The 54,904-nt window shown below is 30.9% G+C and carries 54 protein-coding genes, 1 tRNA gene and 1 pseudogene; 19 read left to right on the forward strand and 37 right to left on the reverse strand.

The window, feature by feature from the left end; genetic code table 11:
* Nucleotides 1–165 precede the first annotated feature (165 nt).
* Complete coding sequence (locus tag KPL50_RS21135; RefSeq protein ID WP_216300518.1) at nucleotides 166–786, reverse strand: LysE/ArgO family amino acid transporter; 621 nt, start codon at nucleotides 784–786, stop codon at nucleotides 166–168.
* Between the two features lie 46 nt (nucleotides 787–832).
* Nucleotides 833–2,287 (reverse strand): PLP-dependent aminotransferase family protein, encoded by a 1,455-nt coding sequence (locus KPL50_RS21140; RefSeq protein WP_216300519.1) that lies wholly within the window; start codon nucleotides 2,285–2,287, stop codon nucleotides 833–835.
* A gap of 486 nt (nucleotides 2,288–2,773) precedes the next feature.
* Here KPL50_RS21140 and KPL50_RS21145 point away from each other — a divergent pair.
* From KPL50_RS21145 to KPL50_RS21165, 5 genes are all read left to right on the forward strand, one after another.
* Nucleotides 2,774–2,849, forward strand: a tRNA-Pro gene (locus KPL50_RS21145).
* 170 nt (nucleotides 2,850–3,019) lie between these two features.
* Nucleotides 3,020–4,366, forward strand: a complete 1,347-nt coding sequence (locus tag KPL50_RS21150; protein WP_216300520.1) for a [Fe-Fe] hydrogenase large subunit C-terminal domain-containing protein — start codon at nucleotides 3,020–3,022, stop codon at nucleotides 4,364–4,366.
* 89 nt (nucleotides 4,367–4,455) lie between these two features.
* Nucleotides 4,456–4,980, forward strand: a complete 525-nt coding sequence (locus KPL50_RS21155; protein ID WP_216300521.1) for a phosphatase PAP2 family protein — start codon at nucleotides 4,456–4,458, stop codon at nucleotides 4,978–4,980.
* Nucleotides 4,981–5,117: 137 nt separating this feature from the next.
* The gene (locus tag KPL50_RS21160) at nucleotides 5,118–5,771 is read left to right on the forward strand and encodes an HAD family phosphatase (protein WP_216300523.1); all 654 of its coding nucleotides are present in this window, start codon (nucleotides 5,118–5,120) and stop codon (nucleotides 5,769–5,771) included.
* Between the two features lie 217 nt (nucleotides 5,772–5,988).
* Complete coding sequence (locus KPL50_RS21165; RefSeq protein ID WP_216300525.1) at nucleotides 5,989–6,369, forward strand: hypothetical protein; 381 nt, start codon at nucleotides 5,989–5,991, stop codon at nucleotides 6,367–6,369.
* 319 nt (nucleotides 6,370–6,688) lie between these two features.
* Here the strand turns inward: KPL50_RS21165 and KPL50_RS21170 are convergent, their stop codons facing one another.
* The 3 genes from KPL50_RS21170 to KPL50_RS21180 form a co-directional block, all read right to left on the reverse strand.
* On the reverse strand, nucleotides 6,689–7,078 hold the full coding sequence (locus tag KPL50_RS21170; RefSeq protein WP_216300526.1) for a hypothetical protein: 390 nt from the start codon (nucleotides 7,076–7,078) through the stop codon (nucleotides 6,689–6,691).
* A 267-nt stretch (nucleotides 7,079–7,345) separates the two neighbouring features.
* Complete coding sequence (locus KPL50_RS21175; RefSeq protein WP_216300528.1) at nucleotides 7,346–8,665, reverse strand: DUF2812 domain-containing protein; 1,320 nt, start codon at nucleotides 8,663–8,665, stop codon at nucleotides 7,346–7,348.
* Between the two features lie 16 nt (nucleotides 8,666–8,681).
* A complete protein-coding gene (locus KPL50_RS21180) occupies nucleotides 8,682–9,014 on the reverse strand; it encodes a PadR family transcriptional regulator (protein ID WP_216300530.1) in 333 nt (110 codons plus the stop codon).
* A gap of 223 nt (nucleotides 9,015–9,237) precedes the next feature.
* On the opposite strand from KPL50_RS21180, the gene KPL50_RS21185 reads away from it, so the two are divergent.
* Nucleotides 9,238–10,092, forward strand: coding sequence for a hypothetical protein (locus KPL50_RS21185; protein WP_216300532.1), 855 nt, complete (start codon nucleotides 9,238–9,240; stop codon nucleotides 10,090–10,092).
* Nucleotides 10,093–10,139: 47 nt separating this feature from the next.
* On the opposite strand, the gene KPL50_RS21190 is transcribed toward KPL50_RS21185, so the two are convergent.
* On the reverse strand, nucleotides 10,140–11,696 hold the full coding sequence (locus KPL50_RS21190; RefSeq protein ID WP_216300534.1) for an ABC-F family ATP-binding cassette domain-containing protein: 1,557 nt from the start codon (nucleotides 11,694–11,696) through the stop codon (nucleotides 10,140–10,142).
* A 346-nt stretch (nucleotides 11,697–12,042) separates the two neighbouring features.
* On the opposite strand from KPL50_RS21190, the gene KPL50_RS21195 reads away from it, so the two are divergent.
* Nucleotides 12,043–13,218: a class I SAM-dependent rRNA methyltransferase gene (locus KPL50_RS21195; RefSeq protein ID WP_216300535.1), complete on the forward strand. Its 1,176-nt coding sequence runs from the start codon at nucleotides 12,043–12,045 to the stop codon at nucleotides 13,216–13,218.
* Nucleotides 13,219–13,317: 99 nt separating this feature from the next.
* On the opposite strand, the gene KPL50_RS21200 is transcribed toward KPL50_RS21195, so the two are convergent.
* Nucleotides 13,318–14,022: a 2-phosphosulfolactate phosphatase family protein gene (locus KPL50_RS21200; RefSeq protein WP_216300536.1), complete on the reverse strand. Its 705-nt coding sequence runs from the start codon at nucleotides 14,020–14,022 to the stop codon at nucleotides 13,318–13,320.
* A 221-nt stretch (nucleotides 14,023–14,243) separates the two neighbouring features.
* On the opposite strand from KPL50_RS21200, the gene KPL50_RS21205 reads away from it, so the two are divergent.
* A complete protein-coding gene (locus KPL50_RS21205) occupies nucleotides 14,244–15,161 on the forward strand; it encodes a transposase (RefSeq protein ID WP_253200746.1) in 918 nt (305 codons plus the stop codon).
* Between the two features lie 269 nt (nucleotides 15,162–15,430).
* On the opposite strand, the gene KPL50_RS21210 is transcribed toward KPL50_RS21205, so the two are convergent.
* The 4 genes from KPL50_RS21210 to KPL50_RS21225 all read right to left on the reverse strand — a co-directional run bounded on the left by KPL50_RS21210 (nucleotide 15,431) and on the right by KPL50_RS21225 (nucleotide 19,763).
* On the reverse strand, nucleotides 15,431–16,378 hold the full coding sequence (locus tag KPL50_RS21210) for a CdaR family transcriptional regulator (RefSeq protein WP_216300538.1): 948 nt from the start codon (nucleotides 16,376–16,378) through the stop codon (nucleotides 15,431–15,433).
* 13 nt (nucleotides 16,379–16,391) lie between these two features.
* Complete coding sequence (locus KPL50_RS21215; protein ID WP_216300539.1) at nucleotides 16,392–17,501, reverse strand: ABC transporter ATP-binding protein; 1,110 nt, start codon at nucleotides 17,499–17,501, stop codon at nucleotides 16,392–16,394.
* A gap of 142 nt (nucleotides 17,502–17,643) precedes the next feature.
* A complete protein-coding gene (locus tag KPL50_RS21220) occupies nucleotides 17,644–18,573 on the reverse strand; it encodes a TIGR01212 family radical SAM protein (RefSeq protein WP_216300540.1) in 930 nt (309 codons plus the stop codon).
* A 113-nt stretch (nucleotides 18,574–18,686) separates the two neighbouring features.
* Complete coding sequence (locus KPL50_RS21225; protein ID WP_216300541.1) at nucleotides 18,687–19,763, reverse strand: lipoprotein; 1,077 nt, start codon at nucleotides 19,761–19,763, stop codon at nucleotides 18,687–18,689.
* Between the two features lie 239 nt (nucleotides 19,764–20,002).
* On the opposite strand from KPL50_RS21225, the gene KPL50_RS21230 reads away from it, so the two are divergent.
* A complete protein-coding gene (locus KPL50_RS21230; RefSeq protein WP_375372953.1) occupies nucleotides 20,003–21,079 on the forward strand; it encodes a transporter in 1,077 nt (358 codons plus the stop codon).
* Between the two features lie 127 nt (nucleotides 21,080–21,206).
* On the forward strand, nucleotides 21,207–22,097 hold the full coding sequence (locus tag KPL50_RS21235; RefSeq protein WP_216300574.1) for a radical SAM protein: 891 nt from the start codon (nucleotides 21,207–21,209) through the stop codon (nucleotides 22,095–22,097).
* A 79-nt stretch (nucleotides 22,098–22,176) separates the two neighbouring features.
* Here the strand turns inward: KPL50_RS21235 and KPL50_RS21240 are convergent, their stop codons facing one another.
* The 7 genes from KPL50_RS21240 to murI form a co-directional block, all read right to left on the reverse strand.
* Nucleotides 22,177–22,842, reverse strand: a complete 666-nt coding sequence (locus KPL50_RS21240; RefSeq protein WP_216300543.1) for a phosphatase PAP2 family protein — start codon at nucleotides 22,840–22,842, stop codon at nucleotides 22,177–22,179.
* Nucleotides 22,843–22,872: 30 nt separating this feature from the next.
* The gene (locus KPL50_RS21245; RefSeq protein WP_216300544.1) at nucleotides 22,873–24,672 is read right to left on the reverse strand and encodes a heme NO-binding domain-containing protein; all 1,800 of its coding nucleotides are present in this window, start codon (nucleotides 24,670–24,672) and stop codon (nucleotides 22,873–22,875) included.
* A 162-nt stretch (nucleotides 24,673–24,834) separates the two neighbouring features.
* Complete coding sequence (locus KPL50_RS21250) at nucleotides 24,835–25,500, reverse strand: S24 family peptidase (RefSeq protein WP_216300545.1); 666 nt, start codon at nucleotides 25,498–25,500, stop codon at nucleotides 24,835–24,837.
* Between the two features lie 166 nt (nucleotides 25,501–25,666).
* Nucleotides 25,667–26,041: a DUF3783 domain-containing protein gene (locus tag KPL50_RS21255; protein WP_216300546.1), complete on the reverse strand. Its 375-nt coding sequence runs from the start codon at nucleotides 26,039–26,041 to the stop codon at nucleotides 25,667–25,669.
* Nucleotides 26,042–26,094: 53 nt separating this feature from the next.
* Nucleotides 26,095–26,610 (reverse strand): peptidylprolyl isomerase, encoded by a 516-nt coding sequence (locus tag KPL50_RS21260; protein ID WP_216300547.1) that lies wholly within the window; start codon nucleotides 26,608–26,610, stop codon nucleotides 26,095–26,097.
* 144 nt (nucleotides 26,611–26,754) lie between these two features.
* Entirely contained in the window at nucleotides 26,755–27,195 is a 441-nt protein-coding gene (locus KPL50_RS21265; RefSeq protein WP_216300548.1) for a hypothetical protein, read from the reverse strand.
* 156 nt (nucleotides 27,196–27,351) lie between these two features.
* On the reverse strand, nucleotides 27,352–28,179 hold the full coding sequence (gene murI, locus KPL50_RS21270) for a glutamate racemase (RefSeq protein WP_216300549.1): 828 nt from the start codon (nucleotides 28,177–28,179) through the stop codon (nucleotides 27,352–27,354).
* A 163-nt stretch (nucleotides 28,180–28,342) separates the two neighbouring features.
* Here murI and KPL50_RS21275 point away from each other — a divergent pair, with 163 nt between their 5' ends.
* Nucleotides 28,343–28,639, forward strand: coding sequence for a zinc ribbon domain-containing protein (locus KPL50_RS21275; protein WP_216300550.1), 297 nt, complete (start codon nucleotides 28,343–28,345; stop codon nucleotides 28,637–28,639).
* Between the two features lie 75 nt (nucleotides 28,640–28,714).
* Here the strand turns inward: KPL50_RS21275 and KPL50_RS21280 are convergent, their stop codons facing one another.
* The 9 genes from KPL50_RS21280 to KPL50_RS21320 all read right to left on the reverse strand — a co-directional run bounded on the left by KPL50_RS21280 (nucleotide 28,715) and on the right by KPL50_RS21320 (nucleotide 38,743).
* Nucleotides 28,715–30,079 (reverse strand): MATE family efflux transporter, encoded by a 1,365-nt coding sequence (locus KPL50_RS21280; protein WP_216300551.1) that lies wholly within the window; start codon nucleotides 30,077–30,079, stop codon nucleotides 28,715–28,717.
* 128 nt (nucleotides 30,080–30,207) lie between these two features.
* Nucleotides 30,208–30,744: a hypothetical protein gene (locus KPL50_RS21285; protein WP_216300552.1), complete on the reverse strand. Its 537-nt coding sequence runs from the start codon at nucleotides 30,742–30,744 to the stop codon at nucleotides 30,208–30,210.
* 114 nt (nucleotides 30,745–30,858) lie between these two features.
* Nucleotides 30,859–31,140 carry a DUF503 domain-containing protein gene (locus KPL50_RS21290; protein WP_164957152.1) on the reverse strand — a complete coding sequence of 94 codons (282 nt, stop codon included), beginning with the start codon at nucleotides 31,138–31,140 and terminating at the stop codon, nucleotides 30,859–30,861.
* Nucleotides 31,141–31,547: 407 nt separating this feature from the next.
* A complete protein-coding gene (locus KPL50_RS21295) occupies nucleotides 31,548–33,104 on the reverse strand; it encodes an FGGY-family carbohydrate kinase (RefSeq protein WP_216300553.1) in 1,557 nt (518 codons plus the stop codon).
* Between the two features lie 10 nt (nucleotides 33,105–33,114).
* Nucleotides 33,115–34,560, reverse strand: a complete 1,446-nt coding sequence (locus KPL50_RS21300) for a HAMP domain-containing sensor histidine kinase (protein WP_216300554.1) — start codon at nucleotides 34,558–34,560, stop codon at nucleotides 33,115–33,117.
* Nucleotides 34,553–35,242, reverse strand: coding sequence for a response regulator transcription factor (locus KPL50_RS21305; RefSeq protein ID WP_216300575.1), 690 nt, complete (start codon nucleotides 35,240–35,242; stop codon nucleotides 34,553–34,555). The genes KPL50_RS21300 and KPL50_RS21305 overlap by 8 nt, the downstream gene beginning before the upstream one ends.
* Nucleotides 35,243–35,640: 398 nt before the next feature.
* Entirely contained in the window at nucleotides 35,641–36,966 is a 1,326-nt protein-coding gene (locus KPL50_RS21310; protein WP_216300555.1) for a pyrimidine-nucleoside phosphorylase, read from the reverse strand.
* Nucleotides 36,967–37,011: 45 nt separating this feature from the next.
* A complete protein-coding gene (gene deoC, locus KPL50_RS21315) occupies nucleotides 37,012–37,680 on the reverse strand; it encodes a deoxyribose-phosphate aldolase (RefSeq protein WP_216300556.1) in 669 nt (222 codons plus the stop codon).
* Nucleotides 37,681–37,699: 19 nt separating this feature from the next.
* Nucleotides 37,700–38,743, reverse strand: a complete 1,044-nt coding sequence (locus tag KPL50_RS21320; RefSeq protein ID WP_216300557.1) for a LacI family DNA-binding transcriptional regulator — start codon at nucleotides 38,741–38,743, stop codon at nucleotides 37,700–37,702.
* Nucleotides 38,744–39,086: 343 nt separating this feature from the next.
* On the opposite strand from KPL50_RS21320, the gene KPL50_RS21325 reads away from it, so the two are divergent.
* From KPL50_RS21325 to KPL50_RS21340, 4 genes are all read left to right on the forward strand, one after another.
* Nucleotides 39,087–39,623 carry a TetR/AcrR family transcriptional regulator gene (locus KPL50_RS21325; RefSeq protein WP_216300558.1) on the forward strand — a complete coding sequence of 179 codons (537 nt, stop codon included), beginning with the start codon at nucleotides 39,087–39,089 and terminating at the stop codon, nucleotides 39,621–39,623.
* A 135-nt stretch (nucleotides 39,624–39,758) separates the two neighbouring features.
* Nucleotides 39,759–40,133, forward strand: a complete 375-nt coding sequence (locus KPL50_RS21330; protein ID WP_216300559.1) for an HsmA family protein — start codon at nucleotides 39,759–39,761, stop codon at nucleotides 40,131–40,133.
* A 225-nt stretch (nucleotides 40,134–40,358) separates the two neighbouring features.
* Nucleotides 40,359–40,745, forward strand: a complete 387-nt coding sequence (locus tag KPL50_RS21335) for a thioesterase family protein (protein WP_216300560.1) — start codon at nucleotides 40,359–40,361, stop codon at nucleotides 40,743–40,745.
* A 199-nt stretch (nucleotides 40,746–40,944) separates the two neighbouring features.
* Entirely contained in the window at nucleotides 40,945–42,210 is a 1,266-nt protein-coding gene (locus tag KPL50_RS21340; protein ID WP_216300561.1) for a hypothetical protein, read from the forward strand.
* Between the two features lie 169 nt (nucleotides 42,211–42,379).
* Here the strand turns inward: KPL50_RS21340 and KPL50_RS21345 are convergent, their stop codons facing one another.
* Both KPL50_RS21345 and KPL50_RS21350 read right to left on the reverse strand, forming a co-directional pair.
* A complete protein-coding gene (locus tag KPL50_RS21345) occupies nucleotides 42,380–43,297 on the reverse strand; it encodes an aldo/keto reductase family oxidoreductase (RefSeq protein WP_216300562.1) in 918 nt (305 codons plus the stop codon).
* A 302-nt stretch (nucleotides 43,298–43,599) separates the two neighbouring features.
* Nucleotides 43,600–44,646, reverse strand: a complete 1,047-nt coding sequence (locus tag KPL50_RS21350) for a methyltransferase domain-containing protein (RefSeq protein ID WP_216300563.1) — start codon at nucleotides 44,644–44,646, stop codon at nucleotides 43,600–43,602.
* 224 nt (nucleotides 44,647–44,870) lie between these two features.
* Between KPL50_RS21350 and KPL50_RS21355 the strand changes: the two genes are divergently transcribed.
* Nucleotides 44,871–45,770 (forward strand): AraC family transcriptional regulator, encoded by a 900-nt coding sequence (locus KPL50_RS21355; RefSeq protein WP_216300564.1) that lies wholly within the window; start codon nucleotides 44,871–44,873, stop codon nucleotides 45,768–45,770.
* 216 nt (nucleotides 45,771–45,986) lie between these two features.
* On the opposite strand, the gene KPL50_RS21360 is transcribed toward KPL50_RS21355, so the two are convergent.
* The 8 genes and pseudogenes from KPL50_RS21360 to KPL50_RS21395 form a co-directional block, all read right to left on the reverse strand.
* A complete protein-coding gene (locus tag KPL50_RS21360) occupies nucleotides 45,987–46,553 on the reverse strand; it encodes a DJ-1/PfpI family protein (RefSeq protein ID WP_216300565.1) in 567 nt (188 codons plus the stop codon).
* Nucleotides 46,554–46,654: 101 nt separating this feature from the next.
* Entirely contained in the window at nucleotides 46,655–47,578 is a 924-nt protein-coding gene (locus KPL50_RS21365; RefSeq protein WP_216300566.1) for a YafY family protein, read from the reverse strand.
* A gap of 47 nt (nucleotides 47,579–47,625) precedes the next feature.
* Nucleotides 47,626–47,952, reverse strand: a pseudogene (locus tag KPL50_RS21370) (sensor histidine kinase); the annotation flags it as partial.
* A gap of 199 nt (nucleotides 47,953–48,151) precedes the next feature.
* Nucleotides 48,152–48,964, reverse strand: coding sequence for a flavodoxin family protein (locus tag KPL50_RS21375; RefSeq protein ID WP_216300568.1), 813 nt, complete (start codon nucleotides 48,962–48,964; stop codon nucleotides 48,152–48,154).
* A gap of 82 nt (nucleotides 48,965–49,046) precedes the next feature.
* A complete protein-coding gene (locus KPL50_RS21380; protein WP_309245203.1) occupies nucleotides 49,047–49,754 on the reverse strand; it encodes a PadR family transcriptional regulator in 708 nt (235 codons plus the stop codon).
* Nucleotides 49,755–49,959: 205 nt separating this feature from the next.
* On the reverse strand, nucleotides 49,960–50,157 hold the full coding sequence (locus tag KPL50_RS21385) for a hypothetical protein (RefSeq protein WP_216300569.1): 198 nt from the start codon (nucleotides 50,155–50,157) through the stop codon (nucleotides 49,960–49,962).
* Nucleotides 50,158–50,230: 73 nt separating this feature from the next.
* Nucleotides 50,231–50,794, reverse strand: coding sequence for a hypothetical protein (locus KPL50_RS21390; protein ID WP_216300570.1), 564 nt, complete (start codon nucleotides 50,792–50,794; stop codon nucleotides 50,231–50,233).
* A 314-nt stretch (nucleotides 50,795–51,108) separates the two neighbouring features.
* Nucleotides 51,109–51,315 carry an SRPBCC domain-containing protein gene (locus tag KPL50_RS21395; RefSeq protein WP_309245204.1) on the reverse strand — a complete coding sequence of 69 codons (207 nt, stop codon included), beginning with the start codon at nucleotides 51,313–51,315 and terminating at the stop codon, nucleotides 51,109–51,111.
* Between the two features lie 142 nt (nucleotides 51,316–51,457).
* Here KPL50_RS21395 and KPL50_RS21400 point away from each other — a divergent pair, with 142 nt between their 5' ends.
* From KPL50_RS21400 to KPL50_RS21410, 3 genes are read left to right on the forward strand one after another with little or no spacing between them, the layout of a single operon-like run.
* Nucleotides 51,458–51,841: a BlaI/MecI/CopY family transcriptional regulator gene (locus KPL50_RS21400; RefSeq protein ID WP_216300571.1), complete on the forward strand. Its 384-nt coding sequence runs from the start codon at nucleotides 51,458–51,460 to the stop codon at nucleotides 51,839–51,841.
* Between the two features lie 5 nt (nucleotides 51,842–51,846).
* A complete protein-coding gene (locus KPL50_RS21405; protein ID WP_216300572.1) occupies nucleotides 51,847–53,610 on the forward strand; it encodes a M56 family metallopeptidase in 1,764 nt (587 codons plus the stop codon).
* Nucleotides 53,611–53,653: 43 nt separating this feature from the next.
* Nucleotides 53,654–54,817 carry a stage II sporulation protein P gene (locus tag KPL50_RS21410; protein WP_216300573.1) on the forward strand — a complete coding sequence of 388 codons (1,164 nt, stop codon included), beginning with the start codon at nucleotides 53,654–53,656 and terminating at the stop codon, nucleotides 54,815–54,817.
* Nucleotides 54,818–54,904: the final 87 nt, after the last annotated feature.

Here is a 54,904-nt window from a genome sequence, read left to right on the forward strand (position 1 = left end):
TTAATTATAAAAATATAAAGCATGAGATATCCAAAAATATGGATATCTCATGCTTTTTTTGTTCAAATTAGGAACCCAGTTGAAAAAACAACCATTTTTTCAGTGGCCTCCGAAAAACTGCTCTCTTTTTTTAATATAATAAACTTTATTTCACTCCTGTATTCGTTAAATAATCAATTTAACAAAAGAATATGCTAATTTAAATCCATATACAATTATAATTACTCCACATATTAAATTTATTATCCTAATGACCTTAACATTAAACTTGGCTTTAAATAATGAAACAATTGTAGCTAATGAAGTAAACCAAATTAATGAAGCTAAGCATACTCCTATAATAAAGTAGATTCCCATGTCTACTGGTAGCGACGCTCTACTTCCCCCTAGTAATAATGATCCATCAATTATTGCTTGAGGGTTTAACCAAGTCACTGCAAAACATGTCCCTATGATTTTTGTAATGGATTTATTCACATCCACTGTCACTTCAGATTTAACTTCTGGTGTTTGCCTCACAAGCCCTACTCCAATATAAATTACCGCTATACTTCCTAGTAAAAGAATAAGCATCTTTAAAAGGTTGAACCTTTCCATGAGTGCCCCTACCCCTAAAAAACATGAAAGCGCAAGAGATATGTCAAAGCATATAGTAATAAATGCAACTTGATATGCCTTTAGCCTACTTTTGCGTATGGCTGTGTTTATTACGAATATGTTCTGAGTACCTATAGGTGCTACGTAAGCAAATCCTACAAGCAAGCCTTCTATTAAATATTTATACATTCTTTTCCCCCTACCTATTATGTCATTAAATACTTTCCAGACTATTTTAATTGTACCTATATAATTCCTTTATTACACTAGAAATTATTTCAATCCCTCTTTTGATATCAGTCAAAGAGGCATAAGAATATGAAAGTCTCAGGAAAGTCTGGGAGTCAGTGCCATAAATGCAACCTAGATTTACCAACACACCTTTTTCCAGTATTTTATTAAAAAGCTTTGCATATGGAACCTTTTTATTCAGTTTAATCCAAATATAAAAACCTCCTGAAGGTGGAACCCAATTTGCTATATCTGAAAAATGCTCATTGAGTGAGCCAAGCATTACAGCCCTGCGCACTCTTAGTTGCTCTCTCACAGAATTAAGGTGTTCATCCATTAAGCCACTCTCAAGCCATTCTGCGACTGCCCACTGTGAAAGAGAACTTGACCCATTATCTGCCTGCACCTTAATGTCTGCCATTCTTTCTATTATAGGTTCAGGTCCAACTACCCAATCAATCCTTAAGCCAGGATCCAGATGTTTCGACGTCGTCCCTAGGTAAACTACTATCCCATTTTTGTCCAAAGCTTTTAATGGAGGTGGCGGTGGTGTATCTAACCATAAATCCTGGTATGCATCATCTTCAATAATAGGTAATTGCTGCTCACTACAAACTTCTAAGAGTTCAATCCTTCTCTTAAGTGACATAACATTGCCTGTGGGATTATGAAAGGAAGGTATAGTAAATAAAACCGACCCATGATTAATCCTCTTATAATTTCCTAACTCTTTAGTTTCCACTCCCTCTCCATCCATCGGAATTCCAGTTAGTCTGAATCCCATTGATTGAAATAATTGAACCGAGTATAGGTATGAAGGTTTTTCTACTAAAACATTGGACCCACGCGGCAAAATACCTAACGAAATAAGCTGAAGTGCTTGCTGCGCGCCTGACACTATCAAAATGGATTCTGGAGAAGCATCAATGCCCTTATTCTTAAGATTTTTACTTACTTGTTTTCGTAAATCAAGTAAGCCCATAGGATTTATATAACCTGAAGACTTAATCCTTTCAGGAAGTTTATGGAGCACTTTGTTCATTCTTTCCGATGAGAAAAGTTCTGGTGAGGGTGCTCCCGTACCTAGCTGAATGATATTGGTTTCAGATTCAAATTTGTTCATCAATTGAATAATTGGTTGATTGGGCAAGTGCAACGAGTCTTGGACATATGAGTTCCAATCAGGCAGTTTTTTATCATATAAAAGTGACCATGAATTATTAACAACTATGGTTCCACCCCCACTTTTCCCCTGAACAAAACCATCAGCTCTAAGCTCATCTAGCGCCGCAGTTACAGTGCTTCGATTTACATCAAAAAGCTCTGATAACTTTCTTTGACTCGGTATTCTATTACCCACAGACCACTCACCAGTATGAATTTTCTTTTTTATATATTCTTTTATCTGCAAGTGTAGTGGACATGACTCCTCCTTATTTGGCTTCCATTCCAAACTCATCCATTGATCACCTCATTATTATTTCTTAAAACCATTGTGTAAAACAATCTCACATATAATAAGCCCTACAAATTCTTCAATAAGTTTCTATTTTTCCTCCCCCTGCTTACATAAGAAGCTCCTAAGAAATAAGTCTATCATAAGGCGTCCAACTTATATCCAGCTATTCTATACTTTTCTGTACCAGCCAAGTTGAGCCAAGCTAATTGTGTTAATATGCTTAACTGTAGCACCATATATATAACATTTAGGTTTCTTAGGATTAGATATATGACCACACAGATGCTAACTTGCAGCTACCTTCTTGCTATTTATACATTCATAATATCATATACTATACTCTTATATATCTTAACATCTGTTAGCAATACATTTCCATAAAAAACGGTATACTAAGACATTATCATAAACGAATCATATTTTTAAAAAAACATTTTTGTATACTGTTGACATTTATACCTTCCTATTATATAATAAAGAAGTCATCGGGGTGTAGCGCAGCTGGGAGCGCGCGTGGTTTGGGACCATGAGGTCGCAGGTTCAATCCCTGTCACCCCGACCAAAAAAGAGTTGTCTAACGGCAACTCTTTTTTTATTATAAATTTTTAATGCTTTAGGTATAAAACTACTCCTTTTTCACAAGATAAACAATATTCTACTATTTTATTGTTTTTTCTAAATTTCATGCTAATATTATTACAAATAGCGAATAACAACTTAGGAGTGATTATTTTGAATAAAATCTATAATGAAATTTTTAAAACCCTAATTAAATCCTATCATGAAGATGATTTTGAAAATAAGCTGCAGGAGTTACTTTCAAAAGATAATATTAATAAAACTGAGTTAAGCTCTATAATTTCTTCACTTTGTGGAGTTGATGTAAGCTTTTCAGATAATTACATAGAAGATTTAAAAAAAGCTATCCACTCTTATGAATCAAATTACAAAATTGTAAATAAAGTTAAACAGTGCAACATGGATTGTGCAGATAAGTCTGGAAAAACCCTTTGCCAAGCTTCCTGCCCATTTGATGCCATATTAATAGATAATAAATGTAATACTACCTATATTGATAATGATAAATGCATAGACTGCGGCTTTTGCGTGGATGCGTGTCCTACTGGTGCACTAATGGATAAAGTAGAGTTTATTCCACTTTTAAATTTACTTAAAGGAAATACTCCAATAATAGCAGCTGTAGCTCCTGCCATTACTGGCCAATTTGGTGAAAAGGTTAATATAGATAACCTTAGAACAGCATTTAAAAAAATTGGCTTTACAGATATGGTTGAAGTTGCTTTTTTCGCAGATATGCTTACATTAAAAGAAGCCATAGAATTTGATGAACATGTCAAAGTAAAAGAAGATTTAATGATTACCTCTTGCTGTTGTCCTATGTGGGTAGGGATGCTTAAAAAGGTATATAATAATTTAGTGACGCATGTATCTCCCTCTATTTCTCCTATGATTGCTGCGGGAAGAGTTTTAAAGCAATTAAACCCCAACTGCAAGGTAGTTTTTATAGGACCCTGTATTGCAAAAAAAGGCGAGGCTAAGGATCGTGACCTTTTAGGTGACATAGATTATGTGCTTACCTTCTCAGAGCTTAAGGATATTTTTGATACATTAAATATCCAACCTGAAAAACTGCAAGAGGACGTATCTAGTGAATATGCCTCTAGGGGGGGTAGACTTTATGCTAGGACGGGAGGAGTATCTATAGCCATTGGAGAAGTTATAGAAAGATTATTCCCTGAAAAATACGGTTTATTTAATCCTATTCAAGGAAATGGTGTGAAAGAATGTAAGGAATTACTTACTAAAGCTCAAAATGCGCAAGTTAATGCAAATTTTATAGAAGGTATGGGTTGCGTCGGAGGTTGTGTTGGAGGTCCTAAAGCATTAATAACCGCAAGTTCTGGAAAACTTAAAGTAGATGAATTTGCAGAAAACTCAAAAATTAAAGTAGCTATAGATAGCGATTGTATGAATGAAATCCTAAGCAGAATTGGAATTAATCATGCTGTGGATTTTAAAGATAAAAATAAAACGAAAATATTTCACAGAGAGTTTTAGACAATATTTTACAATGTAAATTCTAACTAGAATATGATACAATATTAAGTAATCGAAAAAATAATTTACTGTGCAGATGGGAGGGTTTTATGAAAGCATTATTTGAATATATAAGCCATAGAGACATTAACATACTTAGAATTATCAATAATTCTTGGAAATGTAGGTTTTTAGATATTATAATGCCAGCTATGACTTACTTAGGCTCTTTTCCTTTTATGTTTGTATTTTGCACTGTTGCTTTTTTATTCAGCACTACCTTGCTTCACGTCATGGCTACTCGCGCTATGATTTCCATAACAATTAGTACTGGACTTGGTAAGCTTCTTAAAATAAGCGTTACTAGATTAAGACCCTTTATAGATATTCCAAATTTAAATATAAAAAAAATAGGTATAGATAAATACTCCTTCCCATCCGGTCATACTACTGGCGCATTTTCATTAGCTGTAATAATAGCTTTATATTTCCCTATTTTCGGATTTATAACTATACCCCTAGCTTGCCTTGTAGGAATTTCCAGAATGTACATAGGCGTTCATTACCCCACAGATGTCATTATGGGTGCCATTATAGGAAGTACATGTTCTATTCTTACTCACAGATTCCTTTAAATCGCATGGGAATATATAGAAACAGATACGCAGGAAAGCTTCCATCGTAGCTGTTGTTATCTAAGGTAACACAATAAATTTCAAATCCAGTGTATTGCTATATTTATCCATGCCATAATTTTATAAGAGGTGATTAAATGCTAACGAATATTAAAGCTGCAATTTTCGATTTAGATGGAACCCTTGTGGACTCTATGTGGGTTTGGGGTAAAATAGATGAAGATTATTTTAAAAATAGAAATATGGATCTGCCCATAAATCTAAAAAGCCAAATAGAGCATCTTAGCTTTGATGACACTGCGCAATATTTCAGAACCAATTTTGGTATATTAGATACTATAGAAGAAATTAAAAAGGAATGGACAGATTTTGCCTATGTGGAGTATCTTACTAATGTAAAACTAAAAGCTGGCGTAATTGAGTTTTTGTCCTTACTTAAAACTCTGAATATAAAAATTGGCCTGGCTACAAGTAATAACAAAGCTCTTTTAGAAGCTGTGCTACAGGCTAATGGTATATACCATTATTTTGATTCTATAACCCTCACCGATGAAGTTTCTAGAGGTAAAAACTTTCCTGACGTATATTTACTTGCTGCTAAAAAATTAGGTGTACAACCAGGGGAATGTATTGTATTTGAAGATATACTCCCTGCGGTTAAAGGCGCAAAAGCTGCTGGAATGAAGGTAGTAGGCGTATATGATGATTTTTCTAAAGAACAAAGGGAAGATATTATTAACCATGCGGATATGTTTATAATTGAATATCATGAATTAACTGCAGCTATTTAAAACCCATGCAATGACATGGGTTTTTTTCATGAATTTTTTTGGTTTCTATAGAATAGTATATATTAAGATTAAATATAAGATATGCACAAACTTCTGAGCTAACCGCTATTATATTAGTACATCATTTTTGTTAATAAGTACTTTAAAAGGAGAGATATTATTGATCATTTTTCTATTCTCAATTCTTTTGATATGCTTTGGTGTATATTACTCTTTAATGAACCAGAAATTATCAACTCAGAAAACTCAACTAAAGATTATTTCTAGGCAAAATAGAGAATTTAAATCAAAGATAGCAAGCGCGCGAAGTGCTGATGGACCTATTATAGTAAAATACAAAGCACCGCTTTTTAAAGAAGGAATTACAAAAGAAAGTGGTAGTCTATATCTAAGCCCCTTGGAAAATTCACCAGTCCTATCTGCTGTTGCTAAAAGTACTCCTGTAGAAATTCAAGATTGTGCTGAGATCTTTGATATTACGTGGTATGAAATATCTTTAAAATCACAGACTAACATTAATAATAAAGGATGGATAAAAAAAGATATGATAATTACCCAAGATGACACTGTTAATAACCAAGAGGATACAGTTACTTAAAAGCAGTAAAAAGCATATATTTGTAAAATATATGCTTTTTAATATTAATCCTTTTTATGTGTTTTTTTATTATGTTTTTTTCCTAAATTATTTACTTTTTTCTCTTTTTCTTGTTGACTTGCACAAGAAGGATCTTTTTTTTCGCCCATATCATTTATACCTCCCTCGATAGTCCGATTTTATCCTGTATCACTCTACTATTTTGTTCAATATATCAATTATAATGCCATGCAATTAATAACAAAAAATAAAAATAAGCCTAGAAACTTACCAAGCTTACTTTTTTCCATACTTATTTTATGTGATTTATATCTTATTATCATCTAATACTTTCAGTGTAAATTTTTTTAATAACAGCACTTGTCATATCATCTGCCTTTTTGAGCCGTATATCAAACCAATAAGTTTTACCTTCCACCAATTTATTATACTCCTCAGTTTCTAGTGCAAATATATTCTCAGTGGAGATACTACTACCAAGACCATAATATTTTAAACTACCACTATCTTTAATTGCATATGGGTTACTATTTCTACTGCAAATTTTTATTTGCTCAGAATCACTTGCTGCAACAATTAAGGTTGCACCTGTGTATATTCCACCTACTTTATTTCTTCCAAGCATAATGTACGCCATTGCAGATACTGTCAGTATAAAAACAAGTAATATAGATGCTACTACTAGTCTGTCTTTTGAAGATGATTTCATAAATTCTCTCCCCCTTTAAATAGTTTTACCCTTAGTAGAAATAGAATATGATATCAGCTAGCGCCGTGATTACTCTACAAACCTGAATATTATCACTTATATAATTGTGATGGTAGTTACTTGTGCATAATTTTATGATAATACTAAATTTATGATAATACAACTATAATTTTACAAACTTGTTTCATTATTCTTTTTTTGAATGTTGTCAAAACAATTATATTTCATCTTCCCCAAAATATAATTGTGCATGTATCATATTATAATTTATTGTGAAAGAAGCTTTTTATATGCCATATTTAAAAATTCATCTTCATATACACTTAAATTTTTTGCGATAAAAATTACTTTATCTTCTGATACTAATATAAGAAAATTTGAGTTAACCCCAAAATAAACTCTAATATTACTAGGTAAATTTGTTTTCCCCTGTTTAAACTTCAGAAATTTTTTATATCTACTTACTACTCTATTTTCATCCAGTTTAATTAACCAAGGATATTTACTTTCAAACATAGTATATTCCAAGGAGTTACCTCCGCTTTTATAGGAATATTTTGTCCTTTGAGCTAATATGCTTTTATCAAATTCAATGTACGAATTTTTATAATCATAAGAATTTTTATCTTCATTTAATTCATAGCCAAAGTCCATGAGTGTTAAACCTGCTTTTTCAGCTGAAACTACACCTTGTTTGGTATTGTCCATGTTTCCAAAAGCATTGCTAAGCACAAATACAACTAATAATGTAACTAGAGTACAACCAATATATATTCCCATATTACTATCTTTTGTATAATCTTTTTTATCAGTAAATTTTTTAACATTACTTAGTATTATTATAGCAACGAGCATTATAAGTGCCATAGGCATATTAAATTTGATACTTCCAGGGATGTCAAAAACTAATGCTATTATTAATATAATGACTAATATTAAATAGTAAGTTTTTATTAATGTATTTTTTCTATTTAGTTGTTTATAGCTATTATAAATCATTAATTTTTTCTTCCTTAACTGACTTTTCGCTTTTACTACCCAAATATTAAAGTTAATAATTTCTATAAGGTTCATCAATATACAGGAAAATACTAAGGCTAGTGAAAATGCACCTATATTAGTTGCTAATAAAATTTCCGAACTGTCTGTTAATTGCAGGTACATGCTCATAATAAATAAGCTAATTAAAATCATTTGACCGTATACAATTTTAATTGAAGATTTAAAAACAATTTTAAACCTTTCCTCTTCATCAGTATGAATAGATCTGATTTCCTTATCTCCCTCAGTGTAGAAAATTTGAATTTTGCCATCCTCACATACATATGTCCATCCTGCCGCCTCACAATATTCCCTATATTCTAAAGCTACATCACTATCATTATGATCAAAAACAGAAACCCTATCAAGTATATCCACCGAGTATTTTATTTTTCTTATTTCTACTTTCTTGAATTTAAAAAAGCCTCTCTTTACCGATTGCAATAACCAGCCCTTTTCTGCCATTCCATCAAGATATTCTTCTACAGCAGAACATTCATAGGGTAAATACATAAAATATGTTCTCTTTGTATCCTTACTTCTCATTCTTTTCCCCTCCTCTCTATACTTTAAAATTTTCTTGATATTTTTCTATATATGACACTCCATCACTGACCATAGTAATTAATCTTCTATACTCCTCTAATAGTATTTCTTTTCCCTTTTCAGTAATTATGTAGCTTCTTTTTCTGCCCTGTATTTCTGTTTCTATTATAATAGCTTCTTTTTCAAATTTAGAAAGAAGTGCATATAAAGTTCCAGGACCAACCTTTACACGACCTTTAGAAATCTCATCTACAGCTTCCATAATGTCTACACCACACATTTCCCTTAATAAAGACATTAGTATATAATACATGGGTTCTGTTAAATTTTGAAATTGCTCTCTTGCCACCTTTATCACCTCTTTAATATCGAGTATCGATATATTTAATCTCAGTTTACTATCGATACTCGATATTGTCAATAAAGTTTTACATTTAATTAAATATTTTGTTTTATTGTAAAATTTTATATTACATTCTATCATTAATTAGATTTTTCATTTTTTCCAATGCTAATTATGTTATAATTTATGAATCAAACTAACAATCTTGTTAGAACTAAAGGAGTTTAATATGAGAATAATATCTGAAAATAACCTATGTATAAATAGACCATATATAAATTTAAAAAAACTACCACTAAAAACTTCATTAAGAGTTGGTGAAATTACGGAAGCTGGCTTTAAAAGTACTTACCTAATAGATCAACATACACAAAACTTATCTACTAACGACAATTACATTGTACAATTTAGTGAAGGAATTGAGAAAATAATCCTTAATACAATACTACTCCATGAACTCTTATTGGTTGAAGTTAATTATTCCTCTAGAAATAATAATAAATATACTTTCAAGATTTACCTTGTTCTAGATAATATAAAATATTCCTTGCCCTTTAACTTCTTTCAAGATGTTTATGATAACTGTATGAATATCTTAGCTAAAGAGCTTGATGGAAAAGAAGAGCTACCTTACATAAAAGAGTGTTTTGATAATTTAGAAAATGATGAAATCCCAGTAGATATTAATTTAAATTTAAAAAGATTACAAGAATTTAAAGATAAGGTAAACTACAAAAAAAATGTTCATTATTTTGTTATAAATAACATTGCTGCCACTACTTCAAAGTATGATATAAACACTAAACCTAAAAAAATACTAACAAGTAATACTATAAAAGTTCTAAGATATGACTATCCTACAAGACTTTATAGAATAGTGGATCCCATTGATAACATGACTAAAATAAAATTATACGAAACCGACATTATTTGTAACCTCAGTGAACTTGATTTCCCCACTGTTAGTATATACACTGATTATGGACTTGGAAAATTATTAGATGTTAAAAATAATGTTATTCCAAATACTAACACATTAGTATTATTTGCTAATATACTAGACCTAGGACTGGAAGTTTTATAAAAATGATAATATAAAAGGAGCTAGAAATTATTCTAGCTCCTTTTATATTATACGATTTTAGTTGTCCATTCTTCACAGTCCCATACATCTGTTACTATGTCTTGATAAAACTCTGGCTCATGACAAACTATAAGTATACTTCCCGTATATTCTTTTAGGGACCTCTTTAACTCCGCTTTAGCATCTACATCTAAGTGATTGGTGGGCTCATCTAGGATCAATATATTAGTTTCCCTGTTTAGAAGCTTCGCAAGTCTTACCTTTGCTTGCTCTCCACCACTAAGCACAGTAACTTTACTTTCAATATGCTTTGTAGTAAGTCCGCACTTAGCAAGCGCGGATCTTACCTCCCCCTGAGTGAAGCTAGGGAATTCTTGCCAAAATTCTTCAATACAATTATTGCGGTTGACTCCCTTTATTTCTTGTTCATAGTATCCTATATATTGATAATCTCCTAAGTTTGTATGACCCGAAACAGATTTGATATCACCCATAAGACTCTTTAATAATGTTGTTTTTCCAACACCATTAGCACCAGTTAAAGCAATTTTTTGTCCTCTTTCCATATATAAATCTAACGGCTTAGATAATGGGCTATCATATCCAGTGACTAAATCCACAGTTTTAAATATTATTTTCCCTGAAGCTCTTGCAGTTTTAAAATTAAATTGTGGTTTTGGTTTATCTTTTGTAACTTCTATTCTATCAATTTTATCCAATTTCTTTTGTCTTGATTTTGCCATTCCACTGGTAGACGCTCTTGCTTTATTTTTAGCAACAAAAACCTCTAGTCTAGTAATTTCTTTTTGCTGTCTTTCATAATCAGCTTCCAGTTGCAGCCTTTTAGCATCATGAATTCTCAAAAATTCTTCATAAGAGCCTATATATCTAGTTAACTTTTTATTTTCTACATGGTATATTATATTAACTGCATCTTTTAGGAATTCAATATCATGTGATATTAGGATAAATGCATTTTCATAATTTTGAAGATATCTCTTAAGCCACTCCACATGCTGCTCATCCAAGAAGTTAGTAGGCTCATCAAGTAGTAGGACATCAGGAGTTTCTAATAAAAGTTTTACAAGAAGAACCTTCGTCCTTTGTCCTCCACTTAAATCTGCAACATCATTTTCAAGACCAACATCTTTAAGCCCAATTCCTGCAGCTACCTCATCTATCTTAGAATCAATAGCATAAAATCCATTATGATCCAACAAGTCCTGGATTGTCCCCATTCTATCTAATAACTTTTCTAGCTCCTCAGGTGTTGCATCTCCCATTTTATCTGTTACACCAATCATTTCCTCTTCTAAATCAAAAAGATATTTAAAAGCATCCCTTAAAACTTCTCTAATAGTTTTACCTTTTTCTAAAACAGTATGCTGATCCATGTATCCAACCCTGACGCTACTTGACCATTCAACGTCCCCTTCATCTGGCATAAGCTTTCCTGTAATAATATTCATAAAGGTTGATTTTCCTTCTCCATTAGCTCCTATAAGAGCTATATGTTCCCCTCTAAGTAATCTAAAAGATACATCTTCAAATATTGATCTGTCACCAAATCCATGGCTCATATTTTTTACTACTAATCTACTCATTTGTTTTTTTCTCCTTAATATATTGTAATTTTATATTTTTTTATATTTATTTATATTTTAAAAGTATTTCTACTCATACACTTATTTATTTTTAATAATCGATATTATATATATAGATTCCCATTCAAAGAAAATCCATCCAGCTTTTATCTAAATACCCTTAATTTGAGTATGCATTTAAAAATGGCACATATACTAGTGTAATTTATAATCTCACTTTTGTCAAAAGAATTTTATGGATTTCATATTGCAAATTAATTCAATGTGGTATAATACTGTAGATAAATAGTTTGATATTTTTTATTAAAATTGTTTTGTAACCCTAAAAACACAGGAGGAATTTAAAATGGCTTGTAAATTTTACTTATATAGAGGTAAAGGCAGAAATGCAGAAAATGGACACCTTTGGATATATGCCAATGAAATAGAAAATGTTGATGGTGAATATGAAAATGGAGATATAATTGAAGCATATAATTTTAGAGGAGAGTTTATTGGAAAAGGCTTTATTAATGATGTTTCTAAAATTGCCATAAGGATAATGACCAGAGATATTAATGAAGAAATAGATGAAGAGTTTTTCAGAAGAAAACTTCGTGCTGCTTGGGCATATAGAAAAACAGTTATAGATACCTCTAGCTGTAGATTCCTGTTTGGAGAAGCAGATTTTGTACCTGGAATGATTATAGATAAATATGAAGACTATTATGTTATTCAATCTTTAGCACTAGGTATAGATAAATATAAAGATATAATTGTTAAGCTACTAAAAGATGAATATAATGCAAAGGGCGTATATGAAAGAAGTGACGCTAGGGTACGTGAGCTCGAAGGGATGGAACAAACAAAAGGCTTTTTATCAGAGCCCTTTGATACTAATATAGAAATTATTGAAAACGGCGTTAAATATAATGTTGATATTGAAAATGGTCAAAAGACTGGATTTTTCTTAGACCAAAAGGAAAACAGAGCGGCTATCCAAAGATTATGCAAGGATGCTGATGTTTTGGATTGTTTTACTCACACAGGTTCTTTTGCGCTTAATGCAGGTATAGCTGGAGCTAAAAGTGTACTTGGAGTAGATATTTCTGATTATGCAGTAGAATGCTGTAGAAAAAATGCAGAGCTTAACGGACTTTCAGATACAGTTAAATTCGAATCCCATAATGCCTTTGATATACTAAGAGAATGGTCAAGAGAAGGAAGACAATATGATGTAGTAATACTAGATCCACCTGCATTTACAAAGTCACGTTCTACTATAGACGGTGCTACAAGAGGCTATAAAGAGATTAACTTACGTGGTATTAAATTGGTTAAGCCGGGCGGATATTTTGTAACTTGCTCTTGCTCTCATTTTATGTATCCTGATTTATTTAGAGATACAATAGCTGAAGCCGCATTAGATGCTAAACGAACTCTTAGACAGGTAGAATTCAGAACTCAAGCAGCAGATCATCCTATACTATGGAATTCTGACGAATCTTACTACTTAAAATTTTACATATTCCAAGTGGTTTAAAAGAAAAAAAGTATATATTACTACAAATGCTTTCACTTCACTAAGTAGTTCTAATGCATTTACGTAATATATACTTTTTTATTGCGTTTAAGCTTCTTCTTAAATTATAATTCCATCCTTATATTCTGGTACACTGTCTATAATATCCTTTCTACAGCAGTATTCCAAATCTGCTTCAAGTCCTAGCTCTGTAATCCTTTTGTAGTGTCCTGCATATTTTATAAAGCTGTGAATATCTTCATTGTTTTTATAAATATAATGAGAAGTTACAGCAATATCTGAAAGCTCTGCTTCTACCAGTTTTAATACACAATCTATTGTGTACCCACTGCATAAGAAATCATCTATAGAAAATTCACCATAAGTTCCAGCATTGACTATTACTACATCTTTATTTAATTCCACTATTCTCTTTGCTATAGACTTGGCGTTTAACATAGCACCTATTAGAATGCTACTAGCCCCCACACAGCCCTTTATAGCTTTAGTGCCATTAGTTGTAGTCATAACAAGAGTTTTGTCTTCTATGGTGTCTCTAGTGTATTCTAATGGAGAATTCGAATAGTGAAATCCCTCAATTTTTAATGCATCTCGCTCTCCGCCAAGCATAAACTCCTCTTTGCTATTTTTAACAATCTCAGCTGCTTCATCAACCGTTAAAACAGGAATAACACCTTTGCAGCCATTATTAATTGCAGTAATTATTACGCTGGTTGCCCTAAGCATATCTATTACTACCACTGTTTTATTTTCTATTTTTTCCTTTTTTATATCATCAGCAGAAACTATTATATCTATTTTCATATATTTTCCTCCTTCAATAATCCCTTTTGTATTAAGCCGCTCATTTAATTATAGAATAAGTGGGGACGGTTAACAACTTTTTAAAGTGATTTTTAAAATTGAACAGGGTAATAATTGGGGATGGTTAATAGTTTTTTAGACTATTAGCTCTAAAATATGAATATCATCTCAATCTACAGTCAATAATTCAAAGAAAAACTTATGAGTAGGAGTGATTGTTTATGGCAAGAATGGCAAGATTAAAAGCAGCCGACGCTATATTTCATATTATGTGCAAAAGTATCAGCGAGGTTGATTTATTCAGGGATTCTGAAGATAAGGAAAAGTATTTGTCCCTTGTAAAAAAATATAAAAAACTCTATAATGTTAAAATTTATGGGTACTGCCTTATGGATAACCATGCCCATTTATTGGTTGATGCAAATGGCGCCGATATATCAAAAGTCATGCACGGAATAAATTTTTCTTATGCAATGTACTTTAATAAAAAGCATGAAAGAGACGGTCATCTTTTTAAAGATAGATTCAAGAGTAAAATCGTTGATAATGACCGATATTTAAAGGCTGTATCATTATATATTCATAATAATCCTACTGATATAGCAGAATTTAGAGATTGCCCTGAAAAATATGCCTTTTCTAGTTTAGGAATCTATATTGGTAAAAGACGTGACCCGCTCAACATAGTTGACTATGGCTTTGTCTTGGGCTTTTGGGGAAATAACCTTAATACTGCAAGAAAAAGCTATTATAGCCTTGTTTTTGGGTGTAACGACAAAAAATTAGAAGAAGAATTTGAATTTAAAGATGAAAAAACAGAATATAGAAGCGGAAGAAATATACTTATACGAGATTTTACACCTAAGGATGTAATGAAATTTATAGCATTAAAGATGAATATATCCGAGTTTCATTTTATCACGAAATATAGCAGAAAACTTGTAGGAGTAAAAGCCTTAACTGTTGTTTTAATGAGGAGTCTCTGTAATTTTAAATTTAGCGACATATCTAGCGCACTTGGAAATATCACACAAGCGAGAGTTTCTCAATTAACCAGCATTGGTATTGAATTAATTGGAACCGAGAAAAAATATGAAAGTATTATAGAAGATTTCATTAAGTTTTATGCTTTATATTAATTAAAAATTTATGATTTTATAAATAGTTGTTTTATTTTTTATAAAGTTGGACAAGCATTCAAAAATATAATATTTTATTAATTTAAACCATTAAAATAATGAAAATGTCTTATAAATAAATGAATTTAGGGTTAAACGGTACAACTTTTAATGAAGAATTTGAAATAACCTTTATGTTAAATGATTGTTAACCGTCCCCATTTTTTTCCCGTTAAAAAAACTCTGCTTTTACTAAAAGTAAAAACAGAGTTCTTAAATTAATTATATGGTTATTCCTTATTTTCCTTCCATATTAGGAATGCTATAAGGAATACTGAGGCATCTTTAAAGTCTCTGATATCAAAATTTGTTTCTTTCTTAATTTTATCCAACCTGTAGATAAGAGTATTCCTATGAACATATAGTTTTCTAGCAGCATCACTGATATTAAGACCACAATTTACAAATTGCTCAATAGTTACTATCATTTCACTATCTAAAGCATCAAATTTGTCTTTTAACATGCTTAATAGTTCCTGCTTAATTTTATTATCTACATTATATACAATTTTCTCAAATAACATTTTATTGTAGCTAAATGTATGGTCTTTTATATCGAATTTTTTCCCTAGTTCCATACATTGAACAGCATCATTGTAAGCTTTTTTTAGCCCTTTTATATCATAAGTTCTATCTGCATAACTTACATAACACTTACAATACAAATCTGATGAGATAGATTCCTTTATACTTTCTGTGTGGTCCTCTACTTCATCAAAGTCACCAATTACAATTATATTATCATTATATATTAAACTCACAACTGGCTCATTATCATATATTTGCTTTATTATGTTAAGAGATTCATACTTACTTCCATCTACACTTATTAATAGGACATAACAGCCGTTTTTAAGAAAAGGTAGATTAAGACTAATATTATCAATAGAAATTTCTCTATTTTCTAAAATATCAATAACTGCTTGTTCTTTAGTTAAAAAATGCTGAGTATACTTGTTTTCTATAATATACTCAAGTAAAGATGTACAATTTTCATACTTCTTTTCTAAACTTATTATGCCTTTAACACGCCCAAGCATAATAGTAAAGTTAGTTATATTTGAATTTTCAATATCTAAGTCACTAATATATAGTGCCATACCATCCTCTGTAACTACATTAAATGGTATATTTGAAGAATGACTTAAATCCTTCAGGAATTCAGTGAAATTGTACATACTCCGTTTCCCCCTATATTACTGTGTTTTCAGTTTCTTTATCAAAAACATGAATTTTATTTGTATCTAGTGCTATTTTAATCGTATCTCCAACTTTAGCTTTAGATGATCCGTTAACTCTAGCTACAATGTTTGTATTTCCCTTTTTCATATATATATTAGTCTCTGCGCCCATAAGCTCTGCAACCTCAACTTGAGCTGCTATAACCGAACCCTTATTCTTCTCAATAAATTCCATACCGTCATCAATATCTTCTGGTCTAATACCCATTACAACAGTTTTTCCTACATAAGATTTTTCTTTTACTATATCAGCTTTATCTTTTGGTAATATTATAATTTCATCATCAAAAGAAAGTACAACTTCGCCATTTTGCTCTAAAACCTTTGCTTCCATAAAGTTCATTTGAGGACTTCCTATAAATCCAGCAACGAACATATTAACTGGGTGCTCATATATGTTATGAGGAGTATCTACTTGTTGAGCAAGTCCATCCTTCATTACAACTATTCTTGTTCCCATAGTCATAGCTTCTGTTTGATCATGAGTTACATATATAAAAGTTGTTTGAAGTTTATGATGGAGTTTTGCTATTTCTGTTCTCATTTGAACTCTAAGCTTAGCATCTAAATTTGATAGAGGCTCGTCCATTAAGAATACCTTTGGATTTCTTACTATAGCTCTTCCAAGTGCTACTCTTTGTCTTTGCCCACCCGATAATGCTTTTGGTTTTCTATCAAGTAAATGTTCTATATCAAGTACTTTAGCTACATCAGTAACCTTTTGTTTTATTTCATCTTTTGGCATTTTTCTTAGTTTTAACCCGAAAGCCATGTTGTCGTATACAGACATATGAGGATATAATGCATAGTTTTGGAATACCATAGCTATATCTCTATCCTTAGGTGCCATATCATTTACGAGTTTATCGCCAATATATATTTCACCTTGTGAGATTTCTTCAAGACCTGCTATCATTCTTAAAGTTGTTGATTTACCGCAACCTGATGGTCCTACAAAAACTATAAATTCTTTGTCTTCTATTTCAAGATTAAAATCTTTAACTGCCGTTACGTTTCCCGTATAAACCTTGTATATGTGTCTTAATGATAAATTTGACATAATATATTCCTCCTACATGTACATTCTAAATGTTTTTCTATATATACATTGTAAACCTTTAAAACACAATTATCTATTTGCAAAACCCCCAAAAGTGTTAAAGTTAATTTGTAGAAAGACACAAACGTCCTGGTGATAAAAGTTAAATTTTATAATTTTTACCTTGATATAGATCTATTTCTTTTAATTTATTATCTATGGCATTTAAGACTTCCCACTTTTTCAAACTCCACATAGGACCTATTAGCAGCTCTCTTGGCGCATCTCCTGTTAATCTATGAATAACCATATTAGGTGGAAGCATAGCTATTGATCTTGTAATAATATCTATGTACTCATCTTTTTCCATAAACTTAAGCTTTCCAAGGTTGTACAGCTCAACCATTGGAGTATTTTCAATAAGATATAGCAAATGCATTTTTATACCTTTTATATTTTTATGTGCCACATAATCTATTGTTTTTAACATGTCCGACCCGCTTTCCCCAGGCAGACCAAAAATAGTGTGAACTACTACATCAATATTTCTTTTGTTAAGGCCTTTGAGGGTCTCTTCAAATTTCAATAGTTTATATCCTCTATTAATGATTTTTGCACTTTCATCGTTACAGGTTTGAAGACCTAGTTCTACCCAAGTGTATACTCTATTAGAATATTCCTCTATAAGGTCTAACACCGCATCATCTAAGCAATCAGGTCTAGTAGCTATAGCCATTGCCACTACTCCCTCCTGTGATATTGCCTCCTCATATTTTTGTCTTAATACTTCTATGGGAGCATAGGTGTTTGTATAAGCCTGAAAATAGGCAATGTACTTTCCTGTTTTCCATTTTTTACTCATCATATTAACTATATCTTCAAATTGACTTGTGATAGAAAATCTCCTATCCCCGCCAAAATCTCCTGAACCTCGCTCGCTACAAAACAAACATCCTCCACCGCTAATAGTTCCATCTCTATTAGGACAAGAAAATCCAGCATCCAAAGCAATCTTAAAAACCTTATCACCAAACTTCTCCCTTAAAAAATAATTTAAACTGTGATATCTTTTGTCTCCCCATGTTTTCTGCATTAATCTCACCCTTTCTGTGTTTAAGGACCATTCAAATAAATAACTAGTCATTAGACTAGTTATTTAAGAATACTATGTTAATTATACCTTATAGTATATAACGAATGTATTAATTATAATTTATCTACAATAAAGCTTTTTAAATCCAATTTCCACTTACCAATAATATCTGTTTCTGCACTAGTAACATTTGATTTAGGTATTACTTCATACGTCATACTATCCTCACCAAAAGAAGAAAATACTATCTGAACTTTGTCTATAGGATAATCTTTTTCAAAATTAACAGGAACCATATCTCCATTGTCTACTTTATAAATTCTTATATATTTGCCCAGGTTTCCCTTAATATATTGTACAAGCAGAAACTTTTCATCTAAGGAGAAGGTCATAAACTCCACTTTGCAATTAAGCAGCAAATCTAAAGTAATTAGTTCCTTTCCAATTGGTTTTTCCTTAGCTATTACTTCAGATCCTCCACCTTGATCACCCTGACTTCCTGTTTTCCCAGCATCACCTTGTACCGCTAATGACTCATCAATACTGACAATACCAATAAAGGAATTTTTGTCATAGGTACTAACTGCAAGTTTTTCCCCTTCATAACTAAAATTTATGCAGCTGAAGTCTTTTAATGGCACCATTATTTTATACAACTGCGCTGCATCTTCCCGTGAATATACATATTTAGGGAATCCGGCTTCATCAATAATTAAATTTGTTTTCACATTTTTTTTATCTCGAAATCTAATACCTATTCCTTCAACAAAAGCTTCCTTTTGTGGCACACTATTAACTTCACTTATTCTATATTCTGCACCATCTTTAACAATTTTAATAGAATATTCATCCAAAGAGCTCTGTGAACTAAGCATGGAGGTTCTTGTGACCCTAACCTTAAAAACTCCACTTCTTCCAACTTCATTACTTTCTATAACTTTATAACCCTTTACCTTCATTTCACTAAGGGGCATTTGATCAATTTTTTTGGATAACTCCTTAGTATATAATTTTTTACCATTTTCGTAATCTTCCTTCATTATAAAATTCATATAATTATCAACTACATTGGCTGCAGTTTTAATCTCAAAAGCATTAACTTTTGGCTTTTCTTCACTCTCCTTTTTCCCACATCCTGTGAAAGAAAAAACATAAAACACTATTAGTAAGCAACTTAAAATTTTTTTCAATATTTTCACTCCTTTTAATTCAATTTTCATTTAATGATAGAACCTATAATTTCTTTTATACTTAAGCTCTTTTATTTAAACTTTACAACGTTAAATTCATTATGCTAATTATAGTTTCCCACTAAATATAATTTTAATTTATAAAATCATTATTTATTATTGCTTCATATACATATATTTATAAAGACAAGCATCTTATTTGTATATAATTAACAATTCAATAATTTTATGGAGGAGATATTTTGAAAAAAAACATCGGTTCAATATTTCAAACCGCAGCTGTGTTTATAGGTACCATAGTTGGTGCGGGACTTGCTTCCGGCCAGGAGATAACTCAATTTTTTAGTACTTATGGATATAGGAGCTTCTGGGGAATTCTCATATGCGGTTTAATCTATATTGTAATAAGTTCTATTATAATTTCTATTAGTCTAAAACATAAATTGAGCTCCTATACTGAACTTATAACTCTTGTAAGCCCCGGTTTTTTTGGTGTAATTACGGATATTTTTACAAGCTTTTTCTTAATTAGTGGTGCTGCCATAATTTTAGCTGGGAGTGGTGCACTTCTTCATCAATATTTTGGCATTTCAAAATGGATAGGAATTTTACTCATGTCTATAATTTCACTATATACACTACTTAAGGATACCAAAGGGCTAATAACTATAAACTCTTTTATAGTGCCTATTCTTACTACAATTATTGTAACTATATTCGTTTTATACTTAATATTCTACAAAGATATGGTAAGTGCTTCTTATATAAAACAAATCCCTTCTTACAAAGTCAATATAATTCCAGCTCAATGGTTTTTTTCAACATTACTATATGCTGGTTTTAATATGCTCTGCTGCAGTGGCGTCCTAGTTCCAATAAGTCAAGAAATGAAACATAAACGTATTCTTATCATTGGAGTTATAATAGGTTCAATAGGTCTAACCATATTATGCTATATGATAAATATAATGCTTTTATTGAATATACCTCAAATTTTTAAATATGAGATTCCACTGCTATATATAACAAATCGTTTTGGTATGTTAATGCAAATTCTTCTACTTTGCGTAATTTGGTTTGAAATGTTTTCAACTGAAGTTTCTGATATATATAGTGTAGGCAAAACTCTGGAGAAAAAATTTAATATTCCTTATAAAAAGGCAGTATTCTTAATATTAATTATGGCTTTGCCTATTTCTCAAATTGGCTTTAAAACTTTAATTAAAGTTCTTTATCCTGGTTTTGGAGCAATAAGTCTTATTTTTATGATTCAATGTATTATATTTTATAGGAAAACCGCTAAAAAACAGAATTGACATTATATATATCCAATTGTACAATTCTTATATATCCTAAGGTATATGAAAATTGAAATTATAAATCAAGGAGATTAGAATGATTAATAGAGGTACAGAAGAATTAAATGGTTTATGTTTTTTAGACATGCTAGAAAAATGCAATTTATGTCCTAGGAAATGCTTCGTTAATAGATTAGATGGAGAATTAGGCTTATGTGGCGCTTCTTCGGATGTGAAAATAGCTAAAGTCAGCTTACATCAATGGGAGGAACCATGTATTTCAGGCACATCAGGCTCAGGTACTGTATTTTTTTCCAACTGCAATTTAAAATGTGTGTTTTGTCAGAATCACACTATAAGTGAGGAAGGCACAGGTAAAACAGCATCTATAGAACGCCTAAGCGAAATTTTTTTAGAGCAGCAAATGCGGGGCGCCCACAATATAAATTTAGTTACGCCAACTCATTATGTGCCACAAATAATAGAAGCTTTAAAAATTGCTAAAAGTAAGGGCCTAAGCATTCCTATTCTCTATAATTCAAACGCATATGAAAGTATAGATACAATTAAGTCCTTAAGTGGTTTTATTGATGTTTATTTACCGGACTTAAAATATTATAACGATAAATATGCAATTAAATATTCAAATGCACCTAATTATTTTAATACAGCATGCAAGGCTATTACTGAAATGGTTTCCCAAGTAGGAGACGCTAAATTTGATAATGCAGGGCTAATTCAAAAGGGAGTAATAATTAGACACCTAATGCTACCAGGTTTATTATTTGATTCAAAAAAAGTAATAGATTTTATATATTCCACCTTTAATGATTCAGTGTATATTAGCTTAATGAATCAATATACTCCTATGCATAAGGCAGCTAAATATCCTGAAATAAACAAGCCATTAAACCCTAATCATTATGATGCTCTAATTGACTACTGCTTAAACCTAGGCATCACCAAATGCTTTATTCAAGAAAGCGGAACTGCATCTATTGATTTTGTACCAGACTTTGATTTAAATCAAGCATAAGACATCTTCTAAAAAAATAGTTTTATGACAATACAAGGTCTCCATAATTTTTAATTATGGAGACCTTGTATTGTCATAATCATTCTATATACTGAATGCTTTGATTTTTATTAAAGTCAAACTTCATATTCTTAAAAGAAAAATGCAATATACACGCGAATATTATGCTTGCAGCCACATCAGCAAAATAATGTTGCTTTACAAACATAGTTGATAAAATTATGGACCCAGCTATAAACGCACAAATTATTTTTGTGGATTTATAAAGCTTATCGGATTCATAGGTATACAAAGCTATTAACACAGAATTTAAAACATGAATGCTTGGAAAGCAGTTATAGGGGTTATCAGCCGCATACAAATTCAAGACCATATTGCTGAAGAAATCAGTCTCTGTTATCATAGGTCTTGGAACATATGTTGGATAGATATAATATATTAAATAACATGTAATCATACCTATATTTAAAGTTATAAGTAGTTTTAAATACCTTTCTTTATCTACTATACATAAGATAGCAGAAAAAACCGCCATAAATATATACCAAGATGCATAGGGTAATATAAAATATTTATTAAAAGGTATGAATTTGTCTACAATTGTAAGCACAGAGTTAGTATCCCCTCTGTATTGATTTAATATTGGATATGTCATACTTATAAGTAGTATGCTTAGTCCCCATAATCCCCTTTTAATAATGTCCTTCCATTCATACGTTTCTGCCCTCTTTTGTAATTGCTCCATTTGAGTCCCTCCTAACCGCCTTAATAAAATCTATATCTTATATTTTTTCAATTCATCCTTAAAGGAGCTTGTTATCTTTTTGAATTCATATATACTGAAAGTAAGCTTCTTTATTTCATTAGTATAACTTCCAACACTTGCACTTACCTCTTCTGATGATGCAGAATTTTCTTCCGCAATTGCAGCTAGAGACTCTATTGTTTCATATATATTTGCAATAGATTTTGCTTCTTTGTCTAAATCATTTATAGTATTTATCATTGCTGTTGATACTGTTCTAACGGACATTGTAGCCTCATAACTTATATCTCTTACTTCTTCTAGCCCCTTAGTTTCGTTTTGCAGAATATCATACTGGTCACCAATTTTATCAACAAGTATATTTATATCCTTAACAAATTCTATTAAATTACTATTAATTTCTTCTACAGCACTCTTAGACTGTTCCGCTAGCTTTCTAACCTCATCTGCAACTACAGCAAAACCTCTTCCTTGTTCACCTGCACGAGCAGCCTCTATAGATGCATTTAAAGCAAGTAGATTTGTTTGCTCAGCTATTTGAGAAACAATTGAAACTATATTTGTTATGTCGTGAGCCTTGGTTTCTAGTCTAATACCATTATCCTTGACCTCTTGAAATTTTTCTAGTGTTCCAAGTATATTTTTACTTGTACTATCAACACTTTCATAGCTATTATTGATCTTTACAATAGCTTTTTCTAATTCATCTTTGTTATCATTTTCATTTTTAACAATGTCCTTCAGTGATCTAATATTGTCATTTAAAATTAAAACAGCATTTTCAGTGTTCTCTGCTTGACTTACGGAAGAGTTAGCCATTTGATCAACCACTCCAGATATATCTTCAGATGTACTATTCATACTAGTAGAAATTTTATTTATATTTTCAGCGAAAGTATCCATCTCATCAGTTACACCTTTAAACTCAACAAAATCTGTTCTAAATCCTTTCTTATATTCTTTAAGTTTTCTGTATAGCTCTTCGTATTCATCTCCAGTGACTATATCTCCATCTTCAACGTAGTTATTACTATTAATTTGATCTATAGTCTGTGAAATTAGCTTTGCAGGTCTTCCCATTATAAACGAGGCAAGGCTTGACGTAGCTCCAGAAATTACAGCAAGTGCTAATACCTTTACCATATTATCTATTCCCACTATTGGCATAGCTAGCAGTAAGGATATAATAAAAGTAAATGTCCCTACCTTTCCAGGTACATTCTTAATAAAACCTAAAGATAAGATTTTATTAATTTTATATGTTTTCTTATAATAAATATCCTTTTCAAAGGTAAGTTTTAAACTTAAACTATCTGATGTTTTTTCTAATTGTTCAATTTCAATTTTCTCATTAAAGTACTCACAAGTTCCATCTAAAAGCCCTAGAAAATAATCAAACATTCCTCTTTTAGAGTTATAAGTAAAGATAGCCTGGCGACTTGAAATAGGTGTTATACCTACTAGTGGTGGTTTAGCTCCAGCAAATTTTTTAGTCATTACCACGTGTATATCAAATAGCGATTTTAAGAATGAATATACATTTTCAGTATCAAAAAACGCAGGAAAGTCTCTATGAAAAGCTATTAGATTATCTTTTCCTATGATTCCCCACAATTTATCAATGGGTATATTTTGTTTTTTTGATATATTACCTATTACATTTTTAACTTGTCCATCATCTACATTCTCCACTGGTGAAAATATTTTATTAGAATTCCACCCCACAGATTCCATAGCACTATCAACTACACCCTCACCGTAAAGTTTTCTACAAGTTTTCATCCAAGTAGCTACTACTGTTCCTTTCATAAAACTAATCCCCCTATTTATCTATTGTTTATTTTTTTTCTCTTTAATATGCCACTAAATTCTTTTCTTTAATATATATTATAACCTAATGGTAATAACTTGTTAATAACATTTATCATTTATTTATGAATTTATATTTTATTTTTTCATGAATACCGTTAACTATACCTTAAACTCTACTCTATCTAGTCTTGCGATTACTTTAATGTCTGTATGTTTAACCGTGTCAGTTCTTATAGAACTTCTATTGCTTACTAACAATATTTTATTACCATCTAGTTTTTTTATTTGTCTTAATACTCTTTCTCCATTATAATCAACTAGTGAAATAGAGTTGTTTTCTATTTCATGTGTCAAATGAGCAAAAGCAATATCCCCACTACAAATTCTAAACCCGCTCATATCGTCATTTTCTATTTCTAAAAACAATACTTTATCTTGAGCATAGCCTTCTACTTTGTTTGATATTATCGGCATTTGTCTTGTACCTATAGCTTTTGCTAAATCATATTTATAAATAGCAACATCTTTTAAAACCGAACCAAAGGCATCATTCCAAACCTCTTGTACTTTTTCTGTGTTAGGCCTTTCATATTTAGGTTTTCTTTCCTCTACATACGCGTCAGCTTGGAAGGATACAGAAGTATCTTCGATTTCTTCCCCTAAAATTTTAGATATCTTTTCTAAAAATTTTTCATTTATTACTTTTCTTCCCAGTTCTACTTCATTAATAAAACTTTCAGAAACTCCGATCTTCTTACCTAATTGTTTTTGACTTATTGCTTTTGATTCTCTTACTTGTTTAATCTTATCTCCTACCCTGCTCATAATTCTCCACCTTTCAAATTGAATAATTTTTTTAAAACATTCTTAAATATTTAGGTTGCCTGGAAGTAGACACCATTTTAAGCCCATATAAAAGTCTTTATTACATTTTAGCACAAAATATAAATCTTCTACATATAGCAGAAGATTTATATTTTCATGTGTCTTATTACCTTTCCCTGTAAGCTTCTCTTTCTTCCATCAAATGCTGCAAAAGATACCTAAGGGTCCATTTTATAGATGTTGGTGTTATAGCGGCTAGTATAGTCTGAGGATTTTTAACTTCTTTTATGCTATCTATTAGATCATATAGCTGCTTATCTTGATAATTGTTAAATAAAAGTAATTTTTCATGGGGTAATTCAATATTACTTTCCTTAGCTTCTATGTTACATAATATTTCTTTAATTGTTAGTTCGCCCATGTTTTTCTCAATTACTTTACAAGGTAATATACCTTGTTTTGATAGTACACTATTAAGTTTTTCTTTTTCCATGTCAGTTAGTCCATATGCAAGGATAAGTCTTTCATTAATAAGCTCCACACTATCTTCCCCCTGTATACAATTTAATGTTTTTTTAGAATTAGAGACCTATATTACATTTTTTGTGGTTCACTGTACTCAACGTCAAATGTTTCAACGCTCATACTTTTGATCTTTTGATCTTGCTTTGGTTTATCTCTAAAATCTCTTTCGACCTTAGCTATTTCTAAAGCATGTTCCATACCCTCAATCACTTTACCAAAACCTGCATAACTCCCATCTAAATGAGGAGAATTAGCTACCATAAGAAAAAACTGGCTTCCTGCTGAATCTGAATCATTAGATCTAGCCATTGATAAAACACCAGTTGAATGTTTTAAATCATTTTTGAATTTATTAGAAGAAAACTCGCCTTTTATTGAATATCCGGGTCCACCAACTCCTGTTCCTTCAGGGCATCCACCTTGAATCATAAATCCTGGAATTACTCTATGAAAACTAATTCCATTGTAAAATCCCTTGTTAATAAGACTAATAAAATTATTTACTGTGTTTGGTGCAACCTCTGGGTACAATTCTGCCTTTATAATATTACCATTTTCCATATTAATTGTTACTATTGGATTCATATATTTATCTCTCCTTTTGTTATGTATTCATTATAAATTATATCACAGTTTATATTATTTACTATTTTTTATATATTAAGCATCTAAAAAAATAACTAGTAGACCACCTAGTCATTTTTTTTAGATGCCTTAACTAATGATTGACTAAATAACTTGCTGACCCAGGCTTATTTGCAAACTCATTTTTTCTTGAGGTTCCTCGAGTTTTATGTGAATATTTCCTCCGGGAAGTATTATTAAAAAATGTTCCTCTAGCATGTCTATCTCTCGATTTTTATCAATATTAACTGTATCTAATTCTAAGTTCCCGTAAGTTTCTGATTTATCATATTCATAGCCAACATTTAAACTTCCAAATTTAGTTATATCTTCTAACTGTTTATCCTCACTTGCAATGATTAAATGTGCAATGTTTTTATTTTCTTCAGATTTACATACTAGATGGTTTATAACACATAAACAATTACTTTGCACTGGATTATTGATTATTATACAATTGATTTTCTTTCTTTCTTCAATCTTCATGTTAAATATATCATGCCCTATGTGATGTTCATTGTTTTTTTCTAATTTGAATACTTTCATTACTTCATCACCTTATTTCTGTTGTTTTTTTATATAAGGCAAAAATAAACAAATAACAAGTCGGTATGCTAATATAGATTGACTTGTTATTTATTTTTATGTGCCTAATTTAGTGTATTCGCCTAGTGGTGATGTTGCTATAATTAATTTATATATTTACGATTTTAATAATTTGTAACTTAACTCTATCATGTTACTACTTATTGAAGAACTACTACTTGTAGGAGAACTACCATTTGTAGAAGAACTGCTACAAGTAGCAGAACTATATATCGTTACAATACCCTTTGTTTTCTTTTCATTTAAGATGTTATTGAGAGTAAGCTGTCTTTTCAGTTGATTTACCGTACCTACACTTCCATCAATTATAACTGTTTTTTCTCCAACAACTTTAACTAGTTCATCCTTTATAAATGGATAATGAGTGCATCCTAGTACTATAGATGCAACATCTAGATGCTTAAACTCCTTTAACTTATCTGTTAAATAGCTTTGAATTTGATCTCCCTCTACAATTCCATTTTCTATGAGTTCAACAAGGCCCGCACAGGGAAGAGATATCATATTTACTTCTTTTTTATATTGCTCCATTAGATTACTAAACTTCTTTTCTGCCAGGGTCATAGGAGTCGCCATAATAATTATACTTTTTCCTCTACTTATTTCTACAGCAGGCTTTAGTGCTGGCTCTATACCAATTATAGGTATGCCCTTATATTGCTCCCTAAGATCGTCTATAGCTGCACTGGTGGCAGTATTACAAGCAATTACTACTACTTTTACCCCTTTGTCCAAAAGAAAATCCACTGCATTAAAAGTCAATTTTTTAACTTCATCTACATCTTTAGTTCCATAAGGCGCATTTATTGAATCTCCAAAATACACAAAATCTTCATTGGGCAGTATTTTCAAAGATTCCTTTAATACGCTTATGCCGCCAACTCCTGAGTCAAAAAATCCTATTGGTCTTTCTTTATTATTCACATTACCACCGCCATATTAAGATTATAATTCTACATGTAATTTATAATATTAAAGCTATCTATTACCATACCCACTTTTTTTAGTCACACATGCACATTGCATTAAATAATATATTATTAAGTCTATCCATTTAATTTAATAATAACATAAAGGAGGAAATATTATGCCTTCAACACCTAATTTCAACAAAATAAAAGATTCAATAAGCAATGGTTTTGGAGTTATCTCAAACAAGTCTGAAAGTTTTATCGAAATATCTAAGCTTAAATACAAAATTCATTCCGAAGAAAATAGTATGGAAGATCTATACAAAGAAATGGGAAAGGAATTGTACACAATCTTCAAAGCTAATAAACACATTGATGGCTCCATATTAGATTATTGTAATACATTAAAGAAAATAGAAACTCGCATTAAAGCTCTTGAAAAAGAACTCCATAAAATTGATAACAAAAACTAAAAACACTATAATTTTATATAATATAAAAAATAGTGGTAAATATTACTATTTTTTATATTATTTTTTGAACATATTTTATATAAATTCATCATTCTCTTCACTATGTAATTTATTTAGATGTTTAATTTCTACAAATAGGAATATGGCTGTTAAGATTGAAGCTATTGCATCTGAGATAGGACCTGACATCCATACACCTTTTAAGCCTAAAAATCTTGGTAAAATAAATAATAATGGTATAAGAATTATAACTTGTCTGCTTAAGCCTAAAAATATGGATATTTTAGCTTTCCCTATAGCTTGAAAATAGTTGGAACTGACTATTTGGAAACCTATTACAGGAATCATAAATAGGTATATTTTAATGCCATGAGCACCTATGCCTATTAGTTCTGGATCCTTATTGAAAATACTTATAAGTTGTCTAGAAAATAACTGTATAATTATAAATCCAGTTGTCGTAATGACTGTAGCTCCGAGTATGGCGAGTTTTAAAGCTTGCTTTACACGATTATATTTTTTAGCTCCATAATTATATCCAATGATTGGCTGACAACCTTGGTTTATCCCAAAAATAGGCATTAGCACCATCATCGCGATACTCATAATAATTCCCATAGATCCTAATGCTAGATCTCCACCATATTTAACTAAACTTATATTAGAAATAACAGTTACTATACTTGCTGCTATTTGCATGGAAAATGGAGACATACCTATAGCAAAAATACCCATTACAACCTTAGCATCTAGCCTTAAATTTTTGTAACGTATTTTTAATACGCTCTTTCCTCCAAAGAAATAGTATAGTACCCATATAGTATTTACAGCCTGGGAAATAACAGTTGCAATAGCTGCTCCTTTAGTTCCCATATGAAAAACAAAAATGAAAAGTGGGTCTAAAATAGTATTTAATATTCCGCCAATTAACATGGTAAGCATAGCCACTCTGGGATTCCCTTCAGATCGTATAGTATTATTAAGTCCAAAACCTATGTTTTGAAAAATTACACCGATAAGTATTATTGTCATATATTCCTTGGCATAAGGTAAGGTCTCACTACTAGCCCCAAATTTTATTAACATGGGTTCTAAAAATATAAGTCCTATAACTGTTACTAAAACCGAAGTTATAATAATGAGGGTAAGGGCATTCCCTAAAATATGTTCTGCCTCTTCTTTTTTTTGTTGCCCAAGCTTTATAGATATAAGTGCTGCGGTTCCAATTCCTACTAGCATTCCAAAGGCTAGAATTATATTAGCAATAGGAAATGTAACTGTAACTCCTGTTAAGGCAAGCTTCCCCACCCCTCGGCCTATAAATATTCTATCTACAACGTTATATAGTGCATTAACTAACATTCCTACAATAGCTGGAATAGAGAACTTCATAAGTAACTTACCTATATTCTCTTCTCCTAATTGCTTTGATTTATCCAACTAATCTCCTCCTCATACATTTCACTTTATAATTTTATCACAAAAACCATCATTAATACAAAAAAAGCCTATGTTATTACAAATACATTAGACATAATATAGGCTTTTTACAATGGTTATCTTATATCTTATTTGTTTATTAATTCCTTTAGCTTTTCTTCTATATACTCATTAAGTCCAATCTCTCCAATATATGTTTTATTCTCTACAAAATCAGGCTTTATTCTAAAGAAATTAATCACTAATTTATTTTCTGTAATTATGTACTCATCGGAATGTAGGGGTGAGAATATAACCTCTAATTCATCATATTTATTAGCACCTTCAAGCTGTGCAAGTTTCCCTACTAGATTATCTAGGTTAAGTCTTTTTATAGGTTGAACCATGGCGTTTGTATATTCAAAATCTTCCATCATCCACATATTATTATTCCAAAACTTTCTTTCCTTCTTATTTCCAACAAAAGGTTCCCTATTTTTAATTGCACTTAAGGCTCTTCTTACTGACTCTCCATTAAATTCCTCATCATAAGCACAGGTTAACCCTGGCATATCAGCCACATCATAGAAAAATTTTTCTACTACACTTTCTTTCTCACTTGCAGCCTGCCAAAAATAAAGCATAGCCTCTACCGCTTCTAAATTCACTTTGATCCTTTGTAACATTTTATTTCTCCCTTCAATATCAACTGTTTATTAAGTAGCTTATTTACTTTGTTAAAACTACTCACATATAATATTTCTACACATAAGCCTAAAACCCTTTGGTTAAGATAAAGTTTATAAGATTTCCATCTCCACTTTTTCCACAATAGCCTCTGTATTATCCTCTATAAAGTCCAATACATTTTGTATAATACTATTCGCATGTCTCGAATCATTACTAACACAGGCAATCCCAATTACAATAGATTGATGTAAATCTTGATTTTCAACCTCAGCTATAGAAACATTAAACTTGTTCTTCACCTTGGCTATGGTACTCCTTAGTATCATTCTTTTTTCTTTCAAGGAATGAACCCAATTTGCATATAAATATATTTTACCTGTACCTATTATCATAATCATGTTCCTCTCTATTCATTGTACCACTAATTTTACCCTCTATACTCAATTATACCCCAAAAACATCGAAATATGAATCGTAAGCATGATGGTGAAAACATGTAGGAATATGGCAAATAATATATATAATAGGTATGAATTTTCGTCCCAGTGACTTGCAAAAGAAACGACAAAACTGTTTAAATTCAATTTAGAAATTCTTCTTTTGCGAATATAAAATTCTCGTAAGCTTGCACAGGAAGTGCAAGCTAGCGAACCCGAGCCAGGAGGTTGAGTGTGAGCGCTAGAGAATTTTATATTCGCAAAAGATTAGAATTTCTAAATGGAATTTTTAGTTTGGAGTTCTTTTGCAAGGCACGGGAGAGAAATTTCATACTGTTGTGTCATCTATATCTAGATTAAATTTAATATTTTGGATATCCTGTTATCTCTTTAATATCCTTATACAAATTCTTAAGACTAGGATAAATTTTTAGATATACCTTCTTATACAACTTTGAGTAAATCTCAGCATTACTAACACTCGGAGTAAACTCCTTTGTTCTTTTAAACATATGCTTTATAGCATCTTCATAAGAGCTATATACTCCCAAGGCCACGTAGCCTATGATTGAAGCTCCAAGTCCTGAGATTTCATAGGTTTGTCCTTTATATATTTTTCTATTTAGCATGTCCGCAGTTATTTGGCAAATAGCATCACTTTGTGAACCGCCTCCACAAACCGCAATTTCCACTATTTTTTTGCCTGTTTTTTTCTCTATTTTTTCAATCCCCTCAAGCAGTGCATAATTAATTCCTTCTATAATTGCTCTGTAAATATGTGCTCTAGTATGTACATCCCCAAAACCAATTATTGCGCCTTTTGCATCTGGCATCTTTAGTCCTGGACCCCAATAAGGCTGGAGCATAAGTCCATTAGAGCCTGGTGGTATTTCATCTAATCTCTCATTTAAAAGAGCTTCTGGTGATATTCCCTTGCCCAGGGCTTCTTGCATCTCTCTCAGAGAAAATTCTTTCTTAAACCAACTGATCATCCAATATCCTCTGAATATTTCTACCTCTGGATTATAATGTCCCTGCATAGCAGAAGGGTAAGCAGGCATAAATTTTATAGGTTCAAAATATTTCTTTGATGTAGTTTGTACTGTGGCTGTAGTCCCAAAACTTATACTTGCAGATTCAGTGTCTAAACATCCATTTCCTAAAGTCTCACAACCCTTATCTGAAGCCCCAGCTATTAACGTAGTTCCTTGCCTTATACCCGTAAGCTCCGATGCTTCCTTGGTTATTTGCCCTATTGTTTCACCTGGACTTACAAGTAGTGGTAATTTTTCTCTTTCTATTCCAAAAAGTGTCCACCTATAGCTCATATTACTTTTGGGCCAACACTTATTTTTATAATCAAAGGGTATATGTGCTATTTGATTCGCTATTGAATCTACAATATTTCCAGTAAGCTTAAAATGAAAATATGCTGAAATAAGGATATATTTATCTGTTTTTTCCCAGATTTTTGGTTCATGTTGTTTTATCCAATAAGCCTTTCCTTTTTTTTGTGAGATGTTAATGGCTTGCTTCATACCAATAGTACTAAAAGCTAAATTTTCAACATTTGAAAACTCCTCAACCACATCTGCCGTTCTTTGGTCAAGCCAAAGAATAGCTGGTCTTAATACATTGTGCTCTTTATCAAGATTAATGCATGTATCCCTCATGGTTGTTACCACTACAGCTTCTACCTTCTCCCAAATATCTTGACATTCACCCTTAATTTCTTTACATACTATACATAAATTTTCCCAATATACCTCTGGATTCTGTTCTGCAAAGCCAGGGCACGTCGAGAAATAAGGTTCAAATTCTCTTTTCTTCTTGCCAATCAATGTGCCATTTTTATCAAATATAAGTGCCCTTATACTTTGTGTTCCGCAATCTATGGTAAGCACATATTTATCACTCATTTCATTCCCCCTATAAATTGATTATAAATTTGCAACCTCTATCTATATCATGTACTAAATGTATAGTTCCTCCATGTTTCTCTATTATAGACTTTGATATCGAGAGTCCAAGCCCTGTACCACCATTTTTGGAGTTTCGTGTAGCATCTACCCTAATAAAAGGCTCAAAAATATCTCCTTCAAATTCATCAGGTATTCCTACCCCATCGTCTTCAATTATAATTACAGCCTTTCCATACGTTATTAAAAGCTTGATGCCGATAGTAATCCCAGGGCTATTGTATTTGATACTATTTAGTATAATATTACTTAAAGCCCTATCTAAGTTTTTTCTATCAAATAAAATCTCCACTTCATCTTCGGTAATATCAAATTGGTATTTAACCCCCATTTGATCCATCATTGGAACATATCCTGCAATAAGTTCTCTTAAAAACTCACCTATATCATGTTTACCTATATCTAATTTGTATTCCGTACTTTCAACACGAGAAAATTCAAAAAGATCTTGAATTAGGTCATTTGCACGTCTACTATTATTATTGATAACTTTTAACAACTTATTTTTATCTTCTGGTAAAATATCATCATTTTCTAATAAAAATTCTGAATACCCTAATATACTTGTCAATGGATTTTTTAAATCATGAGATATATCAAGAATCATTCTCTTTCTGTTATTTTCCGCCTTTTTCTTTAATGATTTTTCTTGCTGTATTTTTTCTGCCATGGAATTAAAAGCATCCTTTAGTTGGCCTATTTCATTTAAAGAATTAATTTCAACTCTGGCTGAATATTCTCCATTTTTTATAGTATTGACTCCTTGTAATAGTTTTTTTAAGGGTTTAACAAAAATCCTTGATGTAAGTTTAGAATAAAGTATCATTGTAGAAATTATAAATATAAATATTATAAAGGGAAATATCCTTAAAAATGTAATTCTTTTATTCCGTGGGTTACTGGCTTCTTCTATTTGCTGTTTATGTTCCAGTCCCCAAGTATATGCATCAAAAATACTGTTAGGCATAGCCGTAATTAAAATAAAGCCTTTATCTTCACCATATTTACTAGTATAAAAATATCCATCCTTTAAATTATTAGTAATCATATCATTATAATATTTCAGTGGGTATTTAAATCCTATTTTATGTTTACTTCCATTTTCCATAACAATAACTAGGTTTTTATCAAGCACCTCCACATATCCCTTATGCTTTATAAAGTTAGTTACGTTAACATCTTTATAATTTTGTTTTATAATATATAAAGCTGTACTATTATCTGTTGTTGAATCAATGTAGTTAATAGAAAAATAGAATAGTAAAGCTCCCATGGTTAAAATGAAAATCCCAATTAAAATAATTAAAAAGAAAATGTAATTTATAAATAATTGCGTCTCCATTTTTTTACTTTTAAAGTATGTGCCCATTTTCCTTAGTTTATTTTTATTAATCATGGTTCTTCTCCATTTTATATCCTATGCCTCTTATGGTTTTTAAATATTTGGGGTTCTTAGGATCAGCTTCAATCTTTTCTCTAATATGACTTATATGTACCATAATAGTATTAGAATCACCATAGTATGGATTTTCCCAAACTATTTCATATAGCTGTTTTTTAGTGTATACCTTTCCCGGATTCTCCAAAATAAGCTCAAGTAGTCTGTATTCCTTTGGATTTAAAGCTAGTTCTACATTATTTTTATAAATACTACAACTTTCCTTATCAAGCATTAATTCTCCAATTATTGTTCCAGCTTTATGAGTTTTATTAGAATATTTATAATATCGTCGTAGCTGAGCCTTAACTCGTGCAATTATTTCAATAGGACTAAAAGGTTTTAGAACATAATCATCTGCACCTAATCCAAGACCAAGGATTTTATCTGACTCTTCTTCTCTTGCAGTTATAAAAATTACTGGAATTTCACTAGTTTCTCTAATTATCCTTAGAACCTTAAACCCATCAATTTTTGGGATCATAACATCAAGTAGTGCAATGTCTATATCATTATTTTGGAATATATCTATAGCCTGAACTCCATCTTCTGCTGTGAAAATCTCATACCCTTCTTTTGATAAATGAATCTCTAGCAGTTCTCTTATGTCTTGCTCATCTTCTACAATTAGAATGTTCATCATGTAATCCCCCCGTTCCTATATACATTGTACCTCCAAAGTGTACTTAAACTCAACAATAAAAGGAAAAGTATATATTACTACAACTTCATTTCGCTGTGCTGAGTAATTCTAAACTAATTTTACTGAGAGATGCTAAAAATCGCAAACTCGCTAGCGCTCAAACATGCGATTTTCTTAACGCACCTCTCATTAAAATTAGTTTAGAATTACTAACGCTTGCTCAAATGAAATTTACGTAATATATACTTTTCTTAGTGTCTTAAAGATTGAAAGATAACGACTTTAATGCGAGAGAAGCGTTAATGAAAGTGCAACCTCGCTAGCGCACTAAAAGAATAGAAAATAAAAAAATAGAAGGTATATACCCCCTATTTTTAGCTTTCTAGAACATTTAATTAATATCTTGTTATCCCATCTTTTGTAACAATACCTTTGATTAATGGTTTAGCTATTATTTTTTCTTGTACTATTTCATATGCTTCTAATACCATTTTTGTAGATAATTTTTCTTTCTCAACATCATTGGCATAAATAGTTGCGATAGCCTCGCCTTTCTTTACAAAATCTCCAATTTTTTTATGAAGAACAATACCCACTGATAATTCTATTACACTTTCTTTAGTTTCACGACCAGCACCTAAAACTAAGGCCGCTCTTCCTATGTCATCAGCCTTTATAGCTTTTACATAGCCCTCACAACTTGATATAATAGGTCCTACAATAGATGGTAATGGAAACATGGATGGGTCATCTACATAAGCTGGATTTCCACCTTGTGCCACTACAAGTTGTCTTAATTTTTGGAGACCTTTTCCTGATTTTATAATATCCACAAGTATTTTTCTTGCGTCCTGCTCATCCTTTGCTTTTCCTCCTAGTACAAGCATATGTGCTCCTAAAGTTAAACAAAGTTCTGTAAGATCTTCAGGTCCTTCACCTTTTAATGTATCTATAGCTTCCTTCACCTCTAGTGCATTACCAATTGCAAATCCTAATGGTTGGTCCATATCAGTTATTACACCAATGGTATTTCTGGAAACATTATTTCCGATATCAACCATTTCTCTTGCAAGTTCAAAAGCATCATCTTCATCTTTCATAAATGCACCGCTACCTGTTTTTACATCAAGTACTATAGCATCTGCTCCAGAAGCTATTTTTTTACTCATTATGCTTCCTGCAATTAAAGACATATTATCAACAGTTGCTGTAACATCACGAAGTGAATATAGCTTTTTGTCTGCTGGTGCTAAGTCAGCAGTTTGGCCACCTATAGCAATTTTAACTTCATTTACATTTTGCATAAATTTTTCAATTGACATATCAGTTGAGAAGCCCTCAAAGGATTCTAGCTTATCGATAGTTCCACCAGTATGTCCAAGCCCTCTTCCTGACATTTTAGCAACTGGCACTCCTGCTGCTGCAACAATAGGTCCAAGTATTAGTGTAGTTGTATCGCCTACACCACCGGTACTATGTTTATCAACTTTTATCCCTTCAATAGCAGATAAATCGATAATTTCACCACTATTAACCATAGCCATTGTTAAATCTGCTGTTTCTCTCTTATTCATTTTTTGAAAGTATATAGCCATAAGTAGTGCTGAAACTTGATAATCTGGTATAGAACCCTGCGTATATCCACCTACAAAAAAATTAATTTCTTCTGTAGTAAGTTCGTTGCCATTTCTTTTTTTCATTATTAAATCATACATTCTCATATACTCAACCCCTAATTATTTATTTTTTTGTGCATGCATTCAAATTTAATAATTAGAATTTGAATCCTTAGTTCCTTCAACTATTGCTATAGAACTACTAGCTCCTATTCTACTAGCTCCTGCTTCAATAACAGCTTTTGCATCTTCAGTTGTTCTTACTGCCCCAGAAGCTTTAACACCCATTTCTTCACCTACAGTTTGTCTCATTAACTTTATATCATGAACTGTTGCTCCACCTGTGGAGAACCCTGTTGAAGTTTTTACGAAGTTTGCCTTAGCTTCTTTAGCTATCTCGCAAACCTTAACTTTTTCCGCGTCAGTTAAAAGACAAGTTTCTAATATTACCTTTACTATTGCACGTCCACTCGCAGCCTCAACTACTGCTTTGATGTCTTCTCTTACTACATCATATTTATTTGATTTTATAGCGCCAATATTAACTACCATATCTATTTCCTCTGCTCCGTTTTCAATGGCTTGTTTAGCCTCAAAAGCTTTTGCTTCTTTAGTCATAGCTCCCAGTGGGAATCCAACAACGATACAAGTTTTTACCTTACTTCCTTTTAACTCCCTGCTTACTAATGATGCATAGTATGCATTAGCACACACTGAGGCAAATTCATATTTTTTAGCTTCATCACAAATCTTTATAATATCTTCCTCACTTGCTTGTGGTTTTAATAGTGTATGGTCTATATATTGCTGTATTTTCATTTTAATCTTCTCCTTTATATTATAAATTTATTTTATTCTCATTTTTTTCTATATATTTTTCTGATCCTTTTAATAGAAGCTCTGGTAAAATAGTTTGCCTTTTAATTGACCTTGGCTCTTTGCTATTCAGATTTTCTAATAGCATTTTCATACCAATTCTACCAAGTTCAATAGATGGACCATTAATAAAACTAATATTCATGCCTATTATGTTTAATACATCAATCTTATCAAATCCTATAATAGCCATATCGCGCGGTATATTTATCTTTTCTTCATAAAAAGCTTTCATACATCCTAAAATAGTGGTATTACTACTTACAAAAATAGCAGTTGGCCTATTATCCATTTTAAGTATTCTCTTTGTAATATCATAAGCAGTCTGGTGGGTATAATCACCATAACAGATATATTCTTTGTCTATAGGAATATTATTAGCTTCTAAGGCTTTTTCATATCCTAGCAATCTTTCTTTTGCTGGTCTAGACTTCATGTCTCCTGTTATTATAGCTATTTTTCTATGGCCTGCTTTTATTAAAGCAACTGTTCCATCATAAGCACCCTTTATATGATCAATAAAAACCCCACTAAAATCAAGATATTCAACATGCCCATCAATTAATATTATTGGAATTCCTAGATTTTTAAGAGCGTCTAAGTTTTCACTATTATAGGAATTCTTATAGAAGGTTGGAGTTATAATGAGCCCTTGGATCCTTTGCTGCTTAAGCACATTAATAGCCTTTAGTTCCTTATCTTTATCCTCATCAGTGACACAAAGAATCATATTTAAATTATGTTCATCAGCAATTTCAGTAATACCTTTAATTATCTCCCCAAAAAACAGATTGTTTATATCCGGAACTATAACGCCAATAGTATTAGTTTTGCTTGTGGATAGGCTTCTAGCTATAGCACTAGGCGTATAATTTAGATCTTTTATTACAGCTAGAACTTTTTCTCTTGTTTCATCTTTTACATAACCTGAATTGTTTAAAACTCTTGATACCGTAGCATGGGATACTCCAACCTTTACGGCGATGTCATTTATTGTCACTGCCATTTTAATCCTCCTCATATCTTAGAAAACGCTTACAAAATTCTGATTACCTAATTGTGAAGCTTAGCTTATAATGAACTATAATAGCTGTTAAATCCTCACCTAAATATTCTGTTTAAAGACTTAATTTTCTGATATATGTTACCGCTTTCATATCTAGTATACTTCAAGGTTCTGTAAATTTCAATAGAATTTCAATAGAATTTCTTCGGATTTTTCTATGAATTTTACAATTAGTTGGTTAAAAATAAATAATAAATCAACTATGATAATATATTTTGTGATATACTTGCACTATTAAAATATAAATGATATGATGAACATAGTTCATAAAAGAGGTGACAATATGCCCAAAATTATTGAAAATTTAAGAGCAACTATATTATTAGAAGCTAAAAACATTTTATTAACTCAAGGCTTTAAGGATTTAAACATAAGAGAAATTGCAAAAAACTGCACTATTGGCACCGGTACTTTTTATAACTATTTTTCCACTAAGGAAGAACTTGTGGCTGAAATCTTTAGGGAAGATTGGAGAAAAGTATCTAATCTGGTAGATGCACTCAAACTTATAGAGGAACCTTGCAAAGAAAAAATCAGAAAAATATATATATCAATTGGAATGTTTGTAACTAGCTACATACCAATTTTTTATGAAATGGCTACTCTTAGTGGAAATGACTACAGATGCAGAGAAGCTAATAGGTATGATATTCTATACATTAAAATAGGTGAATTGTTAGATATTGAAAAATCTAAAGGCAATGTACACTCCACTCTTTCTTCTTATAAGCTTGCAGAACTTATTGTTTCTAACTTAATGTATATTAACAAAAATAATTTTATAAGTTTTGATGAGTTATATGATAATTTGAAAATTTAGCAAATTTTTATCTTATATTATAAAATAATATAAGATATTTTTTTAGAACTATATGAACATAGTTCATATAGTATAGTTCAACTAAAGAATAATATTCTTTAAATTCTAAATTATAAAAAAATGGAGGATGTAAATATGTTAATTTATGCAATTATTTTTATTACCTTGGCTCTTTTATTTTATACAATTGGTGTTTGGAGTGAGAAACTTCAAGGAACACTTAAACCATGGCATTTGGGTTTATTTCTACTTGGCCTCATATGTGATACAACTGGCACAATCCTTATGGATAGTATAGCAAAAAGTTCAGTTGAAGTAGTCTCAGGCTTTAATTTGCATGGAGTTACTGGTGTTATTGCTATAGGGCTAATGCTCATTCATGCTATCTGGGCTGCAGTGGTTCTTATTAAGAAAGATGAAAATATGATAGCAAAATTTCATAAATTCAGTATAATAGTTTGGATTATTTGGCTGGTTCCTTTTATTTCTGGAGCTGCATCTCACATGTAATAATAAAAGTTTTTCTATTGACTGATGATAATTTAATATAAAGTAAAAAACGTACTGGATAAAATCAGTACGTTTTTTACTTTATCTCTTAATGCTAGGTTTTATGATATAATGATTTGTAAATTTTAATATGAAGCCTCAATAGGTTATATATAGGTTATGCACAAATAAGCAACTCACTATGTGTAGCATAACCCCAAATGTGAAAGAAAGGATGGTTATTGGATGAATTTTAATACTCTTTTAAATATTGGCGAAACCTTAGTTAGTGAATATATAGTGAAGCCTGAACATACGGCGGACTTTATTGGAAATAAAGGTGTCATTACGCTTTCTACACCTAGTATGATTGGATTTATGGAAGATGCAGCTACACATATAGTAATTGATAATATTCCTGAAAATTATAGACCTGTTGGAACTAAAATTGATGTTGAACATATAAATCCAACCCCTGTCAACATGAAAGTCAGTGTAAACGCAACATTGATAGCAATTGAAGGTAGAAAACTTCGTTATACTGTAGAGGCCTTCAATGAAAAATGTAAAATAGGGTTTGGAATATATGAGCAGCATGTGATTAACTTAGGTAGCTTTTTAAGTAAAGATTAAAATGATACAAAATAAACCAAATCATTAGAGAATCTAAATCATGTTCATAGCCAGATAATTGTGGAATTATGTTTTCATAATTAGGTGGCAAACTAGTTAAAGCAAAAACCGTACTGGAAAAACCCAGTGCGGTTTTTAATTTTATTAATACTATACAAATCTAGTACTCCCTATTATAATTGGTAAAAAGAGGTGAATTATGGATAACTTAGTTGTATATAATACTGTAGATAAACTTAAAAATAAATATATAAAATTGTGGTGGAACACAGATAAATGTTCTCCTATCTTCAGCAAAGAAAATAGTTTTAAAGAAAAATTTATACGTGAAAAGCTTATGAATAAGTTTTTGAATGACCTATTTTCTCACCTAAAGGCATGTCCTAAAGAAGAAAATCAGCAAATAGATTGGAGAACTACGCTGTGGTCCCTGATAAAAAACTTTGGTCACACTTCTGGCTTTACTGAAGAGGAAATTAACGGTGATTTTTCAAAATCACTCCCAATAATAACTCATGAATTTATTTGTAATGTTAAAGAATTTGATAATACTATAACCTTAGATAGGATGGTCCAAGCACTTCGAAATGTTTGGATTATGAATATACTCCAGGTTCTTTTTAACATTAAGGTGGAATATACCCCCTCAATTTTTGCTTATAGCATGCTTTATCCCTATACTGATAATTATTTAGACAACCCTTTAATATCCTTTGAGGATAAGAAACTAATTAATGAGAGGTTTAAATTAAGATTAGAAGGTAAAGAAATAAAATGTAGCAATTCCTACGAAGAAGCGCTATTTAAATTAGTTAGCATAATTGAGGGTCAATATCCTCGGGCCCACTATAGTGAAGTATATGAAAGCCTTTTACTCATACATGCCGCTCAATGTACTAGTCTTACACAGCAAAAGGGTGTGACTTCCCCTTATGAAAAGGATATTCTAGGAATAAGCACTGAAAAAGGTGGTTGTTCTGTACTTGCAGATGCCTATCTTGTACATGGTAATCTTTCTGGGACGCAAGCAGATTTTATATTTGCTTATGGAGCGCTGCTTCAGTTTTGTGATGACCTGCAGGATACAAAAGAAGATCTAGCGAACGGTCATATGACTATATTTTCTCAAACCTCAGAAAAATGGCCTTTAGATAATATTACCAATGCTCTATTTGATTTTTCTAATAAGATAATAGATTTAGATGAAGGCTTTACTTCAACAGAATCATATAAGATGAAGGATTTCTTGAAGAAAAATTTAGTTTCTCTTATTTTTGAAGCAATTTCTCAGAATTATAGCTTATATAGTAAGGAATACATTAAAGATATTGAGAAATACTATCCTTTTAGAATGTCATATACAAGAAATCTTTATAAAAAAATAAAGAATAATTATTCAAGCTTTAAAAGCATCCATGGTTACTCCATAGATGATGTTATATTAATAGCTACTGATGTGAAATAGCAACTAAACTAATAAATTCTATGCCATAATAATTTAATATTTTATTATACACTATTTTAGAATAAGCTAATATAGCAAACATTTTCAAGCCGCATAGCAAAGGACTTACTGTTCACAGTAAGTCCTTTTTGTAAGTATCTATCAGTAGCATTCACTTTATTGCCTATATTTATGGAAGCTTATTTCCTGCTGCCCTATATATCTCATACCATTCTTGTCTTGTTAGCTCAACTCGCGCGGCCTTGCAAATATCTACTAGACGCTTCGCGTTTGTAGTGCCCACTAGTGGCTGAATTTTAGCAGGATGCCTTAAAATCCACGCAATTGCAATTGCTGAATTTGTTACACCTTTAGTAGCTGCAATTTCGTTTATTTTATTATTTAACTCTGGGAATTTTTCATTATCTAAAAATACTCCATCAAAAAAACCATACTGGAATGGAGACCATGCCTGTATAGTAATGTCCTTTAAGCGACAGTACTCTAAAATACTTCCATCTCTGTCAATAGAGGGAGCTATCTGCATATTTACATTCAACCCAGAATCAATCATACCCGTATTTGTTATACTTAACTGTAGCTGATTTATAATGATTTTGTGATTTAGATATTTATTCAGTAGTTCAATTTGCATAGGGTTTTGATTGCATACCCCAAAGTATTTAACCTTTCCACTACTATGGAGCTTTGAAAATGCTTCTGCAACCTCTTCCGGCTCCATAAGAGTATCTGGACGGTGAAGTAACATAATATCTATATAGTCAGTATTCAACCGCTTAAGGCTACCTTCTACGGAATCTAAAATATGCTGCTGTGAGAAATCAAAATATCCATCTCTTATACCACACTTAGTCTGGATTATAATTTTTTCCCTAAGAGACGATTTCATATCAACAGCATCTGCGAAAACTTCCTCAGATTTACCCTTGCCATAAATGTCAGCATGATCAAAAAAATTGATGCCCTCTTCCATTGCGGTATTGATAAGTTTTGATGCTTCATTCTTAGAAAGACTATTTATTCTCATGCATCCTAAGGCAATTTCAGATGCACTGATGTTTCCATTGGCAATATAAATTTTTTTCATAGTTTACACCCTCCTTTATATTAGACACATTCAAATAAATAACAATTCAGTATGCTAGTCTATTGTCATATGCCTTATTATTTCTTTTCTTCACTTTAAATTAGTATTTCTAATATCTATGTTAGTGTCTCCATTTATGAATCATTATTACATACACAATTATAACAATTATTATCAATAAAAACCATCACATAATGGCCTTAAAAAATATTAGGGAATTTCCCCAAAGGGCTGTAGATTAGGCATCCATATTAATGAATGGGAATAGGGTATTTCTATTTATATTTAGCCTACGATTTTGATCAGGCTACTTCAACTACAAAATTTAACTCATCAATTTTAAGCACATTTATTGTTTTACCATATTCCCCAAATTCACTTTTTAATAACTCTATGTTTGAATAATACTCGTCTTCAATTTCATCAACCTGCCCCTTTGTGAGAGTTCCCATAATTTTTTGCTTCTGTTTTTCATTTAGAAACATAAGATCACCAATTATAATTTTTCCATCATTCTTTAAAATCCTTAACATTTCCCTAATAGCGACCCCTTTTTCATCATCATTCAAGTGATGAAATGCATAGGTGGATACAATAATTTCAAAAGTATTGTTTTCAAAAGGTATCTTTAAAAATTCTCCTAGTCTCAACTTTAACTTTGGAAATTTCTCCTTTGCCACATTTAACATTTCCCTTGATTGATCTAGTCCTGTTATATGAAACCCTTGTTCCAAAAATCTATTCGCAAGATTGCCAGTCCCCACACCTATTTCTAGTATTTCTACTTCTTTATCTAAATTATCCGTTGCTTTTCTAAAAACTGTATCTAAAATCATTTCATAGTTTTGGTAAATTTTCAAACTACCTCTGTCTATTTTTACGTCTTTATCATAGTTTTTTGCCCATCCATCAAAATCCCATTTATCCTTCCAGTTTTCTTTTATCTTATATATCTCATTCATCTTTTTAATGGATTCAATAATACTCATATGATATTTTTCATCATTTGCCTCATATATTGTATCCATTATTTCTTCCAGCGAATTTTGAATAAGCTTTGCTCTATGAACTTCATTGTTTATGATTTCCCACTGCTTATAAAAATGATTTAATACATTATTTTTATAATCATTCTTCAGTATATCTTCAATATCTTCTATGGGTATATTTAATAATCTATACATAAGAATGGTCTGTAATTTCATTAAATCATTTTCTGTATAGTAGCGATAATTATTTTCCTCATCCCGTGCAGCTGTGATTAACCCCTTCTTTTCATAAAATCGAATCTTATTTGTTGTTATTTTAAACAATTCTGCCACTTCTTTAATACTATACTTTATTTTCATTGCCCCACCTCATAGAAATCTATTTTTTAGAGATCAAATTTTAAACTTAATCACTAACTTATTTATAGTATAAACCTTCACCTTAGGAGAAGGTCAAATATAATCCATAATTCCCTTTACCTATTTTGCAATTTTAATATTAACAAATTAGGATAAGCAATTATATTTATAAATGTTATTATATAATTACCGTACGGGAAAATGATTTCAAATGAGGTGACTTGATGGAGTATATTAACTTGATTCAAAAAACTATAGATTATATTGATGAGCATATCCAGGATAATATATCTTTAGATACGCTAGCTTCAACTGCAGGTTTTTCAACCTACCATTTTTATAAAATATTCAGTAGTTTTGTCCATATGTCTGTAATGGATTATGTGACAAAAAGAAAACTACAATTCGCTTTACATGCTCTAACCACTGGAACAAAGATAATTGATATCGCAATGGATTATGGCTATGAAACTCATGCCGGTTTTAATAAAGCCTTTAAACTTGCTTTTGGTTATCCCCCGAGTCTATACAGACTTCATGCTCCAAAGGGATTGCCCCCAAAAATTAATTTAGTATATTTAAAAGAAATTTTAACTGGAGGGATTATTATGGAACCTAAAATAATTGAAATGCCTGGCTTTAAGGTGGCTGGGTATGAATTTAAGAATAACCTTAAAAATGTATTACGTTCAAGCGATATCCCAGCATTCTGGGGCCAGCGTGGTTTTGATGATAATAATTGTGAGGAGAAATTGTATAAGCAGCTAAATCCGCCAAAGCATGGAGAGTATTGCATCTGTATTAATACCAATATGGCTACTGATGACTTTTCATATCTAATGGCCGTTGGTGTTGATAACTTTGATAAAGCCACCGATGATATGTGCAAATTAGAGCTTCCTGCTGCTACCTATGCTGTATTTACATCGCCACAGGTACATGAAGATGACTTTGTAGCTTCCATAAATGGAACCTGGACCTATATACTTCAACAATGGTTCCCAAATTCACAATATGAAATTGATGAAGGTAAATTTGACTTTGAGCACTATGATGAGCATTGTCACCCCTGGGAATATGATAAAATTTCAATGAAAATCTATATTCCAATTAAAAGCATATAAAATCTATAGAGGCTATCTCAAAAAAATTGAGATAGCCTCTTAGGATTCAATGGATTAATATCAATTTCCAAAGTGCTTACCAGGTAGTGGCTGGAATATATATTGTATTATTACAGGTATTAGTTCTCTTTTTAACATTTCGCTTAAAACCCCTTAAATTCATAAAATTTTAGGTCTCCCTATAAATATTGTTATAACTCCGCAAAAGTGCTAATTCTATTTTTTATTTTTAATATTTTTTAACCAGTTATAATCATCTTTGATTTCCTCATCATTTTTATAAATGTTCATTACTTTACCAAGTTCAATAGAAAATTCAATAAATGCTTGTCCAATTGAGGTTATACAGTTCCCATCTCGAACCACATCCTTATCTACTATAATTACTTTTTCATATATGTGCTTATTGCTTTCATCCACTCTAAACCCTTCACTATCGCCGTTAGCTTCTTTATTATCAAGCAAACCATAATGTGCCATAAGTTCAGCTCCACCACAAATACCTGCAATGAATTTATTTTTTTCATTTAATTTTAAGATAAACTCTTTTAGTTCTGTTTTTTCATAAAGTTGCACAGGGTTTCCACCAGGGATAATAAAAAGATCAATATCATCTGGATTTAATTCCTGTATTGTTTTATCTGGTAAAAATCTCTGTTTTTCTTCACTTATATACACACGGTTTTCTAAAGCTACTGAAATAATATTATCCCTAAACTGATTAACGGCAAACACAACTTCAAATTCACAAAAACCATCATAATAAAAAACACATACATTCATTTCATAACCCTCTCTCTTTTATTTTATAGCTTGTTGAGTTTTTTTGATTTCTTCAAAGTTCTATTCTTCTATTATAAAACACAATGACTGACACCTATATGTCAGTCATTGTATTTACTATATATATTTCTTATGTATTCCGTCATTTCATTTCTTAATTTATCTGGACCTATGACTTCGCAGTCATTACCAAATCCTAAAATAAATTTCTTTAGCCCTTCATCCTCTGGAAAGAATTCTTCAACTATGTATGTTCCATTTTCCAAAATTTTAATTTTACCTTTTGAAAAATACTCACTTAATTGCCCACCTATTTCATTAGAAAACTTTAATGTAACTAAAATACTGTTTTTTTCATAACTTTCACTGAATATTTTTTTTGTTTCCTCTTTTGAGATTGGATTTTTTTTAAATACGCCACCTAGTTTCATATTTCTTACTCTAACAAGTTTAAACTTCCTATAGTCTTTTCTTATTCTGCAAAAGGCAATAATATACCAATGCCCATTGGTGAATTCTATCTGAATTGGTTCCACTAGCCTCTTTAAATATTCCATTTTTCTATTTATATATTCAAACTCCAATATCCTATTGTCTTCAATAGCTTTTTTTATAAGGAATAAATACTCCCTAAGTTCCTTCTCCATACTAAAGTGAGACATATCTATACTAAGATTATCACATTCTTTTTTTTCACTGTCGCGTAAAGTTTCAAACTTAAGTACTATATCATTAAATTGTTGGTTATTCCCAAATAAAAACTTTAGATTATCCATTACAGCAATCAAAGGCTCAATTTCTTTTTTATTAAGGAATAGATTATTTAAAGTATAGTTTTCCATAATATAATAACCTCCACCCTTACCACCAGTAGCTGCTATAGGAACCCCTGCTTCACTTATTTTTTCTATATCACGATATATTGTTCTTAAAGATACCTCAAAATGCTCAGCAAGCGCTCTTCCAGTCACTAATCCCTTTTGAGAAATAATAATTAAAATTGATAAAAATCTCTCTGCTCTCATAATCTAATGTTACCTGCCTTTCCCTCAAAGTTTAGTGTCTTATAATTTCACTCTTTTTTATTGCCTAGATTAACTTTTGGCATTGTAATAATTATGCTCACACCTTGTCCCTCTTTACTCTCAATAGTTATTTGTCCGTGATGAGCAGTAACTATACTTTTCACTATGATTAATCCCAATCCATGTGCTTGATTTATGGAAGTATTAAAAAAATCCTTTTTATTAAGAATGTCTTGTTTAACCTCCGAAATACCACAACCATTATCTGCTATTATAATTGATACATGTTCGTTTTTGTTATTTACTTTTGGAACATTTATTGTAATATGACAGCCTGGTTTATTATGCTTTGCACTATTCATAATTAAATTAACTAACGCTTTTTCAACATTTTAGCAGATATGTATCCCAATTCAATTATGGAAAAGTGATTTCTGTTGTCGGCAAGCATTCTATATATCTTTATGCCACTGAAACTATTGCTAAAGAAAGTAAATCGTTTATCAAAAGCATTAATAGCAATTAGTATTTCCTCATTAAATATGGGAATCCTAAACGAAGATCCTGATTCTACTATTCGCTATAAATTGATTTGTTTTTTAATTTCTTTCCTGCTAAATTAACTATGGCTTTTAATGTACTACCAAATCCTCTTTTAAATAGATTTATATGCACTTCATAAAAGTAATTGGAATTAAGCCACCCTCTTTTCTTCCAAAAATCATAGTCTGCTTTAGAAGTAAAGGTTTTACTTCTTAAACAGTTGAACATAAAAATATCATAAAAAGTAGGAGTATGTGGTGCATTATCAGTTGTAATTTTTATAAACCTCTCTGCAAACCTTTCAATCTTTTCAGTGTTTGTTTTATGGTAGCTTTTATCATATCCCCATGCTGAATTTTCCTTTTTTTCAAAAAACATAGGTGAGATAATATTAATGTTCCCTACTAGATTGCACCCCCATCCGCATAGGGTCATTTTAAGATATTTGCTCACTTGCTTATGTCCACCGCCATCTGAAGTTACTACTGTTAATGCAGGTTTTCCTATTAATTCTTGACGATGGAACAGATAGGATAATCTATCAATCACTCGCTTTAGTGGTGCAGGTACTTGATATGCATATACCGGTGATGCAAAAACAATAGCATCAGCATTCAAAAGCTTTTCTTTTATTTTGTGCAAATCGTCGTCTTTGCAAGGACAAAGGCTTTCATTTTTTTTAAAACACATATCACACCCTTTACAATCTTCAATTACGTAATCCTTTAAAAAGATATATTCCAATTCTATTATGGAGCTTTTCATCAATTTAGCCTCGATTAACTTGCATACATTATAACTGTCTTTTTTGCGTGGACTTCCCATTAGGACAATAATTTTCATCTTTTAAACCCTCTCTTTTTATATACAACGTTGGATATAAGTATTATTTTTTTATCCTATCCAGTTCCGGATAGGATAATGATTATTTTTTCAACGCTTTAATCAGTTGTTCTAATTTTTCTGGTGCAGTATCAGGGTTATTTAATATTTGATACTTTAGGTTTTCTATATTTTCTGCGGTATCCATTTCTATATCTTGTACACTTGAAAAATCAAACTTTGAAATTAATTTAGCTATTTCTTTACTAGCTGTAATGCACTCCTCCATGTTGTCAATTAGAGCATTATGCCACTTAATTTGAAATTCAAGATTAGATAACATCATTTCGAAAGTAATTTTTTCTACTGCAAGAGTTTGCTCATTAACTTTAATCTTTTGCCATTTTTCAAAATACATTTTTTGATCACCTAACTTTTCGATATGTTCTTTTAACGCAGTAACCATTTCATCTTTATCAAGAATATTTAATAGCGGATAAACAATAAATTTATCAGATCCAACCTCGGAAATTTGATGATTTAATTCTTCTTTCACCAATTGTCTTAATTCAACTTTTCCTACTTCTGTAATAGAATAAACTTTACGGGCCTTAGCCCCAGTGCCTACTTCCTCTGACAATACTATAAGACCTTTTTTTTCAAGTTTATTTAAAGCATAATAAATGGAGCCCGATTGAATTTTTGTCCAACTATCCATATGATTCATTTGTATAAATTTCTGAATTTCATACCCATGTGTAGGTTTAATACTTAAATAGTATAATATCAGTACTTTAATAATATAAATCACCTCTCATCCAACATCGTATATGAATATATTATACCCAACGTTGGTTAATGTCAAGAAGCAATTGGCAAAAATAGGGAACGGACTGTGTACTAATATGAATTAAATGTTGATAAATTGGGGTTTTTATGCTGTGGTTGTGGATAACTTTGAGAACATGGCTGCAGAGCTCGCTCGCAAAGAACCCCATTTTATAGTCAATATATTGTTATATTGGGAAGAAAGTCGGCACAAAAAGTAAGGCCCCTATAATGATACATATCCCTGTAATACTGGTGCCCCCAAGTATACATTTAATACCCTTTTTACTGTATTCATCCCTTTTAAAATACCTGATCCCACTAACCCAGAAAAGTAATGCTGTAGTTGTTACTAAAATATTCATTGCAAACAATACTTTAAGCATTTTAACCTCCAAAATTTTATATTATTTTACACTTAATTTTTTAACCGTTCCGTAAAAGGTCTATAACAGGAAATCAATTCATGAAGAATGCAAAAGCCTCTTTATCAAAACCATTGGATCTAGCTACAACATTTATATTCCGAATATGATAGACATTTCCTTTATAATCCTTGGCTTTATTATCACATATATAGGCATAATCATAGTTCCCTTCTTTTACCCATTTCATGAATACATATGTATGAGTCGGAATACCATTTTTATCCCCATTTCCATCTGTGGTGAAACATATATCCCCAGGCATTAAATTTTTATAATCCCTTTGTTTTTGCCAACCCTCTTCTTCCAGAATAGCTATCATCTGGGCTATATTCCCTATTCCCTTAGGCACATTAAAATCATTACGCCTTAGCACCTCAGCTATAAAATAAACACAAGTATTTGCAGAACTCTCCTTATTTAAATCTATTGCCGCACCATAGATATTTTTTTGATTTCCTACATCCTCTAGAAAATTATAGATATTTTTATTTAAGGATTGATTTTCTCCTTGTATAAACGCCTTAATATTCTTTGAAAATATTATTGCTATACTTGTTATCACTAAAACAGCTATAATCAACATTATTTTTTTCATTTGGTATACCTCACCCACATGTTTTTTTTAATCTCCAAGCGTTATACGTTTACTTCTAATTGAAGTTAATTATTAAATTCACTCTAACTACCTATAAATAATTATACAGGACATTTTTTACAAAATACTTACATAATCGTTACAAATCTCTTAAGAAAATTCTTTCTCTATTTGTATTTTAATGCTCCAATAATCTAATTGTAAAATAGAACCATATATTTTCTATAAACTAAGTATAAACAAAATATAAACTTTCTTAAAAATTCACTTACTATTTATGAAAGGTTTATAAATAGCAAGCAATGTATTACCCCTCATATTATTAGACGATTAAAAAACTTAAAAGTTTGGTTATGTTCTAATATATTTCCATCCTCTCCTTGTTTCAATTCTACAGTCACAACTGTTTCAGCACCTTTAGTTCCACCAGCACCCGTTAGCCATGTAAGTTCAACCAATTGGTCAGGTACAAGTCGAAGAAAACGACCATAGTGAGGATGACGATACCCTTCATAGGCTATTTACTATTCATCCATTTCTAATTTTAAATAGAATATTATAAAGCATGGATTTGAGTAAAAATGTAATAATTACTATATTCAAGAATATAGTATAGAAATAATACAAATTACAGTCGTAATTGAAATGGAAGGTGATATAACAATGCATGAAATTCCTAAAATATCAAATGCAGAATGGGAAGTAATGAAAATAATATGGAGTAATTCTGAAATTTCATCGATCAATATTATACAGGAACTAAAGGATACATCCCAGTGGAAACCAGCAACAGTTAAAAGTCTGATAAACAGATTATTAAATAAAAATGCAATTGGATTTAATAAGTTAGGTTATGAATATTTCTACTACCCTCTGGTTTCAGAAGATGAATGTATAAAATTAGAAAGTAAGTCCTTTGTGAATAGAGTATTTAATGGCTCTATTAAATCTATGCTTTTAACCTTTGCCCAGTCGGAAGAAATCTCTGAAAAGGATATATCAGAATTAAAAAATATACTAGAACAATCAAGTAAAACGAAAGGCTGATGTGTATGAATTTATTAAATATTTTTGAGTTGATCGCACTTTCATCTTTAATTGGTAGCGTAATTGTATTAGTGATATTAATTACTAATACAATCTTTAGAAATAAATTAAATTCTACTTTTCACTATTATATATGGTTAATATTGCTCATAAAATTAATAATTCCTTTTGGACCCCAAACATCTTTTAATATTTCTAATCTATTTGAAAATTCTTATGTACAGACCACCACGAATGAAAATACAGTAAAATCACAAATTAATGCTTCAAAACAACTTGATAATACAAACTTAAGTGATTCAATATCAATAAGTGCTTTTGGGCCTCTAAATAAAAGTGTAATTAATAGTGTTATGAACCTCCCTTTAAAAACCAAAATTAATGTCAAACAAATATTTTGTTTAACATGGATATTGGGGGTTGTATTATTAATAGGGATATTATCTTCTGGACATAAAAAACTCAGAAAAATTATTAGAGCTTCTGTAAAAAATATCAGCAGCACACATAAAGAAATTCTATATAAGTGCATGAAAACTATGAATATAAGACCTGAGGTAGAACTCTTATATTCTACAAAAATAATTAGTCCTTCATTATGTGGATTCATTAAACCAAAGATATTAATTCCATTGAGTGTAGCGGTTAATGTTTGTGATGAAGAATTCAAATATATCATAATGCATGAACTAACTCATTTAAAAAACAAAGATATGTTTATAAATTGGGTTATAACTTTATTGTCCATTACTTACTGGTTTAATCCACTTTTACTCTATGGCTTTCATAGGATGAGACAAGACTGTGAATTTTCCTGTGATAACCAAGTTATTTCTTATTTAGATGAGGGTGGACACCTACACTATGGGAATGCATTAATAAGAGTATTGGAGCTAGCTTGCAGCCGCAATAGACTTATAGGTACTACTCCTATGGTCATGAATAGTTTAGAAATAAAAAGGAGAATTATAATGATTTCAAAATATAAGAAGATAAATATTAAGGGTGTAATACTTGGGACTGTAGTTATCATCATTATAGGAAGCCTCGGAATTGCACTAAACACTTCAAATTTAAGCTCAGATAATAATATTACCAAAGCTACAACACTGCAAGTAGACATACCCTTTACCCCTTCTAAACGCACAGAAAATAATACATCAAATGCATCAGTAGAAACTATTATGAAAAACTCATCAAGTGATAGTTCAAATCCTATAGTACCATTTTCATCTAAGATAGTAATTTACAATAGTCACCCTGATGAAGCTTATCCCTCTGGAATGAGGGTAGCTGATATCGGTTCTTTACTCAATGATAAACTTATTAAAGAGGGTTTCAATAGCCAGTTTATAAAAATCGCCCCCTCTACAGACTATAATAAATCATATCAAACCTCACGTGATTTGATAACAAAAAATGTAGATTCATATTCGAATGCTATTTTATTAGACATACATCGGGATGTAACAGAAAAGGACAAATCTAATGTGAGAAAAATGATGTTTGTCCTTACTGAAAGTAGCCCTCACTATGAAACAAATAAGAAATTCGCAGACAGCCTAATGGTCAATCTTAAAAATGCAAATGGAATTGAATCAGGAACATATTTGTATAACTTTGGAATCTCGTATTTCAATCAAGATTTATCTAACAATTCGGCACTTGTTGAGCTTGGAAATACTATGTCTAGTGACAGTGATATTGAAGTTTGTGTAAATGCACTGGTCTCAGCATTAAAGAGTACTCAAAGGGTTCCATCTAATTAAATATATTTATTAGATCATATATTGTATCTTTAAGGGGGATAAGATGAGTAATGAAGGTGTAGGTTTTAAAGTCATGAATAAGCATATGCCAAAGCACACTATTAACAAAGATAGTAATACTAGATTGTTTTTAAGTATTTTTACATTACTCATTATTTTTTTATTAGGTGTGATTTTACCTAAAAGAGCTAAGGCAGACAGTGAAGGAAAATATCTAAATTATTTTTATGTTAGTGTTATTAATAATGTATTATCTGTAATTAAGGCCTCAAACACTGAGCAGGAGCATACTACTAGTAAAAATAGTATGAAAGTTGCAACCTTATCATTTTTAGGAATAGATATTTTGAATCCTATATCAATAATAACAAAAGAAATTGCATATTTGGATAGAAATGAAGTTAGCACTGATGTAGATAATGAGAGCAAAATAGATAAAGTAAAAGAATTTATTCTAAACCCCTTTAACTTAGATGATAAGCAAGTAAGCAGGTCCATAGTTGAAGTGCCTAATGGTAACGTGATTGCAAACCTCTATAATCCTAAGTTGAAACAAACTCTAGATAAAGCAAATCCACGGGTGTTGATATATCATACTCATACATGTGAAGCTTATCGCACCTCAGACATGGAAACAATTGAAACTACCAATAGTTTGGATACAACAAGAAGTGTAGTTGCTGTAGGAGATGTAATATCTGAGGAACTAGAAAGAGAATATGGAATTGCCGTTATCCATGATAAGACTGTACATGATAAAGGGGATTACAATAATGCCTACAAAAAATCTGGAGTTACTTTAGATAAGTACTTAAAGGAATATGAAAAATTTGATTTAATTATAGATTTACATAGAGATAGTGTATATGATAAGAATACTGTAACAACTAAAATAAATGGAGAAAATGTTGCCCAACTAATGTTTGTAGTTGCACAGAAAAACACAAAATATGCGCTGCAGAAGAAATTGATAAATTCAATGATAGAAATATCAAATAAATTATACCCAACTCTTTTAAATGAACGAGAAATTACAGTTGTTGATCGTGGAAAAGATTTTTATAACCAGCATAAAAGTAATAACGCAATGCTTATAGAAGTAGGCACATATACTAATGATATTGGGGAGGTAAAAAACACTGGTAAGTATTTATCTAGAATCATTGCAGAGCAATTAAATGGCGAGAATGTTTATAGATTTGTGTAAATAATTTTAGACAAGTATATTTCAACTGAAATTAGTATGGGAATTCACTCCTGTACTAATTTTTTATTTTTATGGTAATACTAATAC

It is taken from the genome of Clostridium sp. CF012 (assembly GCF_018861755.1).
In the GTDB taxonomy this organism is placed as follows: domain Bacteria; phylum Bacillota; class Clostridia; order Clostridiales; family Clostridiaceae; genus Clostridium_AD.

Excerpts from the sequence above, each read along its gene's own strand:
- KPL50_RS21330 (WP_216300559.1), top strand. The coding sequence starts at position 39,759 with ATGTTAATTTATGCAATTATTTTTATTACCTTGGCTCTTTTATTTTAT.
- KPL50_RS21190 (WP_216300534.1), bottom strand. The coding sequence starts at position 11,696 with ATGAGTAGATTAGTAGTAAAAAATATGAGCCATGGATTTGGTGACAGA.
- KPL50_RS21290 (WP_164957152.1), bottom strand. The coding sequence starts at position 31,140 with ATGATAATAGGTACAGGTAAAATATATTTATATGCAAATTGGGTTCAT.
- KPL50_RS21220 (WP_216300540.1), bottom strand. The coding sequence starts at position 18,573 with ATGCAGAAAACATGGGGAGACAAAAGATATCACAGTTTAAATTATTTT.
- KPL50_RS21165 (WP_216300525.1), top strand. The coding sequence starts at position 5,989 with ATGAACCAGAAATTATCAACTCAGAAAACTCAACTAAAGATTATTTCT.
- deoC (WP_216300556.1), bottom strand. The coding sequence starts at position 37,680 with ATGAAAATACAGCAATATATAGACCATACACTATTAAAACCACAAGCA.
- KPL50_RS21155 (WP_216300521.1), top strand. The coding sequence starts at position 4,456 with ATGAAAGCATTATTTGAATATATAAGCCATAGAGACATTAACATACTT.
- KPL50_RS21400 (WP_216300571.1), top strand. The coding sequence starts at position 51,458 with ATGCATGAAATTCCTAAAATATCAAATGCAGAATGGGAAGTAATGAAA.
- KPL50_RS21345 (WP_216300562.1), bottom strand. The coding sequence starts at position 43,297 with ATGAAAAAAATTTATATTGCCAATGGAAACATCAGTGCATCTGAAATT.
- KPL50_RS21245 (WP_216300544.1), bottom strand. The coding sequence starts at position 24,672 with ATGAAAGGAACAGTAGTAGCTACTTGGATGAAAACTTGTAGAAAACTT.
- KPL50_RS21335 (WP_216300560.1), top strand. The coding sequence starts at position 40,359 with ATGAATTTTAATACTCTTTTAAATATTGGCGAAACCTTAGTTAGTGAA.
- KPL50_RS21310 (WP_216300555.1), bottom strand. The coding sequence starts at position 36,966 with ATGAGAATGTATGATTTAATAATGAAAAAAAGAAATGGCAACGAACTT.
- KPL50_RS21305 (WP_216300575.1), bottom strand. The coding sequence starts at position 35,242 with ATGAACATTCTAATTGTAGAAGATGAGCAAGACATAAGAGAACTGCTA.
- KPL50_RS21275 (WP_216300550.1), top strand. The coding sequence starts at position 28,343 with ATGCCTTCAACACCTAATTTCAACAAAATAAAAGATTCAATAAGCAAT.
- KPL50_RS21355 (WP_216300564.1), top strand. The coding sequence starts at position 44,871 with ATGGAGTATATTAACTTGATTCAAAAAACTATAGATTATATTGATGAG.
- KPL50_RS21375 (WP_216300568.1), bottom strand. The coding sequence starts at position 48,964 with ATGAAAATTATTGTCCTAATGGGAAGTCCACGCAAAAAAGACAGTTAT.
- KPL50_RS21360 (WP_216300565.1), bottom strand. The coding sequence starts at position 46,553 with ATGAATGTATGTGTTTTTTATTATGATGGTTTTTGTGAATTTGAAGTT.
- KPL50_RS21285 (WP_216300552.1), bottom strand. The coding sequence starts at position 30,744 with ATGTTACAAAGGATCAAAGTGAATTTAGAAGCGGTAGAGGCTATGCTT.
- KPL50_RS21405 (WP_216300572.1), top strand. The coding sequence starts at position 51,847 with ATGAATTTATTAAATATTTTTGAGTTGATCGCACTTTCATCTTTAATT.
- KPL50_RS21365 (WP_216300566.1), bottom strand. The coding sequence starts at position 47,578 with ATGAGAGCAGAGAGATTTTTATCAATTTTAATTATTATTTCTCAAAAG.
- KPL50_RS21300 (WP_216300554.1), bottom strand. The coding sequence starts at position 34,560 with ATGATTAATAAAAATAAACTAAGGAAAATGGGCACATACTTTAAAAGT.
- KPL50_RS21200 (WP_216300536.1), bottom strand. The coding sequence starts at position 14,022 with ATGAAAATAGATATAATAGTTTCTGCTGATGATATAAAAAAGGAAAAA.
- KPL50_RS21215 (WP_216300539.1), bottom strand. The coding sequence starts at position 17,501 with ATGTCAAATTTATCATTAAGACACATATACAAGGTTTATACGGGAAAC.
- KPL50_RS21385 (WP_216300569.1), bottom strand. The coding sequence starts at position 50,157 with ATGCTTAAAGTATTGTTTGCAATGAATATTTTAGTAACAACTACAGCA.
- KPL50_RS21210 (WP_216300538.1), bottom strand. The coding sequence starts at position 16,378 with ATGTACAATTTCACTGAATTCCTGAAGGATTTAAGTCATTCTTCAAAT.
- KPL50_RS21205 (WP_253200746.1), top strand. The coding sequence starts at position 14,244 with ATGGCAAGAATGGCAAGATTAAAAGCAGCCGACGCTATATTTCATATT.
- KPL50_RS21140 (WP_216300519.1), bottom strand. The coding sequence starts at position 2,287 with ATGAGTTTGGAATGGAAGCCAAATAAGGAGGAGTCATGTCCACTACAC.
- KPL50_RS21340 (WP_216300561.1), top strand. The coding sequence starts at position 40,945 with ATGGATAACTTAGTTGTATATAATACTGTAGATAAACTTAAAAATAAA.
- KPL50_RS21295 (WP_216300553.1), bottom strand. The coding sequence starts at position 33,104 with ATGAGTGATAAATATGTGCTTACCATAGATTGCGGAACACAAAGTATA.
- KPL50_RS21265 (WP_216300548.1), bottom strand. The coding sequence starts at position 27,195 with ATGAAAGTATTCAAATTAGAAAAAAACAATGAACATCACATAGGGCAT.
- KPL50_RS21160 (WP_216300523.1), top strand. The coding sequence starts at position 5,118 with ATGCTAACGAATATTAAAGCTGCAATTTTCGATTTAGATGGAACCCTT.
- KPL50_RS21250 (WP_216300545.1), bottom strand. The coding sequence starts at position 25,500 with ATGAGCAGGGTAGGAGATAAGATTAAACAAGTAAGAGAATCAAAAGCA.
- KPL50_RS21185 (WP_216300532.1), top strand. The coding sequence starts at position 9,238 with ATGAGAATAATATCTGAAAATAACCTATGTATAAATAGACCATATATA.
- KPL50_RS21325 (WP_216300558.1), top strand. The coding sequence starts at position 39,087 with ATGCCCAAAATTATTGAAAATTTAAGAGCAACTATATTATTAGAAGCT.
- KPL50_RS21320 (WP_216300557.1), bottom strand. The coding sequence starts at position 38,743 with ATGGCAGTGACAATAAATGACATCGCCGTAAAGGTTGGAGTATCCCAT.
- KPL50_RS21195 (WP_216300535.1), top strand. The coding sequence starts at position 12,043 with ATGGCTTGTAAATTTTACTTATATAGAGGTAAAGGCAGAAATGCAGAA.
- KPL50_RS21135 (WP_216300518.1), bottom strand. The coding sequence starts at position 786 with ATGTATAAATATTTAATAGAAGGCTTGCTTGTAGGATTTGCTTACGTA.
- KPL50_RS21170 (WP_216300526.1), bottom strand. The coding sequence starts at position 7,078 with ATGAAATCATCTTCAAAAGACAGACTAGTAGTAGCATCTATATTACTT.
- KPL50_RS21175 (WP_216300528.1), bottom strand. The coding sequence starts at position 8,665 with ATGAGAAGTAAGGATACAAAGAGAACATATTTTATGTATTTACCCTAT.
- KPL50_RS21410 (WP_216300573.1), top strand. The coding sequence starts at position 53,654 with ATGAGTAATGAAGGTGTAGGTTTTAAAGTCATGAATAAGCATATGCCA.
- KPL50_RS21260 (WP_216300547.1), bottom strand. The coding sequence starts at position 26,610 with ATGAATCCAATAGTAACAATTAATATGGAAAATGGTAATATTATAAAG.
- KPL50_RS21350 (WP_216300563.1), bottom strand. The coding sequence starts at position 44,646 with ATGAAAATAAAGTATAGTATTAAAGAAGTGGCAGAATTGTTTAAAATA.
- KPL50_RS21235 (WP_216300574.1), top strand. The coding sequence starts at position 21,207 with ATGCTAGAAAAATGCAATTTATGTCCTAGGAAATGCTTCGTTAATAGA.
- KPL50_RS21240 (WP_216300543.1), bottom strand. The coding sequence starts at position 22,842 with ATGGAGCAATTACAAAAGAGGGCAGAAACGTATGAATGGAAGGACATT.
- KPL50_RS21390 (WP_216300570.1), bottom strand. The coding sequence starts at position 50,794 with ATGAAAAAAATAATGTTGATTATAGCTGTTTTAGTGATAACAAGTATA.